The organism is Microcoleus sp. (assembly GCF_041354475.1).
Classification (GTDB): Bacteria; Cyanobacteriota; Cyanobacteriia; order Cyanobacteriales; family Microcoleaceae; genus Microcoleus.
The window spans coordinates 1-55,324 of record NZ_JBGJZU010000029.1; the positions used below are offsets into that span (position 1 = coordinate 1).

The 55,324-nt window shown below is 43.9% G+C and carries 62 protein-coding genes (1 of these 62 cut by a window edge); 25 read left to right on the plus strand and 37 right to left on the minus strand.

The window, feature by feature from the left end; translation table 11 throughout:
- On the plus strand, window positions 1–233 hold a 233-nt coding region (locus tag ACBR23_RS13100), incomplete at its 5' end, for a hypothetical protein (RefSeq protein WP_371125653.1).
- Here ACBR23_RS13100 and ACBR23_RS13105 read toward each other — a convergent pair.
- Window positions 230–1,747 (minus strand): sensor histidine kinase, encoded by a 1,518-nt coding sequence (locus ACBR23_RS13105; RefSeq protein ID WP_371119693.1) that lies wholly within the window; start codon window positions 1,745–1,747, stop codon window positions 230–232. The genes ACBR23_RS13100 and ACBR23_RS13105 overlap by 4 nt on opposite strands.
- 393 nt (window positions 1,748–2,140) lie before the next feature.
- Here ACBR23_RS13105 and ACBR23_RS13110 point away from each other — a divergent pair, with 393 nt between their 5' ends.
- Together ACBR23_RS13110 and ftsH4 are read left to right on the plus strand one after the other, a co-directional pair.
- Window positions 2,141–2,986 (plus strand): M48 family metalloprotease, encoded by an 846-nt coding sequence (locus tag ACBR23_RS13110; RefSeq protein ID WP_371119694.1) that lies wholly within the window; start codon window positions 2,141–2,143, stop codon window positions 2,984–2,986.
- A gap of 302 nt (window positions 2,987–3,288) precedes the next feature.
- Window positions 3,289–5,157, plus strand: a complete 1,869-nt coding sequence (ftsH4, locus tag ACBR23_RS13115; RefSeq protein WP_371119695.1) for an ATP-dependent zinc metalloprotease FtsH4 — start codon at window positions 3,289–3,291, stop codon at window positions 5,155–5,157.
- Between the two features lie 301 nt (window positions 5,158–5,458).
- On the opposite strand, the gene ACBR23_RS13120 is transcribed toward ftsH4, so the two are convergent.
- The 3 genes from ACBR23_RS13120 to ACBR23_RS13130 all read right to left on the minus strand — a co-directional run bounded on the left by ACBR23_RS13120 (window position 5,459) and on the right by ACBR23_RS13130 (window position 8,022).
- Window positions 5,459–5,893 carry a hypothetical protein gene (locus ACBR23_RS13120; RefSeq protein WP_371116262.1) on the minus strand — a complete coding sequence of 145 codons (435 nt, stop codon included), beginning with the start codon at window positions 5,891–5,893 and terminating at the stop codon, window positions 5,459–5,461.
- Complete coding sequence (locus ACBR23_RS13125; RefSeq protein ID WP_371116261.1) at window positions 5,874–6,350, minus strand: Panacea domain-containing protein; 477 nt, start codon at window positions 6,348–6,350, stop codon at window positions 5,874–5,876. The genes ACBR23_RS13120 and ACBR23_RS13125 overlap by 20 nt, the downstream gene beginning before the upstream one ends.
- Window positions 6,351–6,651: 301 nt before the next feature.
- Window positions 6,652–8,022: an NB-ARC domain-containing protein gene (locus ACBR23_RS13130; RefSeq protein ID WP_371119696.1), complete on the minus strand. Its 1,371-nt coding sequence runs from the start codon at window positions 8,020–8,022 to the stop codon at window positions 6,652–6,654.
- Window positions 8,023–8,224: 202 nt separating this feature from the next.
- Between ACBR23_RS13130 and ACBR23_RS13135 the strand changes: the two genes are divergently transcribed.
- The 5 genes from ACBR23_RS13135 (at window position 8,225) to ACBR23_RS13155 (ending at window position 10,515) form a co-directional block, all read left to right on the plus strand.
- Window positions 8,225–8,491: a hypothetical protein gene (locus tag ACBR23_RS13135; RefSeq protein WP_371119697.1), complete on the plus strand. Its 267-nt coding sequence runs from the start codon at window positions 8,225–8,227 to the stop codon at window positions 8,489–8,491.
- A 107-nt stretch (window positions 8,492–8,598) separates the two neighbouring features.
- Complete coding sequence (locus tag ACBR23_RS13140; protein ID WP_371119698.1) at window positions 8,599–9,066, plus strand: hypothetical protein; 468 nt, start codon at window positions 8,599–8,601, stop codon at window positions 9,064–9,066.
- 5 nt (window positions 9,067–9,071) lie between these two features.
- A complete protein-coding gene (locus ACBR23_RS13145; protein ID WP_371119699.1) occupies window positions 9,072–9,695 on the plus strand; it encodes an AHH domain-containing protein in 624 nt (207 codons plus the stop codon).
- A gap of 113 nt (window positions 9,696–9,808) precedes the next feature.
- Window positions 9,809–10,051, plus strand: coding sequence for a hypothetical protein (locus tag ACBR23_RS13150; protein ID WP_371116253.1), 243 nt, complete (start codon window positions 9,809–9,811; stop codon window positions 10,049–10,051).
- The gene (locus ACBR23_RS13155) at window positions 10,051–10,515 is read left to right on the plus strand and encodes a type II toxin-antitoxin system VapC family toxin (RefSeq protein ID WP_371116251.1); all 465 of its coding nucleotides are present in this window, start codon (window positions 10,051–10,053) and stop codon (window positions 10,513–10,515) included. The genes ACBR23_RS13150 and ACBR23_RS13155 overlap by 1 nt, the downstream gene beginning before the upstream one ends.
- 187 nt (window positions 10,516–10,702) lie before the next feature.
- Here the strand turns inward: ACBR23_RS13155 and ACBR23_RS13160 are convergent, their stop codons facing one another.
- Both ACBR23_RS13160 and ACBR23_RS13165 read right to left on the minus strand, forming a co-directional pair.
- Window positions 10,703–11,035 (minus strand): XisI protein, encoded by a 333-nt coding sequence (locus ACBR23_RS13160; protein WP_371116250.1) that lies wholly within the window; start codon window positions 11,033–11,035, stop codon window positions 10,703–10,705.
- On the minus strand, window positions 11,026–11,442 hold the full coding sequence (locus ACBR23_RS13165; RefSeq protein WP_341737110.1) for a XisH family protein: 417 nt from the start codon (window positions 11,440–11,442) through the stop codon (window positions 11,026–11,028). The genes ACBR23_RS13160 and ACBR23_RS13165 overlap by 10 nt, the downstream gene beginning before the upstream one ends.
- Before the next feature lie 42 nt (window positions 11,443–11,484).
- Between ACBR23_RS13165 and ACBR23_RS13170 the strand changes: the two genes are divergently transcribed.
- Entirely contained in the window at window positions 11,485–11,637 is a 153-nt protein-coding gene (locus tag ACBR23_RS13170) for a hypothetical protein (protein WP_341737109.1), read from the plus strand.
- A gap of 193 nt (window positions 11,638–11,830) precedes the next feature.
- Here ACBR23_RS13170 and ACBR23_RS13175 read toward each other — a convergent pair whose 3' ends face one another.
- Both ACBR23_RS13175 and ACBR23_RS13180 read right to left on the minus strand, forming a co-directional pair.
- Window positions 11,831–12,019, minus strand: a complete 189-nt coding sequence (locus ACBR23_RS13175; protein ID WP_341737108.1) for a PIN domain-containing protein — start codon at window positions 12,017–12,019, stop codon at window positions 11,831–11,833.
- A complete protein-coding gene (locus ACBR23_RS13180; RefSeq protein ID WP_341737107.1) occupies window positions 12,016–12,261 on the minus strand; it encodes a type II toxin-antitoxin system Phd/YefM family antitoxin in 246 nt (81 codons plus the stop codon). Before ACBR23_RS13180 ends, ACBR23_RS13175 begins: the two co-directional genes overlap by 4 nt.
- Before the next feature lie 158 nt (window positions 12,262–12,419).
- Here ACBR23_RS13180 and ACBR23_RS13185 point away from each other — a divergent pair, with 158 nt between their 5' ends.
- Window positions 12,420–12,686 (plus strand): hypothetical protein, encoded by a 267-nt coding sequence (locus ACBR23_RS13185; RefSeq protein ID WP_341737106.1) that lies wholly within the window; start codon window positions 12,420–12,422, stop codon window positions 12,684–12,686.
- Window positions 12,687–12,697: 11 nt separating this feature from the next.
- Here ACBR23_RS13185 and ACBR23_RS13190 read toward each other — a convergent pair whose 3' ends face one another.
- Window positions 12,698–13,186, minus strand: coding sequence for a M48 family metalloprotease (locus ACBR23_RS13190; protein WP_341737105.1), 489 nt, complete (start codon window positions 13,184–13,186; stop codon window positions 12,698–12,700).
- A gap of 578 nt (window positions 13,187–13,764) precedes the next feature.
- Between ACBR23_RS13190 and ACBR23_RS13195 the strand changes: the two genes are divergently transcribed.
- The 3 genes from ACBR23_RS13195 to ACBR23_RS13205 all read left to right on the plus strand — a co-directional run bounded on the left by ACBR23_RS13195 (window position 13,765) and on the right by ACBR23_RS13205 (window position 16,499).
- Entirely contained in the window at window positions 13,765–14,673 is a 909-nt protein-coding gene (locus tag ACBR23_RS13195) for a ParA family protein (protein WP_371116248.1), read from the plus strand.
- Window positions 14,674–14,685: 12 nt separating this feature from the next.
- A complete protein-coding gene (locus ACBR23_RS13200; RefSeq protein ID WP_371116247.1) occupies window positions 14,686–15,138 on the plus strand; it encodes a hypothetical protein in 453 nt (150 codons plus the stop codon).
- A gap of 92 nt (window positions 15,139–15,230) precedes the next feature.
- Window positions 15,231–16,499, plus strand: coding sequence for a TolB family protein (locus tag ACBR23_RS13205; protein ID WP_371116246.1), 1,269 nt, complete (start codon window positions 15,231–15,233; stop codon window positions 16,497–16,499).
- Between the two features lie 88 nt (window positions 16,500–16,587).
- Here ACBR23_RS13205 and hpsL read toward each other — a convergent pair whose 3' ends face one another.
- Window positions 16,588–18,270, minus strand: a complete 1,683-nt coding sequence (gene hpsL / locus ACBR23_RS13210) for a hormogonium polysaccharide biosynthesis protein HpsL (RefSeq protein ID WP_371116245.1) — start codon at window positions 18,268–18,270, stop codon at window positions 16,588–16,590.
- A gap of 211 nt (window positions 18,271–18,481) precedes the next feature.
- On the opposite strand from hpsL, the gene ACBR23_RS13215 reads away from it, so the two are divergent.
- Together ACBR23_RS13215 and ACBR23_RS13220 are read left to right on the plus strand one after the other, a co-directional pair.
- Window positions 18,482–19,183: an alpha/beta hydrolase gene (locus ACBR23_RS13215; RefSeq protein ID WP_371116244.1), complete on the plus strand. Its 702-nt coding sequence runs from the start codon at window positions 18,482–18,484 to the stop codon at window positions 19,181–19,183.
- Window positions 19,184–19,769: 586 nt separating this feature from the next.
- Window positions 19,770–20,018: a DUF6761 family protein gene (locus ACBR23_RS13220; RefSeq protein ID WP_340522145.1), complete on the plus strand. Its 249-nt coding sequence runs from the start codon at window positions 19,770–19,772 to the stop codon at window positions 20,016–20,018.
- A 178-nt stretch (window positions 20,019–20,196) separates the two neighbouring features.
- On the opposite strand, the gene grxD is transcribed toward ACBR23_RS13220, so the two are convergent.
- From grxD to ACBR23_RS13235, 3 genes are all read right to left on the minus strand, one after another.
- Window positions 20,197–20,520, minus strand: coding sequence for a Grx4 family monothiol glutaredoxin (gene grxD, locus ACBR23_RS13225; protein ID WP_341737099.1), 324 nt, complete (start codon window positions 20,518–20,520; stop codon window positions 20,197–20,199).
- A 105-nt stretch (window positions 20,521–20,625) separates the two neighbouring features.
- On the minus strand, window positions 20,626–20,886 hold the full coding sequence (locus ACBR23_RS13230) for a BolA family protein (protein WP_340522120.1): 261 nt from the start codon (window positions 20,884–20,886) through the stop codon (window positions 20,626–20,628).
- Window positions 20,887–20,932: 46 nt separating this feature from the next.
- Window positions 20,933–21,559 carry a hypothetical protein gene (locus ACBR23_RS13235; RefSeq protein ID WP_341737098.1) on the minus strand — a complete coding sequence of 209 codons (627 nt, stop codon included), beginning with the start codon at window positions 21,557–21,559 and terminating at the stop codon, window positions 20,933–20,935.
- A 322-nt stretch (window positions 21,560–21,881) separates the two neighbouring features.
- Here ACBR23_RS13235 and ACBR23_RS13240 point away from each other — a divergent pair, with 322 nt between their 5' ends.
- From ACBR23_RS13240 to ACBR23_RS13250, 3 genes are all read left to right on the plus strand, one after another.
- Window positions 21,882–22,133 (plus strand): hypothetical protein, encoded by a 252-nt coding sequence (locus ACBR23_RS13240; RefSeq protein ID WP_371119700.1) that lies wholly within the window; start codon window positions 21,882–21,884, stop codon window positions 22,131–22,133.
- 17 nt (window positions 22,134–22,150) lie between these two features.
- On the plus strand, window positions 22,151–22,291 hold the full coding sequence (locus tag ACBR23_RS13245) for a hypothetical protein (RefSeq protein ID WP_371119701.1): 141 nt from the start codon (window positions 22,151–22,153) through the stop codon (window positions 22,289–22,291).
- Window positions 22,292–22,725: 434 nt separating this feature from the next.
- The gene (locus ACBR23_RS13250) at window positions 22,726–25,053 is read left to right on the plus strand and encodes a S8 family serine peptidase (RefSeq protein WP_371119702.1); all 2,328 of its coding nucleotides are present in this window, start codon (window positions 22,726–22,728) and stop codon (window positions 25,051–25,053) included.
- A gap of 213 nt (window positions 25,054–25,266) precedes the next feature.
- Here ACBR23_RS13250 and ACBR23_RS13255 read toward each other — a convergent pair whose 3' ends face one another.
- From ACBR23_RS13255 to ACBR23_RS13275, 5 genes are all read right to left on the minus strand, one after another.
- Window positions 25,267–25,545 (minus strand): hypothetical protein, encoded by a 279-nt coding sequence (locus ACBR23_RS13255; RefSeq protein WP_371119703.1) that lies wholly within the window; start codon window positions 25,543–25,545, stop codon window positions 25,267–25,269.
- Window positions 25,517–25,939, minus strand: coding sequence for a PIN domain-containing protein (locus ACBR23_RS13260; protein WP_371119704.1), 423 nt, complete (start codon window positions 25,937–25,939; stop codon window positions 25,517–25,519). Before ACBR23_RS13260 ends, ACBR23_RS13255 begins: the two co-directional genes overlap by 29 nt.
- Before the next feature lie 2 nt (window positions 25,940–25,941).
- The gene (locus ACBR23_RS13265) at window positions 25,942–26,415 is read right to left on the minus strand and encodes a helix-turn-helix domain-containing protein (protein ID WP_340522114.1); all 474 of its coding nucleotides are present in this window, start codon (window positions 26,413–26,415) and stop codon (window positions 25,942–25,944) included.
- 125 nt (window positions 26,416–26,540) lie between these two features.
- On the minus strand, window positions 26,541–27,272 hold the full coding sequence (locus ACBR23_RS13270) for a WecB/TagA/CpsF family glycosyltransferase (RefSeq protein WP_341737093.1): 732 nt from the start codon (window positions 27,270–27,272) through the stop codon (window positions 26,541–26,543).
- Between the two features lie 153 nt (window positions 27,273–27,425).
- Window positions 27,426–27,566 (minus strand): hypothetical protein, encoded by a 141-nt coding sequence (locus ACBR23_RS13275; RefSeq protein ID WP_341734694.1) that lies wholly within the window; start codon window positions 27,564–27,566, stop codon window positions 27,426–27,428.
- A 250-nt stretch (window positions 27,567–27,816) separates the two neighbouring features.
- Here ACBR23_RS13275 and ACBR23_RS13280 point away from each other — a divergent pair, with 250 nt between their 5' ends.
- From ACBR23_RS13280 to ACBR23_RS13295, 4 genes are all read left to right on the plus strand, one after another.
- Window positions 27,817–31,026, plus strand: a complete 3,210-nt coding sequence (locus ACBR23_RS13280) for a glycoside hydrolase family 15 protein (protein ID WP_371119705.1) — start codon at window positions 27,817–27,819, stop codon at window positions 31,024–31,026.
- Between the two features lie 398 nt (window positions 31,027–31,424).
- Window positions 31,425–32,246 carry a D-alanyl-D-alanine carboxypeptidase family protein gene (locus ACBR23_RS13285; protein ID WP_371119706.1) on the plus strand — a complete coding sequence of 274 codons (822 nt, stop codon included), beginning with the start codon at window positions 31,425–31,427 and terminating at the stop codon, window positions 32,244–32,246.
- A 71-nt stretch (window positions 32,247–32,317) separates the two neighbouring features.
- Window positions 32,318–32,896, plus strand: a complete 579-nt coding sequence (coaD, locus tag ACBR23_RS13290) for a pantetheine-phosphate adenylyltransferase (RefSeq protein ID WP_371116235.1) — start codon at window positions 32,318–32,320, stop codon at window positions 32,894–32,896.
- The gene (locus ACBR23_RS13295) at window positions 32,779–33,444 is read left to right on the plus strand and encodes a DivIVA domain-containing protein (RefSeq protein WP_371116234.1); all 666 of its coding nucleotides are present in this window, start codon (window positions 32,779–32,781) and stop codon (window positions 33,442–33,444) included. Before coaD ends, ACBR23_RS13295 begins: the two co-directional genes overlap by 118 nt.
- 82 nt (window positions 33,445–33,526) lie before the next feature.
- Here ACBR23_RS13295 and ACBR23_RS13300 read toward each other — a convergent pair whose 3' ends face one another.
- On the minus strand, window positions 33,527–34,258 hold the full coding sequence (locus ACBR23_RS13300; protein WP_371116233.1) for a TIGR04283 family arsenosugar biosynthesis glycosyltransferase: 732 nt from the start codon (window positions 34,256–34,258) through the stop codon (window positions 33,527–33,529).
- Between the two features lie 154 nt (window positions 34,259–34,412).
- On the opposite strand from ACBR23_RS13300, the gene ubiG reads away from it, so the two are divergent.
- On the plus strand, window positions 34,413–35,258 hold the full coding sequence (gene ubiG / locus ACBR23_RS13305; protein ID WP_371119707.1) for a bifunctional 2-polyprenyl-6-hydroxyphenol methylase/3-demethylubiquinol 3-O-methyltransferase UbiG: 846 nt from the start codon (window positions 34,413–34,415) through the stop codon (window positions 35,256–35,258).
- A gap of 300 nt (window positions 35,259–35,558) precedes the next feature.
- Here ubiG and ACBR23_RS13310 read toward each other — a convergent pair whose 3' ends face one another.
- The 5 genes from ACBR23_RS13310 to ACBR23_RS13330 form a co-directional block, all read right to left on the minus strand.
- Window positions 35,559–35,825, minus strand: coding sequence for a FeoC-like transcriptional regulator (locus ACBR23_RS13310; RefSeq protein WP_371116231.1), 267 nt, complete (start codon window positions 35,823–35,825; stop codon window positions 35,559–35,561).
- Window positions 35,826–35,949: 124 nt separating this feature from the next.
- Window positions 35,950–38,289, minus strand: coding sequence for a Fe(2+) transporter permease subunit FeoB (gene feoB / locus ACBR23_RS13315; RefSeq protein WP_371119708.1), 2,340 nt, complete (start codon window positions 38,287–38,289; stop codon window positions 35,950–35,952).
- Window positions 38,289–38,531, minus strand: a complete 243-nt coding sequence (locus ACBR23_RS13320; protein WP_341737084.1) for a FeoA family protein — start codon at window positions 38,529–38,531, stop codon at window positions 38,289–38,291. Before ACBR23_RS13320 ends, feoB begins: the two co-directional genes overlap by 1 nt.
- 180 nt (window positions 38,532–38,711) lie before the next feature.
- Window positions 38,712–39,086: a ferrous iron transport protein A gene (locus ACBR23_RS13325; protein ID WP_371119709.1), complete on the minus strand. Its 375-nt coding sequence runs from the start codon at window positions 39,084–39,086 to the stop codon at window positions 38,712–38,714.
- Window positions 39,087–39,380: 294 nt separating this feature from the next.
- Window positions 39,381–39,506: a hypothetical protein gene (locus ACBR23_RS13330; RefSeq protein ID WP_371116228.1), complete on the minus strand. Its 126-nt coding sequence runs from the start codon at window positions 39,504–39,506 to the stop codon at window positions 39,381–39,383.
- Between the two features lie 48 nt (window positions 39,507–39,554).
- Here ACBR23_RS13330 and ACBR23_RS13335 point away from each other — a divergent pair, with 48 nt between their 5' ends.
- Window positions 39,555–40,445, plus strand: a complete 891-nt coding sequence (locus ACBR23_RS13335; RefSeq protein WP_371116227.1) for an alpha/beta fold hydrolase — start codon at window positions 39,555–39,557, stop codon at window positions 40,443–40,445.
- 84 nt (window positions 40,446–40,529) lie between these two features.
- Here ACBR23_RS13335 and ACBR23_RS13340 read toward each other — a convergent pair whose 3' ends face one another.
- The 4 genes from ACBR23_RS13340 to ACBR23_RS13355 form a co-directional block, all read right to left on the minus strand.
- Complete coding sequence (locus ACBR23_RS13340; RefSeq protein ID WP_371116226.1) at window positions 40,530–41,432, minus strand: glycine betaine ABC transporter substrate-binding protein; 903 nt, start codon at window positions 41,430–41,432, stop codon at window positions 40,530–40,532.
- 154 nt (window positions 41,433–41,586) lie between these two features.
- A complete protein-coding gene (locus tag ACBR23_RS13345; protein ID WP_371116225.1) occupies window positions 41,587–42,162 on the minus strand; it encodes a Uma2 family endonuclease in 576 nt (191 codons plus the stop codon).
- Window positions 42,163–42,317: 155 nt separating this feature from the next.
- A complete protein-coding gene (locus tag ACBR23_RS13350) occupies window positions 42,318–42,815 on the minus strand; it encodes a PIN domain-containing protein (protein ID WP_341737078.1) in 498 nt (165 codons plus the stop codon).
- A complete protein-coding gene (locus ACBR23_RS13355; RefSeq protein ID WP_341737077.1) occupies window positions 42,812–43,120 on the minus strand; it encodes a hypothetical protein in 309 nt (102 codons plus the stop codon). The genes ACBR23_RS13350 and ACBR23_RS13355 overlap by 4 nt, the downstream gene beginning before the upstream one ends.
- Before the next feature lie 270 nt (window positions 43,121–43,390).
- Here ACBR23_RS13355 and ACBR23_RS13360 point away from each other — a divergent pair, with 270 nt between their 5' ends.
- A complete protein-coding gene (locus ACBR23_RS13360; RefSeq protein ID WP_371116224.1) occupies window positions 43,391–43,660 on the plus strand; it encodes a hypothetical protein in 270 nt (89 codons plus the stop codon).
- 5 nt (window positions 43,661–43,665) lie between these two features.
- On the opposite strand, the gene ACBR23_RS13365 is transcribed toward ACBR23_RS13360, so the two are convergent.
- The 9 genes from ACBR23_RS13365 to ACBR23_RS13405 form a co-directional block, all read right to left on the minus strand.
- A complete protein-coding gene (locus ACBR23_RS13365; protein ID WP_341737075.1) occupies window positions 43,666–45,465 on the minus strand; it encodes a mechanosensitive ion channel family protein in 1,800 nt (599 codons plus the stop codon).
- Window positions 45,466–45,630: 165 nt separating this feature from the next.
- Entirely contained in the window at window positions 45,631–45,981 is a 351-nt protein-coding gene (locus ACBR23_RS13370) for a hypothetical protein (RefSeq protein WP_371116223.1), read from the minus strand.
- A 49-nt stretch (window positions 45,982–46,030) separates the two neighbouring features.
- On the minus strand, window positions 46,031–46,624 hold the full coding sequence (locus ACBR23_RS13375) for a DUF6272 family protein (RefSeq protein WP_371116222.1): 594 nt from the start codon (window positions 46,622–46,624) through the stop codon (window positions 46,031–46,033).
- A 400-nt stretch (window positions 46,625–47,024) separates the two neighbouring features.
- Window positions 47,025–48,290 (minus strand): SpoIIE family protein phosphatase, encoded by a 1,266-nt coding sequence (locus ACBR23_RS13380; protein ID WP_371119719.1) that lies wholly within the window; start codon window positions 48,288–48,290, stop codon window positions 47,025–47,027.
- Between the two features lie 97 nt (window positions 48,291–48,387).
- Window positions 48,388–49,425: a chemotaxis response regulator protein-glutamate methylesterase gene (locus ACBR23_RS13385; protein ID WP_371116221.1), complete on the minus strand. Its 1,038-nt coding sequence runs from the start codon at window positions 49,423–49,425 to the stop codon at window positions 48,388–48,390.
- Between the two features lie 45 nt (window positions 49,426–49,470).
- A complete protein-coding gene (locus ACBR23_RS13390) occupies window positions 49,471–52,464 on the minus strand; it encodes a response regulator (RefSeq protein ID WP_371119710.1) in 2,994 nt (997 codons plus the stop codon).
- The gene (locus ACBR23_RS13395; RefSeq protein ID WP_371119711.1) at window positions 52,461–53,150 is read right to left on the minus strand and encodes a chemotaxis protein CheW; all 690 of its coding nucleotides are present in this window, start codon (window positions 53,148–53,150) and stop codon (window positions 52,461–52,463) included. The genes ACBR23_RS13390 and ACBR23_RS13395 overlap by 4 nt, the downstream gene beginning before the upstream one ends.
- A 39-nt stretch (window positions 53,151–53,189) precedes the next feature.
- Window positions 53,190–54,674, minus strand: coding sequence for a methyl-accepting chemotaxis protein (locus ACBR23_RS13400; RefSeq protein WP_371119712.1), 1,485 nt, complete (start codon window positions 54,672–54,674; stop codon window positions 53,190–53,192).
- Window positions 54,675–54,730: 56 nt separating this feature from the next.
- A protein-coding gene (locus tag ACBR23_RS13405) for a methyl-accepting chemotaxis protein (protein WP_371119713.1) crosses the window boundary here: on the minus strand, window positions 54,731–55,324 show its final stretch. It continues 1,158 nt past the right edge of the window; only the last 594 of its 1,752 coding nucleotides appear in the window; its start codon lies beyond the right edge, outside the window; the stop codon is at window positions 54,731–54,733.

The following is a 55,324-nucleotide window of genomic DNA, read 5'->3' on the forward strand; positions in this document are numbered from 1 at the left end:
GGGGAAGGGGGACGAAAGATCGGACTCTTATCCCCCCCTTCTTAAGGGGGGCTAGGGGGGATCTAGATTTAATAGTCAAACAGCAGTCTGTGGCTACCTTTGACCTTAAGTTGACACCAATGCCTCCTACCCTCCCCATCCAGGATTTTGTAGGTGTTTCAGAGATTGGGGCAACCACGGGGGGATTGCCCCTACAAAGAATGAAACAGCCCTGGGAAGAGGGGAAGTTTTAGGGGCGAGATGTTTCTGATTTGTGGGCGGGGAGGGTGACGATAACGGCGGTACCTCGATCGACTTGGCTGTCTATGTGGATGTGGCCTCGGTGATTTTCGACAATGGCTTTGGCGATGGCCAATCCTAAACCGGAACCGGCGGCGCTGCGGTGAGTGCGGGCGGGATCGGCGCGGTAGAATCGATCGAATATGTGCGGCAATGCTTCTGGGGAAATACCGATACCAGTGTCTGTGACTTTGACTTGCAGTGCGGGATTTAACATCTTGACTCCAAGCTGCAATTCCACTTGAATTTCACCGCCAGAGGGCGTGTACTGTACAGAGTTGCTAAGGAGATTAGTAAAAAGTCGGGCTAGTTGATCCCAGTCTCCCAATACTGTAAAGTTACCTTCTGTATTTGGTGAATCGACTATTTCTAAGGATAAAGAGAGATTTTGGGTTTTGGCGATCGCCAGTTGTTCTTCAATCACTTCAATCAACAAAGCATCCAGGGGAACCACAATCCACTGCTGCTGTACGATACCACTATCTTGTCTAGCTAAAAATAGCAAATCATCAACCAAACGTCCCAAACGGCGAGTTAGGCGTTCAATAACTTGTAGCTGTTGATATTGCTGAGGTTCGATATCCGGTTCCGCCAAAGCGACTTGAACATTAGTTTGAATAGTGGCGATCGGATTTCTGAGTTCATGAGAAGCATCCGCAGTAAACTGTTTGAGACGCCCATAGGATTCTCGCACAGGTTTCATCGCCAATCCCGACAACAGCCAGCCAATAGCTGCTACACAAATCAGCGTCAAACTCGCACCCAAAATCAAATCGATAATTAATTGGCGAATCGGTTTTGTCACTTCAAACCAAGGATGACTGACTCGCAAATATCCCAAAACTTGGCGGCCGATTTCCACTCGTTGCGTCACCTGTCTGAGAGAATAGTTTTGAGTTGTCCGAATGCTAATAGGTTTTGTCGAGACGCGATTAGCAATTTGGGCGATCGAATCTCGATGCTCCTCCACACTTTCCTTTAAACCACCATCAAAATCTGCCACTTCTCCCCTCGGCGCCAAGTGCGTCTCTGCGGTTAAATCCCTCTTTTCCACTCCCTCAAAGCGCAACTGATGATTAACCCAAACCGTTTCCCCACTGCGATTAGCATGAATCGGAATATTCAAAGGTTCCGACAAAGTAGACCATAGCAATTTACCTGTAGGACTAAACCATTCTAAATCAATATGGTCATCATCAACAGCATCGCTACCATCTCGAAAACTCCCTTGAACATTCACTTGAAACTTAGTTCCCGACAAAACATCAGCAGCAGAAAGCGGTTTTTTTAAAGGTTCAATGACAAGCGATCGCTCTACGATTTCCACCACATGATTGAGCGTATCATCAATGCGATCGATTAAAGTATTGCGGACATAAAAATAGAAACCCGTAGCAAATAATAGTAACAATACAGCAGTAACGGCTGTGTACCAAACAGCAAGACGACGACGAGTAGCTTGAAACATATTTTAAACAGTTTGTTATTAGTTATTAGTTATTTGTTATTAGTTATTTGTTATTTGGCAACAAATAACCACTGACTTCCTCCCTCTTCCCTCCCCCCTTGGGGGGGTAGGGGGGGGTTCTTATATCAAATCCGTTGACATCGGAATTATTATTTCTCTCTTCTCTTTCTCTGTGTCCTCTGTGTTCTCTGTGGTTTAATCATTCCGAGACAACCGGAAACGATATTATTCCCTCTTACTTCGCCTACTTCGAGCCTTCGCGGTTCGTTAAAAAAGCCATGTTTGCAACCATGCAAAAAATACCTAATAAATTTTATATTTAATACTTCAGATAGATGCAATAATAACTATTAATTTAGTATTATCATCGCTAAACTTTTTAGGTGAACTGCTATGAACAAATTTTTATTCAGAATGGCGATCGGGCTATTAATGGCATTTTTTGGGGCAATTACCTATTATACCAGCGACGTACAAAATCCCGTCACAGGAGAGAGACAGCGCGTGCAACTTTCTCCGCAACAAGAGATATCTTTGGGATTGCAATCGCGATCGCAAATGGCGGCCGAGTACGGAGGGCTTTATCCCAGTCAGGCAATTCAACAATATGTCGATCGAGTCGGAAAACGGGTAGTCAACGGTTCCACGGCCAAACAAGCGCCTTATCCCTTTGAGTTCCACCTGCTGCGCGATCCTCAAACGGTGAATGCTTTTGCTCTACCGGGAGGACAAGTTTTCATCACTGCGGGGCTGCTGCGGCGGCTGAATTCCGAGGCGCAGTTGGCCGCCGTACTGGGGCACGAGGCCGGTCACGTTGTCGGGCGCCACGCTGCGGAACACTTGGCAAAACAGCAGTTGGGTAGGTCTTTGGTAACGGCTGTGGGGGTGGCGGCCAGCGACGAGCGCGGGGGAGGTCAGCAAGCTGCTGTAATTGCTCAGGCGGTCAATCAAGTGGTGAGTTTGCGTTACGGTAGGTCTGATGAACTTGAGAGCGATCGGCTCGGTTTTCGGTTCATGACGGAAGCAGGTTACAATCCTCAAGCTATTGTGGAAGTGATGCAAATTCTCGGTGCTGCGAGAAAGGGCGGGGGACAGCCGGAGTTTTTGAGCTCTCACCCGAATCCTGGAAATCGAGTTGAAAAGTTGCAAGCTTTAATCGCGCAAAATTACCCCAACGGTGTCCCAGCTAATTTGGTTTCTGGACGGGAAGAGTTTGCGAAGAATGTGTCTGGCGGTTAGCCAGAATTCTACTATATCGAACCGCGAAGACGCAAAGGGCGCGAAGTAAGAAAAGAGCGAGAGAATCTTAAAGGGATTCTGAAGTAAAAACCATTCATTAACTATTAACCAATAATTCATAACTATAACTTTCTGCTCTTCCTTCGTGTCCTTCGCGTCTTCGCGGTTAGTTTTTAATACCAAATAGGTGCAGCCCAGTTAACCGAACCAATAGAGTGAGGAAATCCGATTGACACCGCGTGCGTATTTGATGAGAAAATAAATGAATTAAACTGCTTAATATTAAAGGATGACTGTTATCAATGGCAATTAAAGACCAGCCCCAACCGCCTCGTTTTAGGCAAATTAGCAATGTCTTGTTATTGCTATCAAGTCTGTTTTTACTGGCTAACATCTTTTTGCCGAATTTGTTCGGACCCCAAATTCCCCAAGTGCCTTACAGTTTGTTTGTTCATCAAGTGCAAGAACAAAATGTAGTCAGAGCTTCGGTAGGTCAAAATGAAATTCGCTACCAACTCAAAGGTGAAGGTGATAAACCAGGACAAGTTCTGTCAACTACCCCGATTTTTGACCTGGAATTACCTAAACTTTTGCAAGACAAAGGTGTGGAATTTGCTGCAACTCCTCCGGCTAAAAATGGCTGGATCGGCAGTGTTTTGAGCTGGGTAGTTCCGCCACTGATTTTTGTGGCGATTTTTCAATTTTTTATGAACCGGGGCGGTGGTGGTCCGCAGGGTGCACTCTCGATCGGCAAAAGCAAAGCTAAGGTCTACGTGGAAGGAGAATCGGCGAAAATTACTTTTGCTGATGTGGCTGGAGTTGAAGAGGCTAAAACTGAATTGGTCGAAGTTGTTGAGTTCCTGAAAACTCCTGACAGATTTACGGCAATTGGCGCGCGCATTCCGAAGGGTGTGCTGTTAGTCGGACCTCCGGGAACTGGCAAAACTCTGTTAGCAAAAGCAGTGGCTGGTGAAGCTGGTGTACCATTTTTTAGCATCTCTGGTTCGGAGTTTGTGGAACTGTTTGTCGGTGTTGGTTCTGCAAGGGTTAGAGATTTATTCGAGCAGGCTAAGAAGCAGGCTCCTTGTATTATTTTCATTGATGAGTTGGATGCGATCGGTAAATCTCGTAGCACTAATGCTGCTTTTGGTGGGAATGACGAACGGGAACAAACTCTCAATCAATTATTAACTGAAATGGATGGTTTTGCTGCGGGCAATACTACGGTAATTGTGCTGGCTGCAACTAACCGCCCGGAAAGTTTGGATGCTGCTTTGTTGCGCCCCGGCCGTTTCGATCGCCAAGTTTTGGTCGATCGCCCAGACTTATCTGGCCGCGAAGCAATTTTGAACATTCACTCTCAAAAAGTGAAGTTGGGCCCGGATATTGACTTGAAGGCGATCGCCACTCGCACCCCCGGTTTTTCGGGCGCAGACTTGGCAAATTTGGTCAATGAAGCTGCCTTGCTAGCTGCTCGTAACAAGCGTCTCACTGTCGCGCAGGAAGACTTTTATGAGGCGTTTGAGCGCGTTGTAGCTGGCTTGGAAAAGAAAAGCCGGGTGCTCAACGACAAAGAGAAAAAGATTGTGGCTTATCACGAAGTCGGGCACGCGATGGTTGGCGCTGTGATGACTGGCGGCGGCGAAGTGTCGAAAATCTCGATCGTCCCTCGCGGTATGGCTGCATTGGGTTACACGTTGCAAGTACCGACTGAAGATCGTTTCTTGTTGGATGAGTCGGAGTTGCGCGGTCAGATTGCTACACTACTTGGAGGGCGATCGGCTGAGGAAGTTGTGTTTGGTAGCATTACTACCGGCGCTTCCAACGACTTGCAAAGGGCGACTGATTTAGCGGAACGGATGGTGACAACTTACGGGATGAGTAAGGTGTTGGGGCCTCTTGCTTACGATCGCGGTCAACAAGCAATGTTCCTTAACGATGGTTCGGGAAATCCGCGCCGTGCGGTAAGTGCTCAGACTGCTGAGGCGATCGACCAAGAAGTCAAAGAAATTGTGGAAACTGCACATCAACAAGCTTTGGATATCCTAAAAGCTAATCGGGAATTGTTGGAAACAATCACGCAAAAGCTATTAGAAACTGAAGTAGTTGAAGGCGACCAATTGCACAAATACCTCGCTGAAGTACAGCCTTTAGATAAGGCTGCGGCTTGAGTTTAACAGGGTTTCTCTGGGGGTCCAGAAACCGGGTTTTTACGAGAATACTCGCTATAGGTGAGAGATTCATAAAAAACCCGGTTTCTTTGTCGCAGTGGAATCCCAGAAACCGGGTTTTTACGATAATACTCCGCTGTCGGCGACAAATTCGGAAAAAACCCGGTTTCTTTATTCGGAGTGCGTAAATCCTGTTTGATTTAACCACTGATCAACGCAGATAATAACAAGACCACCTGCGTTTTTTGATATTTATCAACTTGTAAATTGTTAAATTGACACTCTAAAAAGTATAATCATTTCAACTATAAAGATTGTGGTCTGGGTCTAGCCAAACAATATAAAAAATATTTTCACTAAAAAATCCATGTACCCGACCGTATTCATTAGCAGAGATTTGAAACTGGTATGGCATATTTACTAACGCAGATTCATTGGGAATCCCAAAACCATTAGGTTCAGTAGTATCTTGCCAAACTATGCCATGACAGCGCAGACTTTTACTCTGATTATTGATAACTTCTTGAGAGTTCAATTGTGACAAATCGCGCAGCCTTCTCAATAGAGATGCTAGATACTTAGCATCTCTACCGCCAATGGAGAACTTATCTTTATCATCCTGATAATACCTGAAAGAAAAACTAATTCCTTCGGGTATTTTGACATCTAGACGATTGATACTAGATAAAGATTGCTGGCGACGTATATCTGCCTTTTTAATTTTCTTCGATGACACGGGTTTTGTAAAATCTTCTCATTGATTCCTTCGTAATAATAGCATGAGAAGGTTCATCTCTTGGCAACTCACCTCTAGCATTAATCCAAGGGTCTTCGCGACGCACCATTAATTCTAACTCATAGGCATCGCAAAAGAAATACTCATCGGATAACTCGTCTAAAAACTCTTGTACTTCTTCTAGAAACTCTGGTTTTTCGACTTCCTTGAGAATTGGCTTAAAGTCAAATTGTTCTTTATATTCATAAAACAAAGCCGGGATAGTCGGCCCGTGCACCCAGGCTTCAAAATCTTCATCAAACAGCGGTGTATCCTCAAAGGCTAGATACCATGCTTGGGCGTAGTACAATAGTTTTTGTAGCTTGTGGTTGCTGAGATAGGAGCCTACGTCATTGGCGAACCAGATGTAGTAATCTGCTAGTTGGGAGGCGGTTGTGATTGTAGTTATTGTGGTCATATAACTCGACTCAATAAGTTTTGGATTCTATGATAGCATAGTCACCCTCTTTTATGATTTGGCGGTTAAAACCGCTTCTACACAAACAAAGTCTGCCTCCGCAGACTAAGAAGTAAAGGAGGTATTTAAGCCGGATTGGGTATAATTGAAATCTTACCCCATATCAAAGATTTGTAGGGGCGGGCGATGCCCTGAGCGTAGTCGAAGGGTTCACCAACAATAATTGCCTAAAACCCACAAGCTCGTAAACCCGCCCCCACCCAGAAAAAAGCCCCTTATTGATATTAGTGCAATATCTCAGTTACAACCCTTTGATATACTGCTTCAGTACAGGTGACAAAGTGTAAAGACTTCCTTCTTTTTCGATCGAGCAGCGCCTCGATAAAGATTGGAGCGCGTTGAGTAAATCTGATGATGATATTTGTCCTTTTTCTAGCAATTTTGCTAGGTTGACTGGCTGGTTTTCTGTCGCCAACAATGACATAACTTGTTTTTCTAGTTCGGAAGTGCGATCGTACTGCTGCTGTAAAACATCTTTCAAATCTTCCGGTAACAATATGGTATCATCTATTAATAACTCAGTCGCGTCGATTCCCAGCTCTTGAATCAGATTCGCCACGCTTTTTAACCATAGCGGGTTGCCTTCATAGCGGTGAATGAGTGCTTCACTGTTGTCAATTTCTTCTAACCCACAATCTCTCAGGATTTCCCGTCCGGCTGCGATGTCTAAACCTTTGAGTTGTAAGGTACGAATGGGAGTATTTTGGTTTTTAAATTGAGTCACTTCTCTCGGTTGTTCCCAACCGATTAGCAGAAAGCAACTTTGATGGGATAATTTTTCTATCTGTTTGAATAGGGAGCGATATTCTTCGCATTCGGGTTTATACTTTCCTGCCAATTCGCCACTACAGAAAAGGTTTTGAACGTCATCTAAGACTATTAAACAGCGATGGTTTTGTAAATATTTAATCAGCGGTAAGCGTTTCTGGTTGGTTGGGGATGAATCTTGTTTTTCTGAGTGGGAAAAAAACTGTATTAGTTTATGTTCAAATTCATCTAGGGTGTGGGATGCGTCTATGCTGCACCAAATAACGTACTCAAACTCTTTTTTGATTTGTTGTACGAGTTTTACTGCTAGGGTTGTTTTGCCGATGCCGCTGATGCCTGTGAGGGCTATGAGGCGGCTGTTTTGTTGTAGAATCGAGGTTGTGAGGGTTTGGAGTTGGGGGGTGCGATCGAAGAAATCACCCAATTCCGGCATTTGGCTTAAATCTTGATGCGAGGTTTTGGTTTGTTGTGGGTTAGATGTTTCCTGATTTGGTGGGTGTGAGTTTGGGATATTTGGTGGGTGTCTTCCTTCTCCACAGGTGTTAAAACTACTAATTGCTACGTTTTCAAAATTAGAGACATTTTCAAATATAAACCTTCCCATTGCCGATCGAAAATTTGTTTTATTGACATCTTCTCCCAACTCTTCTGAGAGTATGTGCCATAATTCCGATCCGATTTGCCTAACATAACTCTCGTTACAGTGAATTTCGTCGGCAATTTTGGTATATTTCTCACCTTGCATGGTTCCTCGCAGAATAGCCTCTTGTAAGTTATCGAGGTGCTGACCAGTTTTGGCAAACACCATCTCGTCAGCCATTTTTAACACTTCCTTAAGATTCATGCAGCATCGTGGATGTTGGGATTTTGCGTATTATACCTAACATTTCCCAACATTTTCTGGCATTTTCCAACATTTTCTGGCATTTTTCACACAGGGGGAGTTGGAGTAGCCAACAAAATTGCTAACAAAATCGAGCATTTGGGGGGTAGACAAAGCTTTGATTTGTAAGGAAAATAAGAGAAATATTTACGAGAGTAAACTGATGTCAGACAAACGTTATGAACCAGATGGTAATGGTAATTTAATCAGAATTACTAAGGAAAATTCTGATGGTTCATATGAATTTATTGCTCGTCCTGAAAATAATTCTGGTCAAGAGCGCCTTCATGGTGGTGTTGATAGCAATGGCAATCTGTCATGGTTCGCTGTGACAGATGAAAATGGCAAGAAAATTGATGGAAGTAAAAACTTTTCCAAATATGTTATCAATACTGCTGTGCAAGTTGCCAATGCTCTTATGAATGATTAGTTAGTAGGTTGGGTTGATGCCAGCAAGCCCAACCTTTTTTTCACATATTGAGCAAACCCTATTTACCAGCTTTTAGTTTCACTTAGGCAGCAAACTTGGGAGATAAAATGACTGAAGATCGAAAGCCAGAAAAAGCAAAAGATTTCGTCGAAAAGTTCCTGCAAATATCAGGTAAGGTCTTTGAAGTTCTTGGAAAAATCATCAAATGGTGGTTTTGGATATCAATGTTTTTAGTTGGAGTAATATTTTGGCTTCTTGACCTTTGGCTAGGTGATGGTCGTAATCCTATCCCTGCTCCTTGGGACAATAAGCAACCTGAATTTGATCCAAATCAGTTCCGACAAGATTTAGAAAAATCTACGCCTGAAAGTATCTTAAAGCAATTTGGTAAACAGTTAGAAGAACTTGAAAACCGCAATAAACTAGAACCTGATGAAAAAAAGGTTGTCCGAAAGCTCAAAGGTCTAGATCGCCAAAAATTGCGTTCTCAACTGCAAGATGCGTTGAGTGATGATGAAAGAGAAACTTTGTTTATTATTCTTCTGAAGTTACTTGGTTTTATTAAGGCGATGTGAATAATATGGGCATTGACAATGATTGGTCTGTATGGTATGTTCCCGAATGGATATGTCAATACTGGAAAATAAAACCAGGCGAATACTTAGTCAGATATAACTCATCGACTGGAGATTTAGTTTTAAAATTTCCCGATCAAAAAGTAGCCGAGCGCAGGATAAATATATATTCCGATCTTGCTCTTGACAAGCTTAACGATGAACAATTAGAAGCGATAAATCGCCTTCAGGGAAAAAAATATAAAAGCTTAGGTGGAGGCTATTGTAATCATCACATCATTCCCCACGATCTTTGCAAGAAGCATCCTTTAGTTAGGGAAGCAGAAAGGTATGGTGTTTTTAAGAAAGATGGCGATGAAAACTTAATGCCTTTGCCTTATGATTTTCACAGAAAAAACCATACAGAAAATTCAGCCTACTATAAAACAATTCAGGATTTTCTTGATGCTCAATGGGCGTCTATTGTTAAAGAGAGTTTAGATGAAGATCCGTATGAAATCCAACAAGCTCTTCTAGAAATTGTCGAGATCACTAGAGAGAAATTGACAGAGTTGATGCAGTTCCCAGGAAGTACCATACGGGACTTTGATGCTGAGCCTAATTATTCTAATGACTTGCTGCCTGGTTAACAGTGCGATCGCCCGATCTCGCATCAAGATCGATCGCCCTTTCTTGTTTCTGACGAGCGATCGCCTAAAATGAAAGAGCGATCGCCCGTAAGTCAAAAACTCCGGCACACCCTATGACCATCAAAGAACAACTCCTCGAAGCAATCGAAGCTTTGCCCAGCACAAGGCTTGCCGAAGCCCTCACTTTCATGAAATCTCTCTCCACCAAACCTTCTATCACATCTGCTAAATCCTTCCTCGCTCACCTCCAGACAATCGGCACTTGGTCGGGCGACGACTTCCAAGAATGTCTAGAAGCCGTCCAAAACTCACGCGGTGAAGCACAATTTGACTACAGCCCCAATCCCTTTGAATAATGTTTCTCCTCGACACCAACCATTGTAGTTATGCCCTACTAGGCAACACTCAAATACTCGATCGCCTTGCCAACCTTGGGGATGAGTCGATCGCAACCTGCACCATCGTTAAGGGTGAGCTGATTGACATGGCGGCGCGATCGCAACAACGACAGGTAAATCTTGCCTTAGTTCAACGCTTCCTGCTTGGGCTATACATCTACCCCATCGACGAAATCACCGCCGAAATTTACGGCAACCTCAAAGCGGCAGTTTTCGATCGCTACGCCCCAAAAGACAAAGCCCAACGCCGTAGAACCAACATGACTCAATTGGGCATCGGTGAAAATGACCTGTGGATTGCCGCCGTTGCAATCCAGCATCAACTCACTCTAGTGACAGCAGATCGAGACTTCCAACGTATTCAAGCGGTTCAGCCATTGGAGTTGGAATCCTGGATTTTAATATCGCCAGATTCAGGATGAAGGCGATCGCCCATCGCGCATCAAGACCGATCGCCTACAAAAATATAAAATATCCCATCTCGCCGAGGGTCATTATACCCGAAAGTTGTATGGCTTCATTACGCTATTGCCTAAAATGAAAGAGCGAGATCCCTCACAGCAAATATCAAACAGTGCAATAATTCTACTCATTTTCCGATCGCAGCCACTACCCCACGGCCAACTCTGTAAACTTCCGCATATAGGGCGATCGATATCCCAGAACTATATCCGACTTAGGTACTCCCGATTCAATTAGCTCGTTAGCTATTCCCACCTCAGTTCCATCCCGTTGAATCCAAATCTTACCGTCTTTAATCTCAATGTGAATCACACATCCATAAACTCGTCCTTCCCCGCGCCAGCCCACATGAAACATCAAGTAGCGATCGCGATCGCGATCGAAAGCAATTTGAGTCTCCACTTCTGGATCTTCATAATCGCAGGTAGAGTGTTTTTCAATAATCGATTTTATCAGTTCTCTATATTTTTCTATCTCCATGATACAATTTCCTCTTTTACAGGATTAAATACAAGCAAGTTTAATTGCATCCGCGTCACTGACATTTGAGCTAAACGTCGAGTAAAAAACTCCTCATAAATATCTTTCGGAACTGCTAAGTAAAGGACTCGATCGGGCTGTTGATCTTCTAGGACCACTTTATAGTTCCAAGCTTGACCAATAGCTTCGTGAAACTCATTAATCACTGAAAGACCTAAAAAACATTTAATTTCTACTGCTATTTTTTGTCCATACCTATCTGCTCCTAATAAATTATTTTCCGCACCTAAATCCACATATAACTTATCCTCATCTACTTTGAGATACAGAGGATCGTGAGTAATTATCCACCCTTCCTTTTCCAAAGCTGAACGTACAACAGCATGAAAGATATCTTTTGCAGGCATAGATTTTCCTGAACTATACTGTTTATCATAGGCGATCGAGTCATGCCAGCACAACCCCTTCAGATTTTTTCCGATCGGAGCGATCGCCCATCGCGCATCAAGACCGATCGCCTACAAAAATATAAAATATCCCATCTCGCCGAGGGTCATTATACCCGAAAGTTGTATGGCTTCATTACGCTATTGCCTAACTGAGTGTTTGTAGCGCCGAATTGCCTGTAAGGTTGGCATCAACTGTGGCTAATGTTAATCCATAGTAAATAGCTGTGGCACTAATGAATCAGTCTGCGGGGTCTTGATGAGGCAGTGCAATTTCGCGACTCAAAATCGCAATGGAGTGATTCATTTGAGCTTCACGAGTTTCCAGGGTTTTTAAAGCTAAGTTAACTCATGTTACAGGATCTGGCTGTAAAGATATCCGTCCTTTTTCTGCAAGGATGAGTGTCTCCCAAATGCTAATTGGACTCAGCCAAAGTTCGGTGTTAGGATCGGCGATCGCCGTTTGAAGCGATCGCGATAGGCGCGGGTCGCCGAGTAAATACCACAGCCAAATGTGGGTATCGAGTAAAAGTTTCATTCTAAAACCTCCCACGGTTCGGCGACAGGAGCAATTAAATCTCCTAATATTTCACCGCTTCCTTTCATTGCGCCAAAGCTGGGACGTAGAGTTTGGGTGGTCGCAGGATAAATAATTACTAATGCTTTTCCTTCATGGATGACGGTTAGAGGGGTTTTGGTACGTTCGACCTCTATCAATAGAGTCGGTCGGGTTTGGGTTAATTCAGTCGTGGTAATTTGTGCCATTTGTTGACCGCTCACAATCTTATTCTATTTCCACTATTCTAATGCGATGATTGCACGGATAGTGCGATCGCCCTTCACGTATCAAGAGCGATCGCCCTTTCTTGTTTCTGATGACCGCCTAAAATGAAAGAGCGATCGTATAATCAAAGTATCAATCCTCCTGAGATTCCGTGATGACTATCAAAGAACTCCTCATCCAAGAAATCGATACCACCCCTGACGAACTGCTGGCGGATATTCTCAGTTTGGTGCGATCGCTCAAATCGTCTCTACACCCCCAACTCAATACCTACGAACAACTGCTAGATCGTATCGACTACCTAGAAGCTATTATTGGCATCCGTAAAGGACTAGAAAGCTTCGAGCGAGGTGAAGGTATTCCAGCCGATCGAGCCATGACAGCGCTACAGCAGCAGTTCAACATTCCTCCCCGTCTATGAGTTATCAAGTCCTAATTCAACCACCCGCTTTTGGTGAAATTGAAACCGCCTATCGTTGGATGTGTGAGAGTGTCGCGGTTGCGAATGTGCGTTAGTTCGTGGGCTAACACGCCTTCCAATTCTTCGCGGGAAAGCAGTTTGATGATGCCTTCGGTAACTGCTATTGTCGCGTGTTCCGGGTCTCTTCCTGTGGCGAATGCGTTGGGAGATTGAGTCGGAACTACAAAGATTTTCGGTACGGGAATTTCGGCTTTGGCGCTCAATGATGCTACCATATCGTAGATTTCGGGAGCTTCGCTGCGGGCGATCGGGCGGGCGCGGTAAGCCATTAATGCTGCGGTATCGGAGTAGTACCAAGAGCTAAAACTGCTGAAGGCGGCTAATGCTAAGCCGATGTAAAGTCCTTGTTCGTTGCCGATTAAATAATAGCTACCTAAAACTAGAAGGCCGCTGAGAAGTCCTAGTAGCGCTGCTGTCCTGAGTTGATTTGTTCCTTGCATGGCGGGTTGGGGGCGATCGCGAATTTTGGTATTTTTGAGCTTGTTATTAGATTTTCACAGGGACTGGCGATCGCACCTCTATCTACCGAAATAACTGCTAGGGCCAATAGTAGTATTTTGTTGAGCAACCCCCAATAATTACTGTGCAACAGGCCCTCCAGCCTGTTCTAGACGGGTGCATCTCAATGAGTGCAAATATATTCGTAGGGGCGAAGATGACCGCAGAAAATTTATTAGTGATAACAAGAGATTTACAGCGGTCATGCTTCGCCCTTAAAAAATCGGGATACTCCCGTTCTAGACTTGCTTCCATCGCGACTTGATCTAAAAGTTTGACTTGGTTTTGACAGGCTTGATTTTAGTTAAATCTGTTTGGCAAATAACAGGATATTTTTTAGTTATTTGCTTCTTAAATCAGGGATATTTAGGAATAATTTTACCATTTTCAATGATATACTATCAAAGTCTAAGTTTGAGAACCCTGGGCAAATCCTGACCCTCCTAGGCGATCGCAAGCTGAACTCAGTCACACAATATGTTTTAATTTATATTTGAGCAAAATCTAAACAAAGGCAACCATGACTCCAAAATCCATAGCCGTAATCAACTTCAAAGGCGGTGTCGGGAAAACCACCGTCACTTGGAGCCTGGGAAATATTATATCCCAAGGCACAGACCTCGAAGTTCTAATGTTAGACTTAGACCCGCAGATGTCCCTCACAGAGGCGATCGGACTTAATGAAAGTACAGGTCATTTAGATGACAAATTTGGTAAGTGGTATGAAAAATCACTCCGGGAAAGGCGCACAATTTACGATGCTCTCGAACTGTTTAAAAAAAACGGACCTAATTTTAAATTTCCCGTTGGTTTCGACACGATTTATCAAGTTGATGAACAGTTACATTTTGTCCCTTCCGTAGAAGAATTGTATTGGTTGGATCTGGACGGATTTGATGGGAAAAATGTTAAAGACTTCATCCGCAGATTTATCAGCAAAATTAGCAACTCTGCCAACTCCGTTAACTCCCTCAACCCAGCTAAATCTGCCACTCTCCCTAAATATGATTTGATGCTGTTTGACTGTTCTCCTTCCTTTAGTATCCTCACTTACAGCGTACTTTCTTGTTGCGACTTAGTATTAATTCCCGTAAATCCAGATTACTTTGGTTCTAGGGGATTGAGTTTGGTCTTAAACTCGTTGCAAAAGCGGATTGAACCTTATCCTTTCCCCAAAATAGCAGTGTTTATGAACAAAGCTAAAATCTATGGAGGATTGCTGACTAACGAGGTTCAGTTTTATATGAGAGAGGTGAAAAGACTTTGCGCTGATATCTCCAAAGACAATAATATAGAAGTTAAGTTTTTAGAATCGACTATTCGCGAAAGTGTCGGTTTGAAACGAGCTATTAATGAAGGAGAATTGCCACGAGAATTAGTTAGGGAATTTGAACAACTTTGGAGTGAGTGTGCGGAGTATCTAAAATGATTAAAAAATAAAATGATTAAAAAAGAAAGTTTGGGTGAGGATGAAGAAACCTCGCAGTTAGTTGATGAAATTAGCGAACTTAAGGAAATCCTGCGCGAGGTTTCTCGGAAACTAACTAGGATTGAGGCTAAAGTCCGGCGGGGAGGAATTTCTGCCATTTCCAAAGTCTCTGAAGCGACGGTATCTCCACCAGAGGTAACTACGGATAAACCTGCTAGTTTATCGCCGGAACAGGTACTCCAAATTTATGAACAACTGCGCTTAAAAGCTAAAAATGGCAAGGAAGAAGAGGTGAGGAAAAAGTTGTTGTCTATGACTGCAACGGATTTGAGTTTGATTTGTTTGGAATTAGGTATGCCTCCCACCGCCAAAAATCCATCGCGCAAAAAAATGATCGAGGTAATTCTTGGTAGAATCAAACAGAGTTTGATGTTGTCGCGACATATCGATCGACAAACACTTTAATAGTTTTCTGCTTTGTAACTCACAACCTTTCCCCTGGAATGAGTTGTGAGTTGAAACCGCCCGACTGACAAGTAAGGAGATAAATTGACAAAATGCGTTTAAAAAAAACATGGCGAATTGGTGCGATCGCCCTATTTTCACTCACACTCTTCATCACCCTGTTTTTGAGCCTCTCAAGCCCTCCCACACCCGCAGCTCAAAAACCGAAGACACTGGCATTTTTGGCGCTTCAGAGGCGTGGTGGCGAGGTAAGAAACAGTTTATTTACAGTCAATACCAATGGCTCTGGGCGTCGCGAACTTGCCCCCAACATAGATGTTAGTCCCGCCCTTGCTTGGTCTCCCAACGGCCAGCGGCTGGCTTTCGTGGGTAGCGATACGGAGATGTATACAGTCAATGCGGATGGTTCTCAATTAACTAAACAATTTTCTGGAGATTTCTGCAAAGCAGCTAATTTTAGAATTGCCTGGGCTTCTAATAGTCAAAAACTTGTGTTTGGGCGTTCTTGCGACGGTTCTACATCGGATACACCGGGTAGTCAATCTCTGTATACCAGCGATACTACAGGTATTAAAGGAACTAAATTAGTTCGGAATTTGGCAGTAGGAGGACAACCGCCTCAAACTGAAATTTCTTCGGAATTTTACCTGTCACCGGATGCCCAACAGGTAGCATTTGTTAAAGACAAGAACATCTACAAAATGAATGCAGATGGTTCGGGCATGACTCAATTAACTAAAACCCCAGGAGAATATGTTTCGGGTGGTAGCGAACTTGTTTGGTCTCCCGATCGCACCAAAATTGCTTTCTGGTTGGGAACCTATCCTCAACAACAAATTTACACCATCAATACTGATGGTAGCAACCTCAAACAACTGACGAACAATCCCCAAAATCAAGCTTACAACGTCAAACTATTTTGGTCGCCAGACAGCCGCCGGCTTGCCTACTATTACAACAAAGCGGGGGATAGGGGTGGCAAACAGCAAGATGTTTATGCGATCGATATTAACAGCGGAACCGCCCAAAATATCACCAAAAAGCCCACCAGATACGACGCACTTTCCTGGTCTCCCGATGGCAAAAATCTCGCCTTCGCCACCGGAGATTTTTACCAACAAAAACTCTACACAATTAATGCTGACGGTTCCAAGCTGACTCCGTTAGCTGCTCAATTAGAATTGTCAGGAATTTCTCAATTAGCATGGTCTTCTGATAGCCAGCAAATTGCTTTTACTTTTAATGATATTAAAGGGGACAAAAGCAATTTGTATGTAATCAATCGCGACGGTTCGGGAGTGATTAAATTGAGTAGTAACAATGACTTGAATGCTAGCACTCCAGTTTGGCAACCTCAATAATCCCACTCAAAATTTAAAATTTTCTCGGAGTCCGCTAGGAGTGGACTTCGTTTACTTTTGAGTTATTTCAATCGCCTAGTCTCTATTTTCAAATGGGGGAAGATGCTAGAATCTTTTTCTCCTTTAATTGTTGGCGATCGGGTAATTCATCTACATCAACTTCCTCGTTTTTTTCCTCCTGCACCTGTTTGTCAATTTTTGGCAACTTCAAGATAGCCCCAGCCAAAACCCAGTAATAAACTGATACTGGATCTACATCCAGCGGATAGTATTGAGTATTGATGGTAATAAATGCCACAAATACCCAAAAACTAGCTCCATAGGTCCGTAAACTTTTGTCTTTCACCGAACGGTAAGCTCTAAAAGTGAGAAAAGCTAAGTGTAACACCATGAGCTGAAAAGCAATCATTCCCGGATAACCGAGTTCGTACATCAACTTAGGTTGAAAAGTTTCTATGAGTTGGGTTGCACCAAAAGTCCGGGTTGAATTCGTCGCTCTTCCCACACCTCTCCCCAGATTTCTGTCAATAATAAAATTATGGCTCTGCTCGAATTGATTAAACAGAAACTGTTGGGGTGGCGCGGCATTCCAGCGGTTAATAAAACTCTCCCACCGCTGCTCGATAATTCCTGGGTTAATGGCTGCACCGACAAATAGTAAGATAGCAAGTCCTGCACCAATGGGAATGAATCTTTTAAAATTTACTAATTGACCGGTGAGAATTAGTAGCACAAAGGTAGCACCGGGAACCATAACTAAAGCAGCTCTTTGACCCGAAATAACGGCGTTGGCAAATACTAATGCCATGCCAAATAAACCGATGGTTCGCCACCAGAAGGAAGGGTCGCAAAAAGCAGCAGCAAAGGTCAAAAAAGCATTGGAAATTAAAAACCATGCCCACTGCCAAGGGGCGACAAAAGTGCCTGGTAAACGGATAAACTTGACTTCGGGACTAAATACTAGAGAACCACCAACCAAACATCTAGCTTGTAAGGTGGCTTTATATAACTCTGCTCCCGACATTCCTCGCGTGCCGGCGCACCTCCCACTTTGCAGCAATAGATACTGAATTAAACCCAAAATGCAGCAGACGATCGCTAAAATGATGTGCATTCGACTAAAAAATATCAAATCTTTCTTAGTGCGGATCAGATAATAGGTACTGGCGATCAGCGGTATGTAACCGATCAATACTTTTAAGCCGACAATTCCTTGCAGCAAGGGTTTCTCACCCTTTATGGGGTTAAGCTGCATATCCCCGTTGACAAAAATTAAAGTCAGCATTGCCATCATGAAGAGGATGCTGAAGGTAAAAATCAGTTCTTTGGGAAGGAAGATGGGCAATTGTTTCTTTTTGCAGCTTTGAATAAGGGCGATGAGAGCAGGTATGTAGAAAGCATCTTTTGCTACTTGAAATGCTGCATTTCCGCCGCCAATGGCGTAAGTGATGGTCCCGCTAAAAGGTAGGTAAATCAGAAATGCCCACAGAGCTTGACGGGGATATTTGTAGGAAAATAGCAAGATTGCTACGGCGAAGCCTGCTGCAATGGCAAGTTTGGCGCGGGTAACAAATAATAGGGGGATGATGACAACGGTGCTGATTAAGGTGTAAATCGCGATCGCCTGGATGAGTTCATTGCGCTTTTGTGAAGTTTTACGTTTTTGGGCAGCTATTTCTTTTTTACTGAATCCTGGATGTTGGTATTGGTTTTTGTGTTTGTGTTTGTGTTTGCGTTTAGACTTCTGGGATTTACGCTTGGCTTTTAACATGATGGAATTATACTGATTTTCCAAGGAATTAATGGGGGCAATTTCCCAGAATTAATGGTGGATATTCAACTTAATTCTGAGAACAATTTATCAAAAAAAATCTTGTATGTGTAGCTGTTGTAAAAAAAAATGGTTGCGAGCTTGTAGAATATAACTGCTGCATCTACAATAATGGAGGAGGATCTAATTAGTTTTAATTTTGCAGTCAATTATGAAGTTAACAAAATTTGTATCGATCGGCATCACCGTATTTTTAGGAGCAAGCGCTAGCATATTATCGACGAATACTAAAGCATTAGGCGCCGAAAAAGTTGTCCTCACCTTTGGCCCCATCAGACAAGCCATTAATGTCAGCGACTTAGAAGACTTTGCGAAAAACGGTACAACTACCACCACCATCCGACAAATTATCGGAGTATCAAAAATGGATGCGGGAACCCTGCGCGGGTTGATGGGCCTAGAAATTGGCTTAAAGCCAGCTAATCTAGCGCGGGTAGTCTACAGTACCCCAGGAGAAAAAATTACTGACGAAGTTGGTCAAGCAATTCGGACTCAACGCAATACAGAAAGTGGCAAAGCTTTGCGCGCCGCGATGATCCTCGCAGCCAGCGATGACGGGAAAGTTTCGGTGCTGGAAATCCTGAAACAGTATCCTTTGCCGGAAGTTTATGTAGATGTTGCCAAAATTGGGGGTGCGGTAGCAAAAGTTCAAGGTTTAGCGGGGACTTTGCAAACATTGCTTCAGGATAGTATGCGATCGACTACGACAACTCAAACAACTCGTACCGAAACGACAACGACAGTGGAACCACGTCGCAGCGTGCAGCCCACCACTGCGCCTCCAGCCCGTCCCGTCTTTGCCCCAGCCCCCGCACCTGCACGGACACCACAGCCTGTCAGAGGACTTTGGTGAAGATTCAAAACTTTATGGCTGTGATTGGGGAATATTAAGTTGTGAGTTTGGAGTTTTGATTTAAGTCGTGTCTGTTGCTTCTTATAAAGCTATGAACAAGACAAGGGTGACAATTTTAAAAATTTTGTCAAATTTTGCCGATTGAGACTCCAGAAAGATTCCAGCGCTCTGGTGACTATCTTACAATGAAAGTATTAGAGTATGCATTCGATCGACTCGCCGGCCTCAATCCTCGGCAAAAACAGATTCCCAACCAAAAATCCCTTCCTGGGAAGTTGACAAATCTGCAAACTCAAACTAAAATAACGACCACCGTTCCCTCGGTAGCCGGACCACTGACACAGTTTGACCATAAAATTAAATAACTTCCCGACTCTATTCAACCCAGGATGAATCATCCATCTAGCGTTTACACACTTTGAGTCGTGCCAACTAGCCCGTGAAATTTTTTATGGAGGGTAACCTGTTAGCAGGGTAGAAATTGTTATTTAGCAATAGCCTAGACCTGAGCAATTGGGCCACAGTCGAAGCATTTTCTAAATCCCGCCGTCATTGTACTAACCACAAAGGATTTCAACCTCACACCATGCTTCAAGACACCCAAACCATCCGGCACTACCAAAAACTCACCGACGCCCTCGTCGAAATGTGGAATAGAGGTTATCGTTTTGATGACCTGCGACTCTACTTAGACGGGTATTTGGCAGCCCTGCGTCATTCAAACGGTTTAGAACCCTACCTGATTCACAGATTGGAGGAAGAAGCCGCCCGTTATATTCACGACCCCTCCAATTTTGAAATGCCCATGCCCCAGCCTGAATCCGGCTATTACTAATACAAAATTTATCTGTAATAGTCAGCAGTTTGGAATCTGTCGGCACAAAAAATCATATTTTTGTAGGGTCGGCCGTGTCCGCCCTACAGCCGTTAAGGTTGGGAATTTGGGAATTTGGGAATTTAGGAAAATTTAGAGTTCCAAATTCAGAACTCCAAAATTTCTGCCCTCCCATGATTTAAGAGGCTAAAGCAACTTCTACGGCTTCTTGCAATTCGCCTTTCTGATACATTTCGATCAGAATATCCGAGCCACCAACAAATTCGCCGTTAATATAAACTTGGGGAATTGTCGGCCAGTTGGAATATTCTTTTACTCCCTGACGAATTTCCTGGTCTGCCAAAACATCCACAGTTTCGTAAGGCACTCCCAAGGTATTGAGAATTTGCACTACGTTGTTAGAAAAACCGCACTGGGGCATTAATTTATTGCCCTTCATAAAGACCATGATTTTGTTTTGTTTAACCAAGTCGTCAATTCTTTGATGTGCTGCTGTACTCATGGTCGCTCCTAAATATTGCTTGAATAATTTTCAACAGTGACAGTTGCTGGTTAAGCAACTATTGACACATTAACCAATTTCTGAACTCAATTGCTCGCTCAACAATTAAGCCACTTGACTTTGCGCGTCCCATTCTGCGGGAGTGAAAGTTTGCAAAGCCAAAGCGTGGATGGCTTCACTAGCCATTGCTTGTTTGAGAGCACCATACACCAGTTGATGTTGCTGTACTCGGCTTTTCCCTTCAAAGGCCGCAGAAACTACCCTGGCTTGGTAGTGGTCGCCACCACCAGTTAAATCATCAACTTTTACTTTAGCGTCTGGCAATCCAGTCTGAATCATTTCCGCTACTTGAGATGGTGTAACCATTAGTTTTTTTTTGGGATAAACGGCTGCAATTTAGATTTTAGTGGAACTATTTCTTAGGCGGAGTCGGGGGAGTGCTGCTGGCTGGTCGAGGATAGGGCGTATCCACAAACCCCAACTCCACTAACTGCTGGTAAGCTTTTTTGCCCAAGTCGCGAGTTGGCTGCTGGGAACGAATAATCTGGATCAGCAGTGGAACAGCCAGTTCCGGCTTATTTTGGGCTCGGTGTACCAACGCCAGCCGATAGGTGGCTTCGTCACGCATTTGGGCTGTATCCACGGCTTTGGTGCGGTTGCTGTCAGCGATGCGGATGTCGATTCCGGCAAAACTGCTGGACAGTTGTTGGTAGAAATTGGACAATTGATTGAAAATTTGGCGGGATTCTTGAAGTTTTTGAGAAGCTACAGTGTAGTTCTGGTTGGAAATAGCGTTGCTAGCTTCTGTCATTAAACGCTGACCTCCGGGAATGCTCAAGAGGCTGTTGTTTTGGATAACGGGGCGGAGATTGTTTGGGTCCGTAGGGTCATCTACGGGTTCGACTTGCGGTTTGTTATCTAGCCCAGAAGGTTGCTGTGCTTGGGCTTGGGGCGGTTGTAATAGGAGCAAAGCTGCGATCGCCACAATGCTAATCCGGGCGGTGGAGCGAAGCCAGCAAACAGTTCCAGAGTATACCATGAAATTACTTTGCGCCCTGGGCGCTTTAAAAAAGATATTTAGCTTGAGCAGATCTTACCATTGGCGATCGCAACCGGATGAGTGTAAACCAAATTTGGGGAAATGTCAAAGGGGGGGAGCGATTTTGGATTAAATGAAGAAAATCGCGGGCGATTCGGAAATATCCCGGCGGTTGAAACCGCTGCTAAACAAACAAAGTCCGCCTGCGCGGACTGAAGAAGAAAGGAAATTCAACCGGACTGATGTTAGTTGAGTCATCCATGCTGATTACCCTGAACTTTTTGGTATAACTTTCAAATGCCGCAGTGACGGTAGTTTTTCCTTGACTCCAACCGCCGAAAAATGGATGGAGTGGGCGAATAGCACCATGAAGAACGGTCATTGCGAAGGGCTGGCAGCACTGAGTTTGTTGATGTACGAGGGTAAGATTCGTCCCCAAGATTTTGGCGCGGAACGGGCGGCGGATTTGAATCTGGAAGGGAATACGAAGCTTCAGCGCGAGATTGCTTATTGGTATGCAACTGGTTTGGTCGATCGGACACCACGGTCAAAACTTCCCCTAATGATGTTTTAGCAGCATTACGGACGAGTTTGAACACATCAGGCTCGGCGATCGGGACTTTGCGGTTCTCCAATCCTGGTGGTTCAGGAGGGCATTCCGTCGCGCCGATTGGCATCAAGGAAGAAGAATTCATGACCGAGGATGTGGGTGACAACTTACCGATAACTTGAGATTGCCTTTTTCCCTAGCCTAAAATGGCGGGGATTTTTGTTAGCTAAGGCTTGCAGTTGGGTAGCGATCGCTGCGTCTTTAACCATCGAACTTTGAATGTTTTCGGCAATCCAAAATTTTCGGAGAGGCACTCCCAAACCACAAAAATGATTGGTGGCTGCATTCTTTTGAGGGTTTCCTGCAAGTCGTTTTCTTGCTCTTTTGACAGGTAGCCGTGCTAGGAAATAATTGACAATCCCTTAACTTTTTGCGGCCAATATTCAGGTGCGTCGCCTTCTAGAATCTGCAAGTTCCACGGAATATCTCATAGCGACGTACCCTACAAAGCGTGAATTGCAAATTGCTAGGTACCTACCTCACTTCAAAAGAAACTGCTATAGTGCGGGAAAATTAAATTGTAAAATTGCATTAAAACTGAACAAAGGCATTTCTGATGACACAACCGAGCGCACTTTCTGCCACAACCTTACAAAATTATCAAGGTATAGGAGTCCCAGATGAAAGTCTGGCATTGATTTTGCAACGCGGAGGAGATGAAGTGCTACTGTCAAAAGCGACCGATCGCTTTACAGTCCGCCCCTCATCCACAGCATCAGCCTCAAACCCTTGGTTAGTCAAAGCCCAAGCCAAACTCATCCGCCGCGTCGCCAACAGCAATCTAGAAGAATATCTAGTTGTGCCCGCCCTTCTCAATACCGCCATGCAAGCGGCCAGGGCCAGCGATGCCGTTGCTTTTGCTAGCCACGTCTATTGTCCCGCCAACAATCCGGGTACATTCTTTTATTTAACCGATCGAATTACCATTCAATTTACCGAACCACTAAAAGAAGAATCGCGAAATGCGATCGCCAATGCAGCAGCATTAAAAATGGTCCGACAAGTAGAAGGAATTCCCAACACATTTATCTATGAAGTCACCAAACAAGCCACAGAAAACCCAGTCAAAATAGCCAACCGTTTGACCAGATACCCAGAAGTTCTCGTTGCAGAACCAAACATTATAGTACAAACTCAACACCACTATATCCCCCGCGATCCGCTGTATCCCCGACAGTGGTATCTCAATAACAGAAGCGGTAGCCAAATGGCAATAGGTTCTCACGTTTTTGCCGAAAAAGCCTGGGACATTACTCGCGGAATACGATCGATCGTAGTCGCGATCGCCGACGATTCCGTGGACATGACACATCCCGATTTTCAAGGCCAAGGCAAAATCGTTTTTCCCCTGGATTTAAAAGACGGCGACTTGTCCCCAATGCCAGTCCTCGACTCCGACAACCACGGCACATCCTGCGCGGGTGTCGCCGTCGCGGAAGAAAACGGCAAAGGCATTGTCGGTGTCGCCCCTGGATGCGCCCTAATGCCCATCCGTACTACAGGCTACCTGGACGATGATTCTGTTGAACAAATATTCAATTGGGCGATCGACAAAGGGGCCGCCGTCATTTCTTGCAGTTGGGGGCCATCAGCAGTTTATTTTCCGCTTTCCCTCAGACAAAGTGCCATCATCACCAAAGCAGCCACCCTAGGGCGCGGTGGCAGAGGTTGCGTCATTGTCTTCGCAGCCGGCAATGCCAACCGCCCAGTCAACGGTACGATTAACGAAAAAGGCTGGCCCGATGACATCATCAAGGGTCAAACTCGATGGCTGAGTGGATTTGCCGTTCACCCAGACGTGATTGCGGTTGCAGCTTCCACTTCCCTGAATAAAAAAGCAGCCTACAGCAATTGGGGTGGCAGCATCTCGGTTTCCGCCCCCAGCAACAACGCCCCGCCGGGAACTTGGATGCAGCAAACCGGATATATCAGCACTCCGCCGGAGGTGACGCAGGATTTGCCGGGTTTGGGAATATTTACTACCGATCGCATCGGGACTGAGGGTTACGATCCAGGGGACTATACCGACTCCTTTGGCGGTACTTCCAGCGCCACTCCTCTAGTGGCTGGGGTGGCAGCTTTGGTACTTTCGGCCAACCCCCGTTTGACGGCGCGGGAAGTGCGGGGAATTCTGGAACAAACTGCTGACAAAATTGTTGATGGCGATCCCGATCCCCAGTTGGGTACTCGCATGGGTACTTATGACACTCAAAATCAGCGTAGCGATTGGTTCGGTTACGGGAAAGTGAATGCTTTTCAAGCTGTGCAAGCGGCGGTGAGAAAGGGTGGCGGTAATCCGAATATTGGTGATTCGAGGTTTAGTGATATTTCTGGACATTGGGCCCAGAAGTTTATTGAGGCCCTGGCGGCAGCGAATATAATTAGTGGTATGCCGGATGGTTCTTTTCGACCTGATGAGAGTTTAAATCGAGCTCAATATGCTTCGTTGTTGGTGACTGCGTTTAGTCCGATTCCGAAGATGCCTGCTACGAATTTTATTGATGTTTCTGCTAGTTTTTGGGCCAGAAGTGCGATCGAACGGGCGAATCGGGCTGGCTTTTTGTCGGGGTTTCCGGGGTTGAAGTTTGGCCCGAATTTGAATTTGACTAAGACTGAGGCGATCGTGTCTTTGGTGAATGGTTTGGAACTGAAGGGCGGAAATGCTGACACTCTGAAAGTATACACCGATCGCGCTCAAATTCCTAATTTTGCTTTAAGTGCGATCGGCGCGGCAACTAGCTTGAAGATTGTGGTTAACTATCCTTCCCGCGATTGGCTTTCGCCGCAGCGGGATATTACCCGCGCTGAGATTTCGGCTTTGATTTACCAGACTTTGGTGGCAATTAAACGGGCAAAGGCGATCGATTCTCCTTATATTGTTTAACCACAATTGTTCTGCTGTAACTCAAATGAGTATCACTCGAAAAAGCGACTAGGCGATCGGCTCATATCAATTCCGGTTACACCGGAATGATGTTGACTGTTGACGGTTAATGTTTGACAGTCAACAGTCAACTCGAATTTACTATTCCGATGCTAACAGATTTGATATCAGACTTTGCTGATGTCGAATACAAACCAACAAAAACCCGTTTCTTTATTTGTAGATTTGTTGTAAACTTTTGACGGTACTTTGTAACCCTTGCTTCAGCAAAATTTCCAAGTATTCATCGAGAGATTTAGGGGGATTTTTCAAACGTTGATGACAGGTTGTTACAGCGTTAGCAACCTTTAGGTAATTCAAGTCAATTAAGTCTAAGATAAAATCATCTGGGTGTTGAGCCTCAATCTCATATTGGTCGAGAATCAACGGTGGAAAGTCCTTGAGGTTAAATGTAACGATCGCACTAGCCTCTGATATCAAATCCGGTAGCATCGGAATTATTCAGAACTCTATTCTCTCCCTCTGTGTCCTCTGTGTTCTCTGCGGTTAAATCATTCCGATGTAACCGGAAACAATATGATTTGATAGCTGCTGCTAGAATATGTCGATCGTTAGGATCTGGTAAATTAAGAGAAGGAATTATCCATTCATAACCTGTCACCAAACAGTCACGGACATAACGATTCATCAAATCTTTAGTACGAGTCAACTGCTCTATTGTCAAGTCAGGTCGATTTTTGAGAACATTGCGTATCCACTCATCATGTATTTCGTCAGTCCAACGGGCTTGAAAAAGATCGGTTAAGGCTAATTGCATCAACAAATCGCGTAATGGGGCAGAATATAATACGCACGCATCATATAAGGCGATCGGATTAGAGGCCATAATTACTCATAGCCCATGTTCAGTTCTTGTGCTTGGAATGCCAGTTCATCAAGCACTTTTAAACGTTCATTATCAATCCATTTCTTATACTTCATAACATCTTCAAAGCGGATACGTTGATGTCTTCCGACTTGATGAAAGGGAATTTCCCCTGATTTTAACAATTTCGTTAAGTAAGGACGGGATACGTTTAGCAATTGGGCCGCTTCTTGGGTGGTGAGTTCGGCATTAATAGGAATTAAGGTAATTGCTTTACCTTGGGCTATTTGTTCTAGGATCTCAAACAAAAGTTGGAAAGCGACAAAAGGAATATCAACTACTTGTTCGTTACCATTGGATTCAACAATTTTAATTTTTTGAGTTGAAGTGCGAACTGTCTGAAAATAAGCAGCCAGAATGCGACTACCTAGCTGAGACAGTTGAGTATCGGCTTCAGAGGGAATGACTGGTTCTTTACTTTGAGGAAGGGCTGTCATAATTGATTTTAAGTAGATGAGTTGTTATAGCAACCACCAAGATGATTAGGATATTTCGAGGGAGTTTATCCTGAGCGTATAGCCTTGGTGACTGCTATATTATCAGTGTAGCGCCTACAATTTATTCACCCTCGCAAATTGCCCAATGCTTTAAATGCAAACTGTGGTAAAGCCAACATCCTACGCCAGCGCCAAGGTTCTTGATAAAGTCGATACAACCATTCTAAATGATTGTCGCAAAACCAAGCCGGAGCACGAGTTTTTGTTCCCGCCCAAATGTCGAAACTGCCACCTACTCCTACCCAAATAGATTGAGGACAAAGATGTCGGTGTTTGGCAATCCAAAACTCTTGACGCGGCACTCCCAATCCGACTAAAATCATTTTGGGTTGGATTTTTTTCAGGGTTTCCAGGAATTCTGGTTCTTCTTCAGGTGAGAGATAGCCATGTTGAGATATAATAGATATTCCGTTCATCTGCTGTTGCCAAGTTTCTGCTGCTGCGATCGCCACTCCGGGCGCACCTCCAAAGAAAAATACTGATTCCCCATGCGGCAATTTGGCCGCTTGTTGCAGCAAGGACTCTGCTAATTCAATCCCCGGAAATCTGTTGACTTTTTTACCTCGCATTCTCAAGTACAGCACGACTCCGGCACCGTCTGGAATCACGAGTTCCGCAGAACTAATTATATCGGCTAAAGCCTGATTTTTCTCGGCTTGCATCGCCATTTCTGCATTCAGCGTGACGACGTGACTTCCTAATCCTTGATGCAGACGCTCTATCAGCCAACCTGCATGATCGTCTAAGATGTGAACTGGTAGTCCCAGCACAGAAAATTGTGAGCGCGATCGATCCATATTTTTTGATGGGAGATTCCTACACAGGTAGTTATACCAGAAGGGAGAGGGAAGAGGGAAGAGGGAAGAAGGAAGAGGGAAGAGGGAAGAGACAAGAGTGAGAATGCTCACATCCAAAATCCCAAATCTAAAATCTACAATCGATCGACCTAATTAGCGATCGCTCTTTTTAACAGAGCCATCTGCGTACCATTCCATCGGGACTAACTCTATTTTGCCATTGACTTTAATTGTAGAATAGACAATTTTTACAAAAGGAGCATTATTGTTGTTATGGTGATGGCGGTGAGACATGGTAATTACCTCCAGATTATTTACAAAGTAGAAATTTTTAACAAAATGTTAATTTCGATTCAAAATATATTTCCTCGACTAAGATAGACTTAAAATTACAGTCAAATCCTAGACGAAGCAGAAACTATGACAACTCGACGCTCAGAAAAATAAAAGTTGAGAGACACAGAGCAATCTAATTTCTGATATATTTAAAAGTCTATTCAGAGCAACTCAGCTAGCTTCAGGAAAAAAGTACCAGGAAAACGAAATGGCGATCGCAACAGCTCAGCGGCAAAGCAGGTTAGATTATTACTACCAACAAATCAAAACTGTCATACTCAAGCGGCAGAACCCAATTACCGGCTTACTCCCAGCGAGTACCGCCGTTAACGCCCACGGCGACTACACCGATGCTTGGGTACGCGACAACGTTTACAGCATCCTCGCAGTTTGGGGCTTGGGCTTAGCTTACCGTAAAATTGATAGCGATGGGGCTAAAACATTTGAACTCGAACACAGTACAGTAAAACTGATGCGAGGCTTGATGTTTGCGATGATGCAACAAGCCAATAAAGTAGAAAAATTTAAAAATACCCAGTTACCCCTAGATGCCTTACACGCCAAATACAATACCCAGACGGGCAATATTGTTGTCGGCGATGATGAGTGGGGACACTTGCAGTTAGATGCAACATCTATATTCTTGCTAATGCTTGCTCAAATGACAGCTTCAGGATTGCACATTATTTTCACAATCGATGAAGTCAATTTCGTGCAGAATTTAGTGTACTATATTGGTAGATCCTACCGCACACCCGATTATGGAATTTGGGAAAGAGGCAATAAAATTAATCGGGGCAATGCCGAATTAAATGCCAGTTCCGTAGGAATGGCAAAAGCAGCACTTGAAGCGATAAATGGATTAGATTTATTTGGCTTAAACGGCTCTCAAGCCTCTGTAATTCACGTTTTGCCAGACGAAATTGCCAGAACTCGGATGACATTAGAATCGCTTTTGCCTCGCGAATCGAGTTCCAAGGAAGTAGATGCGGCTTTGTTGAGCATCATTAGTTTTCCCGCTTTTGCAGTAGAAGACAAACAATTAGTTGAACGAACCCGAAATAAAATTATCGATAAATTGCAGGGAAATTACGGCTGCAAAAGGTTTCTACGGGATGGACACCAAACAGTATTGGAAGATGGCGATCGCCTCCACTACGAACCCACAGAATTAAAGCAGTTCGAGCACATTGAATGCGAGTGGCCACTGTTTTTCACTTACCTATTATTAGACGGAATATTTGAGGGAAATCCAGCCCAGGTTGCCGAGTACGAACAGCGTTTGGCATCCCTCACCGTAGAGCGTTCCGGTTTATCTCTGCTACCAGAATTGTATTACATCCCAGCAGACAATATCAATGCAGAAAAAATCAATCCCCGCAGCCAGCAGCGCTTACCCAATGAAAACATCCCCCTAGTTTGGGCGCAAAGTTTGTATTTTCTCGGTCAATTATTAAACGATGGATTAATTGCGATCGGTGATATCGACCCCCTGGGAAGACACCTCTCAGTGGGGCGGCACAGAGAACCCCTAGTCCAAATTGCACTGTTAGCTGAAGACGAAGATTTGCAAGCAGAATTAGCAGCCAATGGAATTGCAGCCCAAACTCCCAAACAGGTAGAACCAATTCAAGTCCGTCAAACAAAAGAATTATCAGCGATTTACACCCAGATAGGACGCAATGACCAATTAGGCTTGACAGGTCGTCCCGTTCGCAGGCTGCGGAGTTTGACCACTTCAAGGGTGTTCCAAATTCGCGGAGAGGCGATCGTCTTTCTGCCCTCTTTTCTAGACAGACAAGAGTTTTATTTAACCCTAGATTACCATTTTTTAGTATCTCAAATCAATAGTGAATTAGCTTACATTCACCGTCATTGGTCTCAGTTGGGACGACCTACCGTAACCCTGATGCTGACTCACAGAATGCTGGAAACGGGTCGGGAAGCTTTGTTAAACTTGATGAAAGAACTCCGGGATGGACACTGCAAAAATACGCCTGTTAAGTTGGGGAATCTCAATCAATTAATCCTGACTGCTGGCACCGAAAAAATTGACTTTCTTCACGATTTTGATTTTACGGAATCTCCAGTTACAGGTGCTGTAGAATTGCCGAGCTATCTCCGTTACAATCCTGAAATAACAGGGCCTTTGGGTCACACTCAAGAATTTAAATTAGAGTGCGAAACTAATACTAGCTTCTTGCTAAAAAGCCTGCGGGAATCAGAAAATTTGTACGAACAAATAGAGTTACTCCACACCCTAGTACGTCTCAAAGGGATGGACTTTGATACTGGATTTGGAACCCAGGGAGAAAGTGTTAAAGTTGTAGATTTGCTCAAGGAAGTTTATACTAAAGCCGGAGACAGTTCCCAATCTAAAATAGAATGGGCAGTCATCCGTTATGCTGCTGGTTTGCTGGATAAGATTGATATCAGCTTGTCCGATGCCGTGACGGATATTTTGGTTCGACAAAAACAGATTTCTGTGGGGAAAGCTTACAGCGAAGCTTCCCTGATTTCTCGACCTGGTTCTTACATGGAAGTGATGGACAAAATTCGCCAATTCTGCGGCGAAGACGTTCGCGATCGAGTTCTCACCCAAGAAGTTTTGATCTACCTTGGTTTGCTGATTAAAGCAGAACCTCAGTTATTTAAAGGACTTTTGACCCTGAGAGTTAGCTATTTTATTCTGTTGCTAACTAGCGAATTGGCCCGCGAATTGGGAATCACGCAAAATGAAGCTTACGAAGATTTAATGCAGTTAAGTCCCTTTGAAATTAAAAACCGCCTGCGCCAAGTTTTGTCAGAGTATGAGGAAATGAATCAAGTCCTGAAACAGCAAGAATCTCTGCGGGTAAAACAATCGGAAAAAGAGATTGAATGGGTGGTCGCGCCTGTTTCGTCCGAGTCCCAAATGCCGGCGGGTGGATGGCGCAGGAAGCGACAAATGGAAGGTGCTGTCAATCGGGTTCCGCAGGATTTTTATCCGAATGTTTGGGGAATGCTGCGTCACTGCAAGGGCTTGATTATTGGGGATAAGTTGGAACGCCGAAATCGGTTGGACAGTGAGGTGATTTTATCGGAAATGACTCCTGGTGAAAAGAATTTTGCCCTCCAAGTGGAGCATTTGCTGAATAAAATTGTTGCGCCTGAGTACAGACAAGTTAATATTGAGGCATTGATGGAGTTGGCTGCGATCGCCCAACGCAACCCAGAGCTACAAATAGAAGAGTACATCGTCTTAGATGTATTGATCGGTCACGCTGTCAGGCTCAATTGGCTGGAAAAACACTTGGAAAGAGCAGATAGATACGACGAAGATAAGGCAGCGGCTTGGCAAGCTTTTTATAATACTTCGCCTTATGTCTGCGCTACTCATGTTCTGAATGCTTTCCGATTCTTAACGCAGTTTGGGTAAATCTTATACGGGCATGGGCATGGGCATTAGTGTCAACTTAACGTCAAACCCTGTCACAGACTGCTGTTTGACTATTAAGGCCAGATCCCCCCTAGCCCCCCTTAAGAAGGGGGGGACAGGAGTCTTCTCTTTCGTCCCCCTTCCCCCATCCCCCCTTGGGGGGGGCTGGGGGGGTGGGGATGCGAGGGGGATCTAGACTTGGCTATGAACGAGAGATACCAAGGGTTTCAGGCGATTGTTGACACCAATGGGGCATGGAGCATTGCTTCCCAATTCCCAATTCCCAATTCCCAATTCCCAATTCCCAATTCCCAATTCCCAATTCCCAATGACTTTGGGCAATATCAGTCTACAATTTGTAACGTTGAGCCTTATTGAAGTGCAGGAGCGAAGCTGGCTTGGATAACGCGAGTCTATCAAGAAAACCCCCGCAAGCATCAGAGCTTGGGATTGACGAAATTCCAGAAGCAGTACGAGACCATCCATATATTGAAGTCAAGCCTAGTCAGTCCAGAAAAAAAGGGCTGATTTGGAAACTCCTAGCGTTGGGCGTAGTCGCCTTTGGGGTCAGCATTTGGCTGCACCTCAACTTTAAATTTTTCCCAGACACCAGTAGGGCAGAACAAAGTCAACCAAACCCAGTATCGGCAAGTTCCCCCTCACCCACAAGTCCCGTTGCTAACTCAAAAAGCAGTACGGCAACACCGGACAAACTACTGGGACATTTACCTTATCAAGAAGCACCAGCCTCTGACTTGGTAGCCGTCACCGGAGACGGCGGGATCAAACTCCGCAAAGCCGCAGCCGCCAAATATCAAGAAATGGCAAACGCGGCTGCCGCCCAAGGCATATATTTTGCTCCCATATCCGGCTTTCGTTCCCTGGAAGACCAACAACACGTATTTTTTGACGTGAAAGCCGAACGCAAGCAAGATGTTAGCAAGCGGGCGGAAGTTAGCGCTCCTCCAGGATATAGCGAACATCATACCGGGTACGCGATCGACCTAGGAGACGGCAGTGTCCCATCAGCAAACCTCAGTACCAGCTTTGAAGATACCCCAGCATTCAAGTGGCTAGAAGCTAACGCCACTTCCTTCAGCTTTGAAATGTCCTTCCCCAAAAACAATCGCCAAAAAGTCAGTTACGAACCTTGGCACTGGCGCTTTGTGGGCGATAAGCAAAGCCTCGAAACTTTCTACAAGGCTCATTCGCTTCCTTGACAAGTCCAGAGTTTTCCGAGAAACTGGTATTTTTCCTTTAGTCATGTTAATTACCGCATCGGGCCGAATTTGTGATTGCAATTTATCCAGGCAGCTTTGACCCGATTACTTTGGGTCACGTAGATATCATCGAGCGAGGCTGTAAACTGTTCGATCGAGTAATCGTGACCATAGTCCGAAATCCCAGCAAAGTCCCTCTATTCACCGTAGAAGAACGGATAGAACAGATTCGGCGCTCTACCCAACACTTGCCAAACGTAGAAGTAGATAGTTTTGAGGGTTTGACAGTAAACTATGCTAAAATCCGACAAGCCAAAGTGCTGCTACGGGGGCTGCGAGTATTAACAGACTTTGAAATGGAACTCCAGATGGCCCACACCAATAAAACCCTGTTGGGTGAAATTGAAACAGTCTTTTTGGCGACTTCTAATGCCTACAGCTTTTTAAGTAGTAGTGTAGTGAAAGAAATAGCCAAGTTTGGTGGCTCCGTAGATCATCTTGTTCCGAAACACGTCGCCCTAGATATTTACCAATGTTACGCCAGCAGGAACCAACTCGTATCGAACCCAACAGCACCGGACGCACCACTGAGAACGAACTACCTCAGCACCCAGCCGCCTTCGGAGACGACAGCAGAACCGCAGGAGTAGACATCCAGCGGGAATTGAATCGGCTTGAGGAAATTGTTCTCGACAGTCCGCGTATCCCCATGACCAGACGTACTCTGGTAGATGAAGAACAGTTACTTGACCAGCTAGATTTGGTGAGGCTAAATTTGCCCATCGCCTTTCAGGAAGCCGAGTTGATTATCCGCCACAAGGATGACTTGCTGCAAGAGGCTGAACTCTATGCTCAAGAAGTCATAGAAGCGGCAGAACAGCGAGCGGCAGAGCTTTTAAACGATATGGGCCTGATCCAGCAGGCGAAGGTGGAAGCGGATCAGTTGCGACAACAGGTATTGCTTGACTGTGAAGCAATTCAGCAAGCAACGCTGGCGGAAGTTGAACAAATTCGCTATCAAGCTCAAGAAGAATTGGCAGAAATGAGAGCGAGGGTGATGGCTGAATGCGAGGAAATTCAAAACGGGGCAGACGACTACGCGGATCAAGTTCTCGATGATATTGAGCGTAAGCTCAGCGATGCGCTGCGTGTGGTTCGCAACGGCCGCCAGCAGTTGGATAATGTTTCTGGCTCTTGAATTTATAGTCCCAAGGAAGGTAACTCTTTGTGGAACAGGCTTTCCTGCCTGTTCTTAATGATAAGTAATGGCAGTTTGTTGGTTAGCGAACCTCTTCATAAAATTGTTTTAGATACCTCCCAGAAACTCCAAAACCCCACAAAAAACCAATCGCAAGATAGATAAAAATTGCTTTAAATTCCCCCCAAGAGGCAACTCGGCGATCGCTACTTTCGACTATCCTATTTACTAACTTAATTTTACCTAGTCTGACTAATTTTAAACACAAATCTGCTTCCTCCATAATTGGTAGTTCTGCATCAAAACCATCGCATTCTAAAAAATCTGTACGACGGCAAAAAATAACTTGATCCCCAAAGATTAACCGCAATCCTTTGATAAATAAATGAGGGCGAAATAATAACGGGGCATAGTAAGTTTTCAGGTAATTATGTAGCGAAAAACCCCATCTTGTTTGTTGGGAACCCGACATCAGAGAGATAAATCCGCCAGCGACTATTTGACTGTCAAACAGGGTTTTCTGGATGACGGCTACGAAGTCATCTGGTACTAAAGTATCAGCGTGAAGAAAGCACAGAATGTCACCAGTGGCGGTTTGTGCACCTAGGTTCATTTGTACGGAACGTCCGGGTATAGTGCTATAAATAACCTGGGTTTGGCAGGAAAGGGCGATCGCAACTGTTTCATCTTGACTACCACCATCTACCACCAACACCTCCCAAGCAGCAGGATTGAGAATGCTGAGTTGACTCAGGGTACGTTCCAGACAAGTCGCTTCATTCAAAGTCGGAATAATAATAGAAACGCGATTCATCGGGTTGAAAATCATGGCAAAAGTATTATATAGCAACCGCTAACATGGTTAGGATACCTCTGGTCACTGAGCGTAGTCGAAGTGTCCATATAGTCTTGGCGACTGCTATAATGATAAACTGTGGCAATGTAAATCATTATAGGTAGGGAAAATCATGGTAAAAACTGAAGTCAAAAATGATTTAGAATTTTATGATGAAAACGCCGATAATTGGTGGGACGAAAAATCTAAAATCTACGCTCTTTACCATCTCAACAAACCCAGATTTGAGTTTTTCGATAGACACGCGACAAATTGGCAGGGACTGAAAACCTTAGATGTCGGTTGCGGCGGTGGTTTTTCTTGCGAGTTCATGGCCGAGAGAGGCGCAATTGTTTCGGGAATAGACCAATCTGAAAAATGCGTTCAAGCAGCTAAAAATCATGCAGTGATTAGCGGTTTTGAAATTGATTATCGGCAAGGTTTGGCAGAAAATATGCCCTATGATGACAATACCTTTGATGTGGTAATTTGTGTTGATGTTCTAGAACACGTTGCCCATTACAAACAAGTTGTGTCTGAGGTTCACCGAATTCTGAAACCGGGAGGATTGTTCTTTTTTGATACAATTAATCGAACATTTTCCTCGCAAGTTGTGATGATTGGGCTGATGGAAAATATATTGCAAGAAATTAGGAAGGGCGTTCACGATTGGGACAAGTTTATTACGCCGGAAGAACTGTCTGTGGTGATGGGTAATACTGGTTTTGGCAAAATCGAAATTAAAGGTTTTGATATGTTTGGCGAAATCGGCGCTCTTTTAGCTCAGATGAATGGTTTTTGGGGAAATTTGATGAGCGGAAAGCAGCTATTTCCAGATTCGGGTGTGATGAAACAAGCATCTCAAACATTAATGTCTAATTTCGGTAATTATGTTGATTACAAAAAGTCTGGGTTGTTTAAAATCCAAATTAATGAGGATACTTCGATTATGTATGTTGGGGTAGGGATGAAGAATTAGTTAGTCATTAGTGGTTAGTTATTAGTTAACCGTGATTAATTGTAGGGACAAAGGCCAAGCCCATTGGTGTCAACCTAGGCCTGAAAGCCTGCCAATCCTCTTGCTCGCCCGCCAGTCCGCCAGGGAATGAATTCCCTGTCTAATAGCTAAAGTCCTCTTAAGAGGACTAATGAGTTGAAAATTCTCCTCTTCAGTCCTCTTTAGAGGACTTTAGCTTTGAGGCAGGGGTTTTAACCCTTGTCGGACTATGGGTTCTACGTTAAGTTGACACTTATGGGCACCGTGCATTCTCCTAATTTCTTAATGGCAAGTTGCAGAAACTGGCTCTTTTTCTGAAACCAATTCACCTGGATTTACCCATACATAAATCTCGGTGGCATCGTCGGCACAACTGCCGCATCCGCCACACTTTTTGGCTTCTGCCATTTTGCTAATTCGGCCTTTACGAATTAGGCGATTTAGCATTCCGCGCAAAGCATCACCATCCATGCGGAAGTGGATTTTGAGATCCGCGATGGAGGCTCTTTTGTTGTCAGCAATAAATCTTTGGATGTCGCTTAAAATCATGGCTTTTCTCCTTTGTTTGATTCTTAAACGCAGTTAACAGTCAACAGTTATAGCAGTCGCCACTTCGACTACGCTCAGTGACCGGAAGTATCCTAACCACCTTGGCGGTTGCTATAACTGTTAACTAACTACTAATTACTTCGCGTCGCTTTGGTAGCTTTTCTCCAGCCATTTTTAATGCCGCAAGAGTCACACCCATAGCTATTGTTAGTCCGACAATCCAAGCAAGAGACGATTGTGGATGCTGTGAAAATGTGGCGAGTTGATAGTAGCCAACTGCTGTGAAATAGGCGATGCCAGTAGTCCAAGAACCTGCGAATATTGTCCAACCTAAATTTGTTTCCCGGTAAAGTGCAGCGGTGGCGGAGACGCAGGGAAAGTATAGCAAGACAAATAGCAAATAGGCAAAAGCGGCGGCATTGGAACCGAAGCGCTGGGACATTTGCCCGTAGGTGCTACCAGAGATACCTTGGGCTTCTTCTGCTTGTTTTTGGTCGGTAATATTGGCTGAACTTAAGCCTAGGGGATCGAAAAGTTGACCGGGGAGTTTTGCGAAATTATCTGGAATACTGACAAATGCTTTACCGATGTTTCCCCAGAAGCTAAATTCTGCTGCTTTCTGCGGTGATCCGCTTGCTGATTTTTGTTCGTCTGCTAGTTGGGTGTAGAGGGAATCTAAGGTTCCAACCATTACTTCTTTGGCAAATACTCCTGTTAGTAAACCGACGGTGGCTGGCCAGTTTTCTTGGCTTATTCCCATGGGTGTAAATACAGGTGTAACTGTGCGGCCGACGGCGCTCAAAATTGAGTCTTTGCTGTTTTCTTTGCCGAAGGAACCATCGGTGCCTACGGAGTTCATGAATCCTAGTATAATCACCATGATCACGATCGCAATTCCGGCTTTTCTGATAAACGCTTTGAGTCTATCCCAAGTACGCAGTAGCACTCCTTTGAGTTTGGGAATGTGATAGGGCGGCAGTTCCATCACAAAGGGCGCTGCTTCTCCTTGCAAAAGGGTATTTTTTAAAATGAGTCCGGTGAAAACTGCTGCTAAAATTCCGATTAGGTAAAGTCCCAATACCATATTTTGACCGCCGACTTGGAAGAATGCGCCACAAAATAGGGCGTAAACTGCTAATCGGGCGCTACAAGACATGAATGGATTCATCATAATCGTCATGGTGCGATCGCGCTTATTTTCCAAAGTCCGCGTCGCCATAATTCCAGGGATGTTACAGCCAAAACCTACCATCATCGGTACAAAGGATTTACCGGGAAGTCCCACAAATCGCATTAATCTGTCCATCACAAAAGCCGCCCGCGCCATGTAGCCGGAGTCTTCTAAAACTGACAAACACAAAAACATCATCCCAATTTGAGGGATAAATGTAGATGTGGTTTGAACGCCACCGCCCGCACCTTTTGCTAGGAGCCCAATTAACCATCCGGGCGTACTAATGCTGGCTAATAATTCACCGAAACCATCGACAAAAATTGTGCCAAAAAAGATATCAAAAAAATCGATAAACACGCCACCGACATTAATAGAAATCGTAAACATCAGGTACATTACCGCTAAGAATACGGGAATTCCTAGGAAACGGTTGAGAACAATTTGGTCTATTTGGTCGGAAACGCTGGTTTTGACTTCCCTAGAACATTCAGCGACACCTTGGGTTAAGTTGCGGATGAAGGTGTAGCGACTGTCGGCGATGATAATATCGAGGTCGTCATCTAGGGTTTCATGGACTCGGCGACGGTGGGGAACTACGATTTTTTCTAGTTCTGTATGGGCGAGTTCCGGGGCGACTTCATCCACGTATTCTAACAGTTTCAGGGCTGTCCAGCGGGCATCTACGGTGCGATTGGGACTGTATTTTTCGATGTGTGGTATGAGTTGGGCGATCGCATCTTCGATCGCAGCCGGATAAGCGACATAGGCAGATGGTACGATCGGCTTAGCCAGGGCCCGATTAATCGCATCCCGCAATAAAGGAACGCCCTGATTGGAAGAAGCACTCATGGGCACAACCGTACAGCCCAGACGTTCTGCAAGTTTGCTAACATTAATTCTGACATCCCGTTCCTTGGCAACATCCATCATATTCAGCGCCAAAATTGTCGGTACGCGCATCTCCAAGATTTGGGTAGTCAGATACAAATTGCGCTCTAAGTTAGAAGCATCAACAATATTAATAATGACATCGGCTTCACCAGATAACAAATAATCTCGCGCCACCAATTCATCGAGTCCGGTATCTCCATCTTCGGCATCCAGAGAATAAACTCCCGGCAAATCAACAATAGTAATAGCCAAACCATCATGAGTGTATTTTCCCTCTTTCCGTTCCACCGTTACTCCAGGCCAATTACCTACTCGCTGGTTAGCACCTGTCAAGGCATTAAATAAAGTAGTTTTACCACAGTTAGGATTGCCTACCAATCCAATAATTTGCTTACTCATTATTTCACTTCTTCTACAAATAGACTTTTAGCTTCATCTTTGCGTAAACTGAGTTTAAAACCCCGCACCAGAATTTCTACAGGGTCTCCTAAAGGTGCGTGCCTAGTGATAGTAAATTCAGTTCCCGGTGTCAGCCCCATTGCCAACAATTTGCCCTTATAACCGCGGGCTGTTTTCTCATAACCAACGACGCGACCGATAGCGCCTACAGCCAAATCCCCTAATTGTTTTCTCTCGTTCATCAGTTGTTGTAATAAAGTCTAAATTTGAACAAATTAAACTCCTGAATCTAGCAACCCTTTCAAAATGTGCGAACATCTCTCTTTACTCTTCCTCTGCGCCCTCTGCGCCCTCTGCGGTTAATAAAAAAAAATCTTGGTCACAAATCAAATAGGATTGCTGTAGATACAAATTTTTTAGATCTATGCAGAATTCCTACACATAATTTTCTGTGCCATACCAGCCCCCAAACCGATGCGGTTGTCACCAATTGCCACAATGACAGAACCGCCCGAATTGCTGATGATTTGAACTTCGATAGCGGGGACCAATCCCATGCCAATCAGGCGGCGCACCGTGCCTTCTGAACCCTTAAGTTTGACAATCCGCAGTTTCTCGCCGACGCTAGCCATTGCTAGGGGGAATGATTTACCTTCGGGTACCCCAGGCTGAGTTTCTTGGCGGCTGTCTTCGCTTCCAGAGACTTCTGGTGTCTCGCCGTAAAAGGTGAAACCCTCGAAATGTCTGGGGTTTGACTCTTGGTATTGTTGGCTGTAGTCTTCTGTGTTTTGTTTCATGGCCTTGGTGATATCGGTTTTAGCAGCAAGTTGTTGGGCTTCATGGCACTAAGAACTTGACATATATTCTCAATATACTTGAAGCATCGCAATTTTACGCATTTTGAGATTTCCCTTGCAGTTAGAGATTTCGGACACTGGGATCGCCCAGAGACGGAAATTAGGCTGATTTTTGGGGCTTTGAGAGCTTATATCTGTCTTGGGTTAGATGCTGCTCTGCGGTAAAATCCTGTGTATGCGACAAGTCCTGCTGTTTATCATGTTATATGAAAAATAGTTTATTAGCAATTGTTCTCAAATAAATTCACTAAAAAAACCATCCTCAGCCGCTATTTTTAGTATGCTGGGAAAAATAATTCTCCATGGCGATCGAATTTTCATGGCCCGATCGCCGATCGCCCTACAATAGCGATCGAGCATATATACTTAACCCGCTCCCCCGTACAGATTAACCATCGATCGAGAATTATGCCAGCAAATTTCCTGCCAACATCCATCGCCCAGCTTACAGAATCCACATCCATAGCTTTAGCCCAAAACATTCAACAAACAGCAATTACAACCCCCCTCAGCCCGCAGCCAATTGCCACCACCTACGTACATGAAGGTACTGGAAATACACCGATTTTGCTAATTCACGGCTTTGACAGTTCGGTGTTTGAATACCGCCGTCTGTTGCCGCTGCTGGCAGAAAAAAATGAAACTTGGGCGGTGGATTTACTAGGTTTTGGCTTTACGGAAAGATTGGCTGGTTTGCCTTTTAGTGCAAAGGCGATCGGTACTCATCTCTACTATTTTTGGAAAACCCTAATTTCGCAGCCCGTCATCTTAATTGGTGCATCGATGGGAGGTGCAGCAGCAATTGATTTCACGCTCAATCATCCCCAACTTGTCAAACAATTAATCTTAATAGACAGTGCAGGTTTTGCCATCACTTCTAATAATGGCAAATTTTTAATTCCACCTTTAGGATATTTGGCAACTTCATTTTTACGCAACCCTAAAATTCGCCAAAATATTAGCCTTAATGCTTATTTTGATAAAACCTTCGCTTCTGTGGATGCCCAAACTTGCGCCGCGCTACACCTAGAGATGCCCAATTGGAATCAAGCTTTAATTGCTTTTACCAAAAGCGGTGGTTACTGTGGTTTTGGGGAAAAATTGTCGCAGATTCAGCAGCAAACCCTGATTTTGTGGGGGAAACAAGACCGAATTTTGGGGACTGCGGATGCAGAAAAGTTTGCCAAGGCGATCGCAAATTCTGAACTAATTTGGATACCCGATTGCGGACACGTTCCCCACTTAGAAAAACCGCAGATTAGCGCCCAACACATTTTAAAATTTATCACTAATACATAATATGGGGAGATTTTGAGTGGGTGAAGGCGGGTTTTTGATGTTTTTGGTAGTTTATGTTGTGGAACAGGCATCTTGCCTGTTCTCTTAATTAGAATTACCAAATTTTTGCTGTAAAAACTGCTGTGCAACTTCTCCAGCATCCTGTTGTTTTCCATCAACTAGATAGTTCATTTTCCGCATATCTGCTTCTGATATTTTCCCGCCCAATTCTGCGAGGACCGATCGCAATTCTGGGTATTTTGTCAAGATTTGCGATCGGACCACAGGCACTGCTTCATAGGAAGGAAAATAGTTCTTATCATCTTTGAGCACCACCAAACCGAAACTTTCAATCAAACCATCAGTAGTATTCCCAGCAATCACATCCACCTCTTTTTGTTGCAAAGCCTGCACCAACAAACCTAACAACAATTCCTTCGGTTCTTCCGCAAATTTAATCCCATAAGTTTTAGCCAATCCCGGAAATCCATCCTCTCTTTCTTTGAACTCTGGTCCAAAACCCGCCCGCAGTTTCGGTGAAACCTTTCCTAATTGCGAAATAGTTTGTAAATTGAATTTTTTCGCATCATCTCCCCGCACAATAATCGCAAAACTATTATTAAATCCCAAAGGTTCAATCCATTCTGCTTTAAACTGTTGCGGATACTCCTGTTTGATATAATTAAAGACTGTTTTGGAATCAGAAGTGGTCTTTTGTTTAAGAATATTGGTGTAAGCAGTACCCGTATATTCGACGTACAAATCGATTTTACCGGCCGCGAGGGATTGATGACAAAGGGAACCTCCCAGATTCAGTTCCCGTTCTACCTTAATATCAGTTTTCGCTTCGATACGGCGCGCTAAAATTTCTGCCAGAATGACTTGTTCCGAAAAATCTTTCGAGCAAATGACAACTTGCTTTTTGGAACTAGAGGTACATCCTGCTACAGCAAACAAGGAAAGCAGCCAGCAGGAGGAGAAAAAAAAATCGTTTTTAGATATTCTCATGAGTTTACTATGTTTTAAATTATACAAAGGTTAATAGCCCTAGCTGAAAATTCATCGGTGATAACCATACTCAGCCATCTAGACATCTTTTAATCTATGGTAGCAGAAAAGGGACTGCTCAATGATAGGGTGATGGACCAAGTGCGATCGCACATTACCAGATAGATTCAAGATTCAAAATAAATCCGGGGAGAACATCTTCACCGGATACAGTGGCTGGAGATTCCAGCATTTCAACTTCTTGATGGGGACGGTAAATTTCAACTTGTCGCGATTTGCGATTAATTAACCAACCTAAAACAGCACCATTGTCTCGATACTCTTTCATCTTATCCTGAGTTTCTTTCAAACTATCGCTGGGAGAAAGTAACTCGACGACAAAATCAGGACAAATCGGGGGAAATTTCTTTTGTTGTTCGGGAGTTAGTGCATTCCAGGTTTCTAATTTTACCCAAGAAGCATCAGGCGCTCTATTTGCACCATTAGGAAGTTTGAAACCAGTTGAGGAATCAAACACTTTTCCCAATTTATGTTGCTGATTCCAAATCCAAATCTGTGCAGTTAATCCTGCATTGCTGCTTCCAGTTTCTCCTCCTGCTGGTGACATGATAATTAATTCTCCTTTGGCTGTGCGTTCCAATCTAATATTTTCATTCTCCTGACAGAGTTGGAAAAACTGATCGTCTGTCAGCTTAATAATGGGGTTGAGGTTGAGGGTGAGGGTAGTCATAGGGGTATTTTATCGCAGCTAAACGACCTTTATTGGCGATTGTAGCAGATCGAGTAAGGCTTGAGGGCGATCGCTTTTCGTAATAGCTTTGTTTGTGCGGGCTTTGCGGGAGAAAAGGGTGATACCGATTCCATTTATTCTAAGGTAAATGAATATCACCATCCATAGGTTCTAATATTGTTAAAATTTATCGTATCAATTCCTATTTTTTGAAGATAAGATGCTAACTTCAGATCGTCTGTCAGCACCAGATAACCTTGGCTTCCTAAATATATAATTCCCACATCAGTCAACCCAAATTTAGTAAACTTATCAACTTGCACAGCCGTTAGACTTTCAATATAGACTTCGTTTAATCTTTTAATTCCTTGTGCAAATATTTTTAAGCATTCAGAACGTTCTGGCTCTCCTATTTGGTTAAGTAAGCTATTAACTTCAGTTAAAATATTTGGTGTAGTTATTATATTACCAAAATTAGATAATATGTTTACTAATAAATCATAATCCTCTGGTGCAAATTTTTCTGTGCGATTAAATTGAGAAATCCGGGAGCGATTAACACTCCCGACAAACCACAAAACCAAAATATTTGTATCTACAATGACCCCTTTTTTTCGATATTTATTAAAAATATTATGGATATACTCCTTCATACTTCTCTGATTTTCATTGATTCTATTTCACCTGTTTCTGCATTGACTTTAAAAATTTTATACTCCCGTTCATCTCTATATCTAATTCCCATCGGGAGTTCTTCTGTAAACGTCTTACCCTCAAAGCTTATAGTAATCAACCAAAATTGTTTATCATCTGATAGCTCAATTTCCTCTAATCTGATATCGTTGGTAGAAAGTCGAATCAAGTCTTGTATATATTGGCAATAAGTTTTTACTGCTGAGACAGCAGCACGCACATCAATTCTCTTGATTTGTGTGATTTGTTCGAGTTGTTGTTCCATAATTTTTATTAAGTTTCAAGTAATTCTTGGTTGGAGGTTGTTTTTTTAGGATGATAGTAGGCAAGATGCCTGGTATATATTATAACAAAATAAGTTCTAGTAAAGCTTAAGATAGCATAAACGAGAATACTCTCCAAAGTCCGATTAGTGGTAAAGGGGAGGGGCGATTCCCTACGGGAATCGCTTCGCACGCGCGTACTTTGGGAAAAAAGGGGCGAGGCAGTCATCAAGGGCTATAATGGTAAAAATAGAGAATAGTTGATATTAGCTATGCAGCGAATATTTGAGGCTATATTGAAGGGAAACTTTTTAGAATGGTCTAATGAGGTTCCAATACAGGGCGATCGCCCTGTCAGAGTTTACGTTACTTTACAAGAAGAGCGATCGACTTTAAGTGCGGAGTTTCGCCGTCAGAGAATAGTTGAAATATTGGAAAAAATCGCAGCAAGTAATGTCTTTCAGGGTTTCACCCCTGTGTACTCGATCGACCTGCAATCTGCTGTATATTCCAACTTTTATTATACGTCATTTAGATGCTGAATAGCTTACCCCTTAAGAGTTTTTGAGGACTTGACCCCCGGTTTATTTCTACCTACGGACAGGTAAAAGGCGAACCCTTGCTTAGCAGTAGTCGGGTCTAGTCCAGTCTGCACAAAACTGCTGACAGGACTCTGATTAATGCTAGCATCAACCGCATTCCCATTATCCTCTGACTCGGACTCTCCTATCGGTTTAATGCCATTCCAATTAAGGTAAGTATTCCGCAGATTGCTGAAAATTTCTTGATAAATTTGGCTTCTGACGCGATCGCCCCGCTTCCCATCTTCCAGTTTGATATCATCCACAAAAAAGCCGATCTGCAATTCAAGATACACCGAGGATTCCTCGTGATTCATTCCGATCATCCTGATTTGCGGTTCTTGCCATTTTTTTCGCGGTACTTTCAACTTTTCTCTGATCCATTTAATTATATCCATGACATAATCATCTAAGCGAGTTTCGTCAGCTTGAGGGTTCGAGATTTTTTGATACAAGCGTTGCGCTCTTCGCTTTAACAAATTAATCTTTTGTTCCCATTCTTCAGAAATAAAGTATTGATCGTCATCCAGCAAATTTGGATCTCTCAGCCAAATTCGATACCACTGCCTAATTAACTCAATCAGTCCCTCTTCATTATATTCTTCAAAATTAACTACAGCACGGCTATCTTCAGTTGCCTCGATCACTTGAAAACCAAAGAGTTCTAAGATTGCTAAATATTCCTGTTGGACGTTTTCTCTTTCATCTTGAGTTAACCCTCCTTTTTCTGCAAACTGCACCGTAACAACCAAAGATTCCAGGGCTTGTTCAATTTCCTCTAATTTTAAATTGACCTCCTGTTCAGCCAGTAGTCGCGATTTCCCAACTTCTTGTTGTTCGACTAGAGCGGCATCACTTCCTTCCGCGTTATAGTACCTATCAATTACCTCCAATTTAGCATCCATATCCCCTAGTGTATCTGGATGAGCTAACACAATTTCTTGCATCAGCTTCTTGGAATCCTCAAGATTACCTTCCGAGGGTATTTCTATTTCTATAGAGTTATAGTATAAGGAGGTAGGGCGACTTAGATTAGTAAGTTTTTGACCCTGCAATACACTGTTGGGAATATAAACATCGCAATGGTTGCTAAATATATATAGCTCAGTCACCCTAATCCCAATCCGGCGCAGCATTCCGATTGAACCATCTTCAAGGAGCAGAATATCACCAAATCGAAAAGGAGTATCAATAAGTAAAACAACTCCACTAAAAAAGTTAGACAAAATATCCTGAAGCGCAAAACCCAGAACAAAAGTAGCACCACCCAAAGCTACCCAAATTCCACTTAAATCAACCCCAAACGAACTGATAACCAGCACACCGCCACCCACGAAAATAATCACAGGAACAACGGCTGAGAGGATGGGAAGCAAGACATCATCCCACATCACCTCAGTTTTTTTAGTGTACTCTTTGAGGTAGTAGATAAAAACTTCGATAAATAATTGAACACACCAATAACTAATAGTGATAATTAAAATCGGTGTCAGGATGTGTTCGATGGCAGCAAAAATATCAGGAGAGACTAACTTCCCAAAAGTGATTTTTAGACCGAAAATAGCGAAGACAATGAGAGCGGGATAGGCAGAAACATTTAAGGTGACAATTGCAATGTCCCGTTCAAATCTCCGAAAAATGGGGCGCAAGATATAAAACAATATTAGATATAATAGCCCAGTTCCCAGAGCGGTGAGTAGCAAACAGATCGAGAGCTTACTAATTATATTTAGCGTGTCAAATTGATGAAAAATGTTTTCTAACATAGTAGTTTATCCCTTAAATAAATTAACTTAATTTTTGTCACAAAAACTCCCTAACATTTTTGGTCATTAGTTGCATTTACTCCTCTAGAACAGTCATCAACTAATTTGACATGAATAGAGGTGTAAATTTCATAAAATGTTACGTTCGCTCCTAAAGATTTTACTTTATTCAACTACAAGCTTTAAACCTGGAAGCAATCGCTCTAAGTTTTTCAAAGATTTAACTTGCCAGGGCATTCTTTTTGTGCCTAAAACCACCAATTGACTCTTCTTTTTCCGCATCCCAAGTACAAATTTCGACAGCATACTGATGCCAGAACTGTTGAGAAATTTTAATTCTTTCACATTTAATGTGAGAGTTGTGGGTGCTAATTTAGCTACATCATCGAGCAATTTAACAATGGGAGCATAATCCTTGGGGCCTCCTAGACTGATAGCACCTTTAAAATAAACTGTTGAGGATGCTGGATCGTATTGCACCTGATAATCCTCGCCTTTGACTTCTTGATTGGTCATAGCTTTTCTGTCTTTTTTTGCTTCTGATGTCTAAATTAATCAGTTAAAATTATACAACAACTTGAGCCATTGTAGTAACGGTGATAATTTGTGGATTACTGGGATCGGACTCAAATTTCCAGCCGAGTTTGGCTGAATAATCATTGATCGCGGTCAGTAAACCTAAGCCAGAAGCTTCACTATCTTCGGATTCGGCTGCTTTTGTTATCTGCTCAACATATAAGTCCTTAGGATCTGCCGATCGTAATTCCTCAATAAAGGCTTGAAATTTCTCCACACTTTCAGGATTAATACCGTTTTTGGTAAAAATTACAGCAGTGACTATATCCAAGTTTTCCCTAAAATGTATACCAAACTTAACTGGATCGTTCTCGATTCCTTCATGAAATTTTATGGCATTCTCTAAGAGTTCGTTTCCGATATAACTCACCGCGTTTTTCATGGCTTCGATGCGTTCTTCTACCTCACTATCCTCCTCGTCAATTGGCATAATATTAAAAAAATAGTCGGCGATAAAACAAGCTGATAAGCGGTTATTCAGCCACCGCCGTTTAACTGGTCTAGAACTGGAAGTAAAGCTCAGTTCTAAAGAATCATGTGACCGGGAAAACTCTTCAATAAAATCTCCAACAAGCTGGATCATCTTTGTTACCTATTAATTGATAAAGGTTGGTAAGTAGAAGGAAGAAGGAAGAAGGAAGAAGGAAGAAGACATACACAGCAAGCTTGAGCGCGAGCCGTATTTGACGTTTGCTTAGGTGATTTACTTATCCTCAACAATGTCATTAGGATCGCGAATTAAATAATTTACACTCTTGAAAGTGGGGTGGGATCGCGTGGCTCGCCCTTTCTGGACGGGCAACGCGATCCCATCCCACAAGAACCATCACGCATTGTAAGTTATTAAATTTTCGTTCCTTAGTTGTTAGTAACATTTTTTTTGTTTTTCGGGATATTTGTGCTGGATGCAGAATAAGTTACCATTTTGTGAGGCTTTAAGGTGAATTGCTAACTGCAAAATGTTCAGGGCAAGCCTACGCAGATCAGTTGCGAAAAAGGTTGAATATATTCTTTTTGTTCACATTCTCTTTAACTTCCTCCACTAATTCTGGTTCCTCCAATGATTCCAGGTAATCAGATGCTTCTTCCTCAAAGGATTCTAGGTTATCCGATGCTTCCTGCTTGATCACCAGTAAAGTAATGTCATCAAAAACTTTCTGCTTGCCAATAAATTGTTTAAGATCGTCAACGATCGCTTGTTTGATTTCTTCGGCCGAGCCAGCCCAATTATGACTAATAACTTCGCAGAATTTATCGAGCCCATACTGTTCTTTATCAAGGTTATAAGCTTCAGGAATTCCGTCGGTATAGAGGACAATTCCATCCCCCTCCTTTAATTCAATGATTGTATGATTGATAAATTCAGTAATTTCTTCATCTAATCCAATAGGGAAGCCTAGATTCATCGTGTCAACGCGCTCAACCAACCCGCCCTTTCGCACTACAATAGTTTCCTCATGCTGACCGCTGATACTTATTCTACCTTTTGTATAGGTGAGAATGACTAACGTCAAATTCTTCTCAGAATTCATCCGTCGGACATTTTTATAAATAGTGCGGTTGAGTGCATCTAAAAATTTAACCGGATCGAGTTCTCTAATTTCTTTAAGAGTACGAACTGCTGTTTGCGTCATTACCATTAAAATCCCACTTTCGAGTCCGTGTCCGGTGACATCACCGATGCCAATTGTGACGATTCCGTCTACGTAGAGAACGTCATAGTAGTCGCCGCCTATTTCGTCTGCGGGTTCCATAAACCCTGCAATTTCTAAACCTTCGATGGCGTCTAGTTCGTCTGCTGTAGGAAGAATCATCTGTTGCATTTGACGCAACATATCTAGTTCTTTAGCCATGCGGAAGTTTTCCGATTGGAGGATTGCTTCTGCTTCGTTTCGCTTGAGAAGGTTTACATAGGCTTTAGAGTGGTAGCGGATACGAGCTATTAGTTCTGCCTTGTCTGGGAGTTTAACTATATAATCGTTTGCCCCTAAAGAAAAAGCTTTTGCTTTAATCAGCGGTTCTTCTTTACTAGAGAGAACGATCAGCGGAACATATTTTGTGGGAGCGTTATTGGCTCGCAAAAAGCGTACTAAGACCAGTCCGTCCATCTCTGGCATCACTAGGTCTTGTAAGATGACTGTTGGTTGACATGACCTCGCGACTTTGATCGCCTGGGTAGGGTCGCTACAGTAATGAAAGGTGATATCTTTTTCTGGAAGCAACATTCGACGAACGGCTTCGCCGATCATTGGCTGATCGTCGATGAGCAAGACTGTAATCGGATCTTCTGTCACTGAGTTCACTTCCTTTTGAAATACTAACTTGAAGATAAAAAGTAAGAATTAGCTAACGGCTCATTGCTAATCGGTCAATTAGAGTAGAAGCGATCGCCTCCAGTGGTAAAATCTCCGCCACCGCACCAAGCTCTACTGCTGCTTTGGGCATCCCATAAACCACACAACTTGCCTGATTTTGGGCGATCGTATGCCATCCCTTTTCGCGTAACAAACTGAGCCCTTCCGCTCCATCTCGACCCATACCTGTTAGTAACACAGCAGTTCCTTGGCGGTGCCAGTAATGAGCGACACTTTTGAAAAACACATCAACCGAAGGACGATAGGGATAATCAATCGGGTTTTTTGTATAACTTAAGCTAAAATTTGGTTGCAATGACAGGTGATCGTTTGTCCCGGCAACTAATACCTTTCCTACTTCCAAACGACTACCTTCGGATGCTAGCTCTACGCTGAGGGGTGTTTGTTCGTTTAGCCATTCTACCAAACTGGGAGTAAATTGTGCATCTACGTGTTGGACGATCGCTACTGCTGCACCAAAGCTTGCCGGTAAGCGAGAAAGAATCTTTGCCAGAGCATTTGGGCCGCCAGTAGAAGAGCCGATCGCGACTAGGGGAGGAACGCGGGCTGCGAGGGGTGAGAATATAGATTGAGGGCTTTCCCTATGGGTTCTAGATTTAGAAGTTGCACCGGATTTGCCAATCAGTTTACCAATAGTCACGATTTTCGCAAGCAAAGCTTTAGCAGCTTCTGGGTTGCCGCTAGCCCCCAAAACAGGCGTGCTGACAGCATCTAATGCTCCATATCCCATTGCTTCAAACACTTGAGACCCATTTTTTTCAACGCTAGCCGTTACTACCACAATAGCGCAGGGAGAATTCTTCATGATGTGGCGAGTTGCCTCTACCCCATCCATGATTGGCATGATCAAATCCATCAGAATCAGATCTGGGGTATCCTCGGCGCATTTGGTAACTGCTTCAGCACCATCGCGTGCTACCCAAGCCACTTGATAGTCTTTGACTGTCATCAAGACGCGCCGTAGCGTCTCTACTGCCATCACCATGTCGTTTACAATTGCGATTCTCATAGGATTTTTCATGATAATTGGTAATTAGTAATTGGTAACGAATGACTAATTACCAATCAAGTCGTACACTGCGTTTACTAAAGTATCGTCCTGAAAACTTGCTTTGGTTAAGTAATAATTAGCTCCAGCTTCTAAACCGCGCAGGCGGTCTTCTTCGCGGTCTTTGTAGGAGACAATAATCACCGGAATCGAACTTAGCTTTGGATTGTTTTTGATCTTGCTGGTAAACTCGATTCCGTTCATGCGGGGCATATCAACATCACTAACTACTAAATCGTAATGATTTGTAGAAACTGCGTGCCAACCTTCCATGCCATCCACCGCAACATCAACATTGTAACCTTTGTTTTGCAGCAGTTTTCGTTCCATTTCTCGCACGGTAATGGAATCATCCACCACCAGAATACTCTTGCGACCGTCTACTACAGCCATCTCAGAACTGCTAATAACACGGTTCAAGTGGCTGTCATTAAGCAGATTATCAACAGAACGCATCAAGTCAGAAGCATCGACAATCAGGATAGGAGAACCGTCTCCCATCAAAGCAGCAGCACTAATATCCTGAACTTTACCCAATCGGGGATCTAAGGGTCTTACCACCAAATCGTGTTCGCCCAAAAAGCGATCGACCACCAGTCCGTAATAGTCTGATTGTTCGCTAATGACGACGACTGATAAGGTATCTGACTGGGGCGGTGGTTGCTTCAATTCTAATACTTGATAGGCAGCTACTAAGCCGATATTCTTATTGTTCATAGTGAAATATTGGCGATTTTCCACTGAGGCAATCTCTTTTTTGTCCACATTGACAATTTGCTCGATCCGCGCCAGAGGAAAGGCATAGGGTTCGCCAGATATTTCTACTAACAGGGTGCGAACAACGGATAGCGTCAAGGGTAATTGGAAGTGGAAAGTCGTACCTTTTCCCAGATTAGAACTAGCTCGCACGGTGCCGCCAACTTCGTGCGCCATGCTTTTAGCAATATCTAAACCCACGCCGCGGCCGGAAATTTCGGTGACTTGTTTGGCTGTCGAAAATCCTGGTAAAAATAGAAATTCCATCAGTTCGGCTTCGTTAAGCTGAGCTACAATTTCCGGGGTCGCCAGGTTCTTATTAATAATTTTTCCGCGCAGCCAGTCAAAGTTAATTCCTCTACCATCGTCAGTGATGGTAATCGATAGCATTCCTCCTCGGTGGACTGCTTCTAGCCGCACGGTTCCTTCTGCTGGTTTGCCGGCGACGAGGCGCTCTTCGGGAAGCTCCAAGCCGTGATCGATGGAGTTACGCAAAATGTGGGTGAGGGGGGCTTCCAGTTTTTTGATAATATCCCGATCGACAGGCGTGCCTTTGCCGAAAATTTGAAATTTTACTTGCTTATTCAGCTTCCTGGCTAAATCGCGCATCATCCGAGGAAACCCCTGCACCCCATCGGCGAAGGGACGCATATTAGAGGCAATTACTTCCTGGTAGAGGCGATCGCTCAGACTGCCGGTGCGACGGGCATATAATTCTAGTTCGATCAGGCGATCGCTCAAAATCTGCCGACATTCCCGCTCCTTTGCGCGGGCTCCTTCTAAATAGTTTGCGGCTTCTTGATTGTGCTTGACTGCGAGAGTTTGCTGAAAATTATCTAAAATTTTAGATAATTCTAGTTGGCGTTTTTTGAGGATCGTCAGGGAATCGGCAAAGGGCTGAAGCCAATTTGCTTCGATCAAAGATTCGCCAGCCAAACCCATGATCCGGTTTAAGTTGTCGGCACTTACCCGGACAACGCGATCGCTAGAGGCCCCTCCCTGTTCTGCTCCCGGTTTGACTTGCTCTACATCGCTAGATGTTTGCTTAACAATTGATTGAGTTTCACCTAAGTTATTCTGACCATTTGGTTGTGTTTGGATAGTACCGGGAGCGCTGAGCACGATTTCCGGTTTTTGCACAGGAGTAGATTGTGCCTGAGTTTCCTGATTAGATGGCAAGATTTCGGCTCTTTTCACTGGTGCAGATCCCGGTGTCAGCAGAGCAGAAATTTCCTCTCTAGTAGTTTCAACATCGTCCCGATTTTCCTTAACCCAACTTTGCCCTTGCTGACTGATGTTTAGCAGCAGATCGACTCCATGCAGCAACACGTCAACTCCATCGGCTTCTAGGGTAATTTTTTGGTTCTGTGCTGCTACAAAACAATCTTCCATAACGTGAGCCAAATTAACCGCAGCATCGAGGGCCACGATGCGGGCGGCTCCTTTAACGGAATGGGCGGCTCGCATTAACGACTCTAAGACTTTGGGAGACCCTGGTTGGCTTTCCAGGGCTAAGAGTCCCTCACTTAAAATAGCTGCTTGGGCGTCTACTTCCAGCTTGAATAACTCCAACATTGAGGTGTCGCCGATGGTTGACATCTCATCTGATTCTGGATAATCTTGACGGTTTGCGATCGTGGTTGGCGACACCTCGGTGGTCACTGCTGCACGAGCAAGCGAGTTCAAATCTCTAGCTGATTGGTTTGGCCCAACCGATATTTTGGGGCTATTTAAATCATCTTCTAATCTTACTTCTACAGTGGGAGTTTCTGGCTTTCCCTGCCAACTTTTCAACTCTACTCTTGGCTGAGAAACTAATACAGATTCTGGTGTCAGTAAGGTAGCAACACTGTTGGTAACGGTTTCGATGTTATCTTGATTTTCTGAAAGCCAACTGTCTAAATCGTCTTCCTTGACTCTGCTGATATTTAGGAGTAAATTTACACCTTGCAGCAGCACGTCAATCTCACCCGCACCCAGAGTAAAGCTTTGCTTTTGAGCACGATCGAGGCAGATCTCTATGCTCTGAGCCAGATTAATAGCATCATCGATTTCTACGAGCCGAGCCGTTCCTTGAATTGCATTAGCGACACGCATTAATGACTCTAGAATTTGGCGAGACTGGGGTTCGCTTTCCAGGGAGAGAAGCCCCTGATTTAGTATTGCTGCTTGGGCTTCCACTTCCTGCCGGAATACATCTAGCATCGTGATGTCGTTCATCGCATCCTCCCTCTGATCTGTCATAATATTCTTTTGTTTAAGGTGTAAAATAATAAATCAGAATCTATGTAATTAACCTTATGCCCCTGCCAGCGAACCACCCCTTTTGTATAAGTTTCTGAGGCTTTTGAAATCACTACAGGTGTATTTTCTAATTCCCTGAGCGGGAAGCGATGAAGACCGCAAACTTCGTCCACGATAAAAACCCAGCGATTGTCTCCACTTGCCATAACTATCATCCGTTTAGCAGCAACAGAACTGGCACGATCTGAAGAGTTAGCGTGATCTTCTAAGTCAAGGAGATGGCCCAGAGAAACGCACATTAGAATTTCTCCTCTAATGTTGACCAAACCCATAAACAGTTCGTTGTTGCGGTGGGGTAGGGTATGAATTACACAGGGTTCTGTCACTTCTTGAAGCAACCGTACTGGTAAAGCTAACCATTCGCCGCCTAGCAGAAATATCATGACTGATATGGTTTCTCCAGAAACGACGATCGCCCCGTTAGTTTGTGCTAGAGAATGATCGGACGGAGTTTTTGCTAGTATCTCAGTCCACTCTTTTACATACTCTGGCGGAGCTTCCCTTTCTAATAAACTGCGTCCGGCGGCAGAATAAACGGGGCAGTTCCGACAATGAATTACTGTTTTTAGTTGTTCGCAGGAGCGATCGCCCTCAACTCCTATTTTGTTCCAGCAATCATTGCTCATAAGTCCCATTCCAACGTAGTTTACTATAAATCATCAACTCTAACCCACTTTATAACCAGAGATGCGCTGGCGTAAGCCTTGAGCCGTTTCGTTCAATTCCCTGATCGCACTGTTGATCTCGCGTAGAGATTGAGTCGTTTGCGAAGTAGCTTCACTCAATTGCACCATGCCTTGACTGATTTGCTGTGCCCCCTCTGACTGTCCTTCCATGCTGCTACTCACTTGTTGAAAACGGGGGGTTAGGGTTTGCACCTGCCCAATAATCGAATCTAATTTACCGCCGATAGTACGAACATCCTCTACACCTCGTTCTACATCTTTGGTAAATTTATCCATTTCCATCACCCCTGTGGAAACTGCGCCTTGCATCTCTTTTACCATCGTTTCAATGTCTAAGGTAGCGACTGCTGTTTGGTCGGCGAGGCGGCGAATTTCACGGGCAACCACAGCAAATCCCGTTCCGTACTCTCCGGCTTTTTCTGCTTCAATTGCGGCGTTAAGTGAGAGCAAATTGGTTTGATCCGCTACTTTTGTGATCGTGGTGACAATGCTATTAATGCTGTTAGCTTTATCGCTAATAGTTCCCAGCTTTGATGAAATGGTATTAGTGGCCTCCGCTAACATACGCATAGTTTTTTCCATGTGGATCAGGTCTTGTTGGCTCTCACCCGTCCCCTGAGCCGTCGCTTGCGATGTGTACTCAACTTCATCCATTGTCTTCACCAGTTGTCCAGAGGTGGCAGCAATCTCCTTTACTGTGGCAGCCATCTCATTGGTGGATGCCGCCTGTTCAGTCATCGTTGCCTCTAGTTGCTTGCCTGATGCGGCAATTTGGGTGGCAGAGCTGGTGATTTTAATGCCAGATTGCTGAATTTGAAGAATTAAAGAACTCAAGTTATTTGTTAGGTCGAATATCAGATATGCTAGCACCAGGGCTATAGCTATAATGGCTAGAGATGATAATTCTATTAATTTAAAATTCTTGTCTACATTCTCACTTATTGTGTTCAACTTGTCTATTTCAATCTTGGCAAATTCTTGGTTTAGTGCGTCGAATTGTCCCAAGTTGCTTTTCGATTCTTTCAGGTATGTAGTTACTGCTTCTTGTTGCTTACCTTGATCTTTCAATTGGAAAGTTCTCTTCGACAGCTCTTCAAATTGACTTTCTAATTGAAGCATATTTCTAAATTTCTCTTGTTGTTGTGGATTTGGATTATCTTTAATTAGTATTTCGGCGCGCTTGGTAGATTCCTGAAACAGATTTTTTTGTTTCTCAAAAGATTCTAAAGCACCCTCAGCATTGCCCACAAGTAGATAGCCCCGAACTTGCCGAGCCATCATCGAAGCTCTTAAAATCATTTCATTGGTTTCTATAATCGTATTCCGCGATCTTCTTGTTTCCACGTAAAGTTCCCTTGTATGATGAGTGCTTGTATATACTAGGCCGCTTAAAACTACAAATAATAGAGCGGGTAATGAATAAGTAAGAAGCAGGCGTTGCTTGAAATTCATTTGGTTCAACATTCTAGTATTTCTCCTTGGTAATTTTCAGCATTTAACATGATCATCATAGATTGAAATTAGTTACTTGCCACTTTAAAACGAGAGACTTCCATGCGTAAACCTTGTGCCGCCTCATTCAATTGGCTAATCGCACCGTTAATTTCACGCAAAGACTGGGCAGTTTGCGATGAAGATTCACTTAGCTGCACCATTGACTCGCTGATTTGCTCAGCACCCTGCGACTGTCCCTCCATGCTGTTACCCACCTGTTGAAAGCGGGGGGTTAGGTTTTGCACTTGCTGAATAATCGACTCTAACTTATCCCCGATATTGTGGACATCTTCCACACCCCGTTCTACATCTTTCGTGAACTTATCCATTTCCATCACCCCTGTGGAAACTGCACTTTGCATTTCTTTGACCATATTCTCAATATCTAAGGTAGCAACTGCTGTCTGGTCGGCTAGGCGGCGAATTTCACGGGCAACGACAGCAAACCCCGTACCGTACTCTCCGGCTTTTTCTGCTTCAATTGCGGCGTTGAGCGAGAGTAAATTGGTTTGATCCGCTACTTTGGTAATCGTGGTGACGATGCTGTTAATGTTATTAGCTTTATCGCTAATCACTCCCAGTTTTGCAGAAATGCTACCGGTGGAATCTGCCAAACTCCG

What these genes read in the sequence shown, in the direction of transcription:
- ACBR23_RS13105 (WP_371119693.1), bottom strand. Translation starts at nt 1,747, where the DNA reads ATGTTTCAAGCTACTCGTCGTCGTCTTGCTGTTTGGTACACAGCCGTT.
- ACBR23_RS13110 (WP_371119694.1), top strand. Translation starts at nt 2,141, where the DNA reads ATGAACAAATTTTTATTCAGAATGGCGATCGGGCTATTAATGGCATTT.
- ftsH4 (WP_371119695.1), top strand. Translation starts at nt 3,289, where the DNA reads ATGGCAATTAAAGACCAGCCCCAACCGCCTCGTTTTAGGCAAATTAGC.
- ACBR23_RS13125 (WP_371116261.1), bottom strand. Translation starts at nt 6,350, where the DNA reads ATGACCACAATAACTACAATCACAACCGCCTCCCAACTAGCAGATTAC.
- ACBR23_RS13130 (WP_371119696.1), bottom strand. Translation starts at nt 8,022, where the DNA reads ATGAATCTTAAGGAAGTGTTAAAAATGGCTGACGAGATGGTGTTTGCC.
- ACBR23_RS13135 (WP_371119697.1), top strand. Translation starts at nt 8,225, where the DNA reads ATGTCAGACAAACGTTATGAACCAGATGGTAATGGTAATTTAATCAGA.
- ACBR23_RS13140 (WP_371119698.1), top strand. Translation starts at nt 8,599, where the DNA reads ATGACTGAAGATCGAAAGCCAGAAAAAGCAAAAGATTTCGTCGAAAAG.
- ACBR23_RS13145 (WP_371119699.1), top strand. Translation starts at nt 9,072, where the DNA reads ATGGGCATTGACAATGATTGGTCTGTATGGTATGTTCCCGAATGGATA.
- ACBR23_RS13150 (WP_371116253.1), top strand. Translation starts at nt 9,809, where the DNA reads ATGACCATCAAAGAACAACTCCTCGAAGCAATCGAAGCTTTGCCCAGC.
- ACBR23_RS13155 (WP_371116251.1), top strand. Translation starts at nt 10,051, where the DNA reads ATGTTTCTCCTCGACACCAACCATTGTAGTTATGCCCTACTAGGCAAC.
- ACBR23_RS13160 (WP_371116250.1), bottom strand. Translation starts at nt 11,035, where the DNA reads ATGGAGATAGAAAAATATAGAGAACTGATAAAATCGATTATTGAAAAA.
- ACBR23_RS13165 (WP_341737110.1), bottom strand. Translation starts at nt 11,442, where the DNA reads ATGCCTGCAAAAGATATCTTTCATGCTGTTGTACGTTCAGCTTTGGAA.
- ACBR23_RS13170 (WP_341737109.1), top strand. Translation starts at nt 11,485, where the DNA reads ATGCCAGCACAACCCCTTCAGATTTTTTCCGATCGGAGCGATCGCCCA.
- ACBR23_RS13175 (WP_341737108.1), bottom strand. Translation starts at nt 12,019, where the DNA reads ATGAAACTTTTACTCGATACCCACATTTGGCTGTGGTATTTACTCGGC.
- ACBR23_RS13185 (WP_341737106.1), top strand. Translation starts at nt 12,420, where the DNA reads ATGACTATCAAAGAACTCCTCATCCAAGAAATCGATACCACCCCTGAC.
- ACBR23_RS13190 (WP_341737105.1), bottom strand. Translation starts at nt 13,186, where the DNA reads ATGCAAGGAACAAATCAACTCAGGACAGCAGCGCTACTAGGACTTCTC.
- ACBR23_RS13195 (WP_371116248.1), top strand. Translation starts at nt 13,765, where the DNA reads ATGACTCCAAAATCCATAGCCGTAATCAACTTCAAAGGCGGTGTCGGG.
- ACBR23_RS13200 (WP_371116247.1), top strand. Translation starts at nt 14,686, where the DNA reads ATGATTAAAAAAGAAAGTTTGGGTGAGGATGAAGAAACCTCGCAGTTA.
- ACBR23_RS13205 (WP_371116246.1), top strand. Translation starts at nt 15,231, where the DNA reads ATGCGTTTAAAAAAAACATGGCGAATTGGTGCGATCGCCCTATTTTCA.
- hpsL (WP_371116245.1), bottom strand. Translation starts at nt 18,270, where the DNA reads ATGTTAAAAGCCAAGCGTAAATCCCAGAAGTCTAAACGCAAACACAAA.
- ACBR23_RS13215 (WP_371116244.1), top strand. Translation starts at nt 18,482, where the DNA reads ATGAAGTTAACAAAATTTGTATCGATCGGCATCACCGTATTTTTAGGA.
- ACBR23_RS13220 (WP_340522145.1), top strand. Translation starts at nt 19,770, where the DNA reads ATGCTTCAAGACACCCAAACCATCCGGCACTACCAAAAACTCACCGAC.
- grxD (WP_341737099.1), bottom strand. Translation starts at nt 20,520, where the DNA reads ATGAGTACAGCAGCACATCAAAGAATTGACGACTTGGTTAAACAAAAC.
- ACBR23_RS13230 (WP_340522120.1), bottom strand. Translation starts at nt 20,886, where the DNA reads ATGGTTACACCATCTCAAGTAGCGGAAATGATTCAGACTGGATTGCCA.
- ACBR23_RS13235 (WP_341737098.1), bottom strand. Translation starts at nt 21,559, where the DNA reads ATGGTATACTCTGGAACTGTTTGCTGGCTTCGCTCCACCGCCCGGATT.
- ACBR23_RS13250 (WP_371119702.1), top strand. Translation starts at nt 22,726, where the DNA reads ATGACACAACCGAGCGCACTTTCTGCCACAACCTTACAAAATTATCAA.
- ACBR23_RS13255 (WP_371119703.1), bottom strand. Translation starts at nt 25,545, where the DNA reads ATGCTACCGGATTTGATATCAGAGGCTAGTGCGATCGTTACATTTAAC.
- ACBR23_RS13260 (WP_371119704.1), bottom strand. Translation starts at nt 25,939, where the DNA reads ATGGCCTCTAATCCGATCGCCTTATATGATGCGTGCGTATTATATTCT.
- ACBR23_RS13265 (WP_340522114.1), bottom strand. Translation starts at nt 26,415, where the DNA reads ATGACAGCCCTTCCTCAAAGTAAAGAACCAGTCATTCCCTCTGAAGCC.
- ACBR23_RS13270 (WP_341737093.1), bottom strand. Translation starts at nt 27,272, where the DNA reads ATGGATCGATCGCGCTCACAATTTTCTGTGCTGGGACTACCAGTTCAC.
- ACBR23_RS13275 (WP_341734694.1), bottom strand. Translation starts at nt 27,566, where the DNA reads ATGTCTCACCGCCATCACCATAACAACAATAATGCTCCTTTTGTAAAA.
- ACBR23_RS13280 (WP_371119705.1), top strand. Translation starts at nt 27,817, where the DNA reads ATGGCGATCGCAACAGCTCAGCGGCAAAGCAGGTTAGATTATTACTAC.
- ACBR23_RS13295 (WP_371116234.1), top strand. Translation starts at nt 32,779, where the DNA reads ATGTTACGCCAGCAGGAACCAACTCGTATCGAACCCAACAGCACCGGA.
- ACBR23_RS13300 (WP_371116233.1), bottom strand. Translation starts at nt 34,258, where the DNA reads ATGAATCGCGTTTCTATTATTATTCCGACTTTGAATGAAGCGACTTGT.
- ubiG (WP_371119707.1), top strand. Translation starts at nt 34,413, where the DNA reads ATGGTAAAAACTGAAGTCAAAAATGATTTAGAATTTTATGATGAAAAC.
- ACBR23_RS13310 (WP_371116231.1), bottom strand. Translation starts at nt 35,825, where the DNA reads ATGATTTTAAGCGACATCCAAAGATTTATTGCTGACAACAAAAGAGCC.
- feoB (WP_371119708.1), bottom strand. Translation starts at nt 38,289, where the DNA reads ATGAGTAAGCAAATTATTGGATTGGTAGGCAATCCTAACTGTGGTAAA.
- ACBR23_RS13320 (WP_341737084.1), bottom strand. Translation starts at nt 38,531, where the DNA reads ATGAACGAGAGAAAACAATTAGGGGATTTGGCTGTAGGCGCTATCGGT.
- ACBR23_RS13325 (WP_371119709.1), bottom strand. Translation starts at nt 39,086, where the DNA reads ATGAAACAAAACACAGAAGACTACAGCCAACAATACCAAGAGTCAAAC.
- ACBR23_RS13330 (WP_371116228.1), bottom strand. Translation starts at nt 39,506, where the DNA reads ATGCTCGATCGCTATTGTAGGGCGATCGGCGATCGGGCCATGAAAATT.
- ACBR23_RS13335 (WP_371116227.1), top strand. Translation starts at nt 39,555, where the DNA reads ATGCCAGCAAATTTCCTGCCAACATCCATCGCCCAGCTTACAGAATCC.
- ACBR23_RS13340 (WP_371116226.1), bottom strand. Translation starts at nt 41,432, where the DNA reads ATGAGAATATCTAAAAACGATTTTTTTTTCTCCTCCTGCTGGCTGCTT.
- ACBR23_RS13345 (WP_371116225.1), bottom strand. Translation starts at nt 42,162, where the DNA reads ATGACTACCCTCACCCTCAACCTCAACCCCATTATTAAGCTGACAGAC.
- ACBR23_RS13350 (WP_341737078.1), bottom strand. Translation starts at nt 42,815, where the DNA reads ATGAAGGAGTATATCCATAATATTTTTAATAAATATCGAAAAAAAGGG.
- ACBR23_RS13355 (WP_341737077.1), bottom strand. Translation starts at nt 43,120, where the DNA reads ATGGAACAACAACTCGAACAAATCACACAAATCAAGAGAATTGATGTG.
- ACBR23_RS13360 (WP_371116224.1), top strand. Translation starts at nt 43,391, where the DNA reads ATGCAGCGAATATTTGAGGCTATATTGAAGGGAAACTTTTTAGAATGG.
- ACBR23_RS13365 (WP_341737075.1), bottom strand. Translation starts at nt 45,465, where the DNA reads ATGTTAGAAAACATTTTTCATCAATTTGACACGCTAAATATAATTAGT.
- ACBR23_RS13370 (WP_371116223.1), bottom strand. Translation starts at nt 45,981, where the DNA reads ATGACCAATCAAGAAGTCAAAGGCGAGGATTATCAGGTGCAATACGAT.
- ACBR23_RS13375 (WP_371116222.1), bottom strand. Translation starts at nt 46,624, where the DNA reads ATGATCCAGCTTGTTGGAGATTTTATTGAAGAGTTTTCCCGGTCACAT.
- ACBR23_RS13380 (WP_371119719.1), bottom strand. Translation starts at nt 48,290, where the DNA reads ATGATCGGCGAAGCCGTTCGTCGAATGTTGCTTCCAGAAAAAGATATC.
- ACBR23_RS13385 (WP_371116221.1), bottom strand. Translation starts at nt 49,425, where the DNA reads ATGAGAATCGCAATTGTAAACGACATGGTGATGGCAGTAGAGACGCTA.
- ACBR23_RS13390 (WP_371119710.1), bottom strand. Translation starts at nt 52,464, where the DNA reads ATGACAGATCAGAGGGAGGATGCGATGAACGACATCACGATGCTAGAT.
- ACBR23_RS13395 (WP_371119711.1), bottom strand. Translation starts at nt 53,150, where the DNA reads ATGAGCAATGATTGCTGGAACAAAATAGGAGTTGAGGGCGATCGCTCC.
- ACBR23_RS13400 (WP_371119712.1), bottom strand. Translation starts at nt 54,674, where the DNA reads ATGTTGAACCAAATGAATTTCAAGCAACGCCTGCTTCTTACTTATTCA.